This is a genomic window from Cellvibrionales bacterium (assembly GCA_016713115.1).
Classification (GTDB): Bacteria; Pseudomonadota; Gammaproteobacteria; order Pseudomonadales; family UBA7239; genus UBA7239.
This window is the reverse complement of record JADJPU010000001.1, coordinates 978,162-1,035,832: the sequence shown is the minus strand read 5'-3', so window position 1 is coordinate 1,035,832 and position 57,671 is coordinate 978,162. Positions and strand designations below refer to the sequence as shown.

General features: G+C 50.8%; 53 protein-coding genes and 1 pseudogene (1 of these 54 only partly in view). 25 read left to right on the top strand and 29 right to left on the bottom strand.

The window, feature by feature from the left end; all coding sequences use genetic code 11:
* Nucleotides 1–401: 401 nt before the first annotated feature.
* From IPK30_04935 to smpB, 13 genes are all read right to left on the bottom strand, one after another.
* Complete coding sequence (locus tag IPK30_04935; protein ID MBK8102629.1) at nt 402–1,103, bottom strand: hypothetical protein; 702 nt, start codon at nt 1,101–1,103, stop codon at nt 402–404.
* Nucleotides 1,104–1,614: 511 nt separating this feature from the next.
* On the bottom strand, nt 1,615–1,953 hold the full coding sequence (locus IPK30_04930) for a hypothetical protein (GenBank protein ID MBK8102628.1): 339 nt from the start codon (nt 1,951–1,953) through the stop codon (nt 1,615–1,617).
* Nucleotides 1,954–2,411: 458 nt separating this feature from the next.
* Nucleotides 2,412–2,840 (bottom strand): DNA lyase, encoded by a 429-nt coding sequence (locus IPK30_04925; GenBank protein MBK8102627.1) that lies wholly within the window; start codon nt 2,838–2,840, stop codon nt 2,412–2,414.
* A 109-nt stretch (nt 2,841–2,949) separates the two neighbouring features.
* On the bottom strand, nt 2,950–3,747 hold the full coding sequence (locus IPK30_04920) for a DUF2071 domain-containing protein (GenBank protein ID MBK8102626.1): 798 nt from the start codon (nt 3,745–3,747) through the stop codon (nt 2,950–2,952).
* Between the two features lie 112 nt (nt 3,748–3,859).
* Entirely contained in the window at nt 3,860–4,558 is a 699-nt protein-coding gene (locus tag IPK30_04915) for a DUF4304 domain-containing protein (protein ID MBK8102625.1), read from the bottom strand.
* A 118-nt stretch (nt 4,559–4,676) separates the two neighbouring features.
* The gene (locus tag IPK30_04910) at nt 4,677–5,057 is read right to left on the bottom strand and encodes a hypothetical protein (protein MBK8102624.1); all 381 of its coding nucleotides are present in this window, start codon (nt 5,055–5,057) and stop codon (nt 4,677–4,679) included.
* 118 nt (nt 5,058–5,175) lie between these two features.
* Nucleotides 5,176–5,604, bottom strand: a complete 429-nt coding sequence (locus tag IPK30_04905) for a DNA lyase (GenBank protein ID MBK8102623.1) — start codon at nt 5,602–5,604, stop codon at nt 5,176–5,178.
* A gap of 123 nt (nt 5,605–5,727) precedes the next feature.
* Nucleotides 5,728–6,537, bottom strand: coding sequence for a toll/interleukin-1 receptor domain-containing protein (locus IPK30_04900; GenBank protein ID MBK8102622.1), 810 nt, complete (start codon nt 6,535–6,537; stop codon nt 5,728–5,730).
* A 381-nt stretch (nt 6,538–6,918) separates the two neighbouring features.
* A protein-coding gene (locus tag IPK30_04895) for an IS3 family transposase (GenBank protein ID MBK8102621.1) occupies nt 6,919–8,039 on the bottom strand; the annotation gives its coding sequence in 2 pieces (ribosomal slippage) (nt 6,919–7,247 and nt 7,247–8,039; 1,122 coding nt in all).
* A gap of 56 nt (nt 8,040–8,095) precedes the next feature.
* Nucleotides 8,096–8,797 carry a PDZ domain-containing protein gene (locus IPK30_04890; GenBank protein MBK8102620.1) on the bottom strand — a complete coding sequence of 234 codons (702 nt, stop codon included), beginning with the start codon at nt 8,795–8,797 and terminating at the stop codon, nt 8,096–8,098.
* Between the two features lie 124 nt (nt 8,798–8,921).
* Nucleotides 8,922–9,272, bottom strand: a complete 351-nt coding sequence (locus IPK30_04885; GenBank protein ID MBK8102619.1) for a hypothetical protein — start codon at nt 9,270–9,272, stop codon at nt 8,922–8,924.
* Complete coding sequence (locus tag IPK30_04880; GenBank protein ID MBK8102618.1) at nt 9,253–9,558, bottom strand: hypothetical protein; 306 nt, start codon at nt 9,556–9,558, stop codon at nt 9,253–9,255. Before IPK30_04880 ends, IPK30_04885 begins: the two co-directional genes overlap by 20 nt.
* Nucleotides 9,559–9,630: 72 nt before the next feature.
* The gene (smpB, locus tag IPK30_04875) at nt 9,631–10,104 is read right to left on the bottom strand and encodes an SsrA-binding protein SmpB (GenBank protein MBK8102617.1); all 474 of its coding nucleotides are present in this window, start codon (nt 10,102–10,104) and stop codon (nt 9,631–9,633) included.
* 77 nt (nt 10,105–10,181) lie between these two features.
* Here smpB and IPK30_04870 point away from each other — a divergent pair, with 77 nt between their 5' ends.
* Together IPK30_04870 and IPK30_04865 are read left to right on the top strand one after the other, a co-directional pair.
* Entirely contained in the window at nt 10,182–10,628 is a 447-nt protein-coding gene (locus IPK30_04870; protein ID MBK8102616.1) for a type II toxin-antitoxin system RatA family toxin, read from the top strand.
* A gap of 8 nt (nt 10,629–10,636) precedes the next feature.
* Nucleotides 10,637–10,915 (top strand): RnfH family protein, encoded by a 279-nt coding sequence (locus tag IPK30_04865; GenBank protein MBK8102615.1) that lies wholly within the window; start codon nt 10,637–10,639, stop codon nt 10,913–10,915.
* Here the strand turns inward: IPK30_04865 and IPK30_04860 are convergent.
* Complete coding sequence (locus IPK30_04860) at nt 10,912–11,346, bottom strand: outer membrane protein assembly factor BamE (protein MBK8102614.1); 435 nt, start codon at nt 11,344–11,346, stop codon at nt 10,912–10,914. The genes IPK30_04865 and IPK30_04860 overlap by 4 nt on opposite strands.
* 74 nt (nt 11,347–11,420) lie before the next feature.
* Between IPK30_04860 and fur the strand changes: the two genes are divergently transcribed.
* Nucleotides 11,421–11,831 (top strand): ferric iron uptake transcriptional regulator, encoded by a 411-nt coding sequence (gene fur, locus IPK30_04855; protein MBK8102613.1) that lies wholly within the window; start codon nt 11,421–11,423, stop codon nt 11,829–11,831.
* On the opposite strand, the gene IPK30_04850 is transcribed toward fur, so the two are convergent.
* Nucleotides 11,828–12,235: a GtrA family protein gene (locus IPK30_04850; GenBank protein ID MBK8102612.1), complete on the bottom strand. Its 408-nt coding sequence runs from the start codon at nt 12,233–12,235 to the stop codon at nt 11,828–11,830. The genes fur and IPK30_04850 overlap by 4 nt on opposite strands.
* A 204-nt stretch (nt 12,236–12,439) precedes the next feature.
* Between IPK30_04850 and rfbB the strand changes: the two genes are divergently transcribed.
* The 12 genes and pseudogenes from rfbB (at nt 12,440) to IPK30_04790 (ending at nt 30,525) form a co-directional block, all read left to right on the top strand.
* Nucleotides 12,440–13,519: a dTDP-glucose 4,6-dehydratase gene (gene rfbB / locus IPK30_04845; GenBank protein MBK8102611.1), complete on the top strand. Its 1,080-nt coding sequence runs from the start codon at nt 12,440–12,442 to the stop codon at nt 13,517–13,519.
* Nucleotides 13,520–13,538: 19 nt separating this feature from the next.
* A complete protein-coding gene (rfbA, locus tag IPK30_04840) occupies nt 13,539–14,408 on the top strand; it encodes a glucose-1-phosphate thymidylyltransferase RfbA (GenBank protein MBK8102610.1) in 870 nt (289 codons plus the stop codon).
* Nucleotides 14,409–14,410: 2 nt separating this feature from the next.
* Nucleotides 14,411–14,998, top strand: a complete 588-nt coding sequence (gene rfbC, locus IPK30_04835; protein ID MBK8102609.1) for a dTDP-4-dehydrorhamnose 3,5-epimerase — start codon at nt 14,411–14,413, stop codon at nt 14,996–14,998.
* A gap of 2 nt (nt 14,999–15,000) precedes the next feature.
* A pseudogene (gene rfbD, locus IPK30_04830) lies at nt 15,001–15,871 on the top strand (dTDP-4-dehydrorhamnose reductase).
* 84 nt (nt 15,872–15,955) lie between these two features.
* Nucleotides 15,956–17,062 (top strand): Fic family protein, encoded by a 1,107-nt coding sequence (locus IPK30_04825; protein ID MBK8102608.1) that lies wholly within the window; start codon nt 15,956–15,958, stop codon nt 17,060–17,062.
* Between the two features lie 280 nt (nt 17,063–17,342).
* A complete protein-coding gene (locus tag IPK30_04820; GenBank protein MBK8102607.1) occupies nt 17,343–17,888 on the top strand; it encodes a hypothetical protein in 546 nt (181 codons plus the stop codon).
* 27 nt (nt 17,889–17,915) lie between these two features.
* Complete coding sequence (locus IPK30_04815; protein MBK8102606.1) at nt 17,916–20,105, top strand: type I secretion system permease/ATPase; 2,190 nt, start codon at nt 17,916–17,918, stop codon at nt 20,103–20,105.
* Entirely contained in the window at nt 20,102–21,451 is a 1,350-nt protein-coding gene (locus tag IPK30_04810; GenBank protein ID MBK8102605.1) for an HlyD family type I secretion periplasmic adaptor subunit, read from the top strand. Before IPK30_04815 ends, IPK30_04810 begins: the two co-directional genes overlap by 4 nt.
* 36 nt (nt 21,452–21,487) lie before the next feature.
* Complete coding sequence (locus tag IPK30_04805; GenBank protein MBK8102604.1) at nt 21,488–22,168, top strand: hypothetical protein; 681 nt, start codon at nt 21,488–21,490, stop codon at nt 22,166–22,168.
* A 61-nt stretch (nt 22,169–22,229) separates the two neighbouring features.
* Nucleotides 22,230–22,976: a hypothetical protein gene (locus tag IPK30_04800; GenBank protein MBK8102603.1), complete on the top strand. Its 747-nt coding sequence runs from the start codon at nt 22,230–22,232 to the stop codon at nt 22,974–22,976.
* 26 nt (nt 22,977–23,002) lie between these two features.
* A complete protein-coding gene (locus IPK30_04795) occupies nt 23,003–23,515 on the top strand; it encodes a hypothetical protein (GenBank protein ID MBK8102602.1) in 513 nt (170 codons plus the stop codon).
* 2 nt (nt 23,516–23,517) lie between these two features.
* Nucleotides 23,518–30,525, top strand: coding sequence for a hypothetical protein (locus IPK30_04790; protein ID MBK8102601.1), 7,008 nt, complete (start codon nt 23,518–23,520; stop codon nt 30,523–30,525).
* 31 nt (nt 30,526–30,556) lie between these two features.
* On the opposite strand, the gene tsaA is transcribed toward IPK30_04790, so the two are convergent.
* Nucleotides 30,557–31,261, bottom strand: coding sequence for a tRNA (N6-threonylcarbamoyladenosine(37)-N6)-methyltransferase TrmO (gene tsaA / locus IPK30_04785; GenBank protein ID MBK8102600.1), 705 nt, complete (start codon nt 31,259–31,261; stop codon nt 30,557–30,559).
* Nucleotides 31,262–31,283: 22 nt separating this feature from the next.
* Between tsaA and IPK30_04780 the strand changes: the two genes are divergently transcribed.
* A complete protein-coding gene (locus tag IPK30_04780; protein ID MBK8102599.1) occupies nt 31,284–32,189 on the top strand; it encodes a pseudouridine synthase in 906 nt (301 codons plus the stop codon).
* Between the two features lie 3 nt (nt 32,190–32,192).
* Here the strand turns inward: IPK30_04780 and IPK30_04775 are convergent, their stop codons facing one another.
* Together IPK30_04775 and IPK30_04770 are read right to left on the bottom strand one after the other, a co-directional pair.
* A complete protein-coding gene (locus IPK30_04775) occupies nt 32,193–32,954 on the bottom strand; it encodes a response regulator transcription factor (protein MBK8102598.1) in 762 nt (253 codons plus the stop codon).
* The gene (locus IPK30_04770; GenBank protein MBK8102597.1) at nt 32,951–34,051 is read right to left on the bottom strand and encodes a sensor histidine kinase; all 1,101 of its coding nucleotides are present in this window, start codon (nt 34,049–34,051) and stop codon (nt 32,951–32,953) included. Before IPK30_04770 ends, IPK30_04775 begins: the two co-directional genes overlap by 4 nt.
* Nucleotides 34,052–34,120: 69 nt before the next feature.
* Here IPK30_04770 and argH point away from each other — a divergent pair, with 69 nt between their 5' ends.
* Nucleotides 34,121–35,533, top strand: a complete 1,413-nt coding sequence (gene argH / locus IPK30_04765; protein MBK8102596.1) for an argininosuccinate lyase — start codon at nt 34,121–34,123, stop codon at nt 35,531–35,533.
* 87 nt (nt 35,534–35,620) lie between these two features.
* Nucleotides 35,621–36,784, top strand: a complete 1,164-nt coding sequence (locus IPK30_04760; protein ID MBK8102595.1) for a Fic family protein — start codon at nt 35,621–35,623, stop codon at nt 36,782–36,784.
* An 18-nt stretch (nt 36,785–36,802) separates the two neighbouring features.
* On the opposite strand, the gene IPK30_04755 is transcribed toward IPK30_04760, so the two are convergent.
* The 7 genes from IPK30_04755 to IPK30_04725 form a co-directional block, all read right to left on the bottom strand.
* Nucleotides 36,803–41,257, bottom strand: coding sequence for an AAA family ATPase (locus IPK30_04755; GenBank protein MBK8102594.1), 4,455 nt, complete (start codon nt 41,255–41,257; stop codon nt 36,803–36,805).
* A gap of 116 nt (nt 41,258–41,373) precedes the next feature.
* Nucleotides 41,374–42,192 carry a symmetrical bis(5'-nucleosyl)-tetraphosphatase gene (locus IPK30_04750; protein ID MBK8102593.1) on the bottom strand — a complete coding sequence of 273 codons (819 nt, stop codon included), beginning with the start codon at nt 42,190–42,192 and terminating at the stop codon, nt 41,374–41,376.
* Between the two features lie 4 nt (nt 42,193–42,196).
* Nucleotides 42,197–42,565: a Co2+/Mg2+ efflux protein ApaG gene (gene apaG, locus IPK30_04745; GenBank protein ID MBK8102592.1), complete on the bottom strand. Its 369-nt coding sequence runs from the start codon at nt 42,563–42,565 to the stop codon at nt 42,197–42,199.
* Nucleotides 42,541–43,368, bottom strand: coding sequence for a 16S rRNA (adenine(1518)-N(6)/adenine(1519)-N(6))-dimethyltransferase RsmA (gene rsmA, locus IPK30_04740; GenBank protein MBK8102591.1), 828 nt, complete (start codon nt 43,366–43,368; stop codon nt 42,541–42,543). Before rsmA ends, apaG begins: the two co-directional genes overlap by 25 nt.
* Nucleotides 43,369–43,373: 5 nt before the next feature.
* Nucleotides 43,374–44,363 (bottom strand): 4-hydroxythreonine-4-phosphate dehydrogenase PdxA, encoded by a 990-nt coding sequence (pdxA, locus tag IPK30_04735; protein MBK8102590.1) that lies wholly within the window; start codon nt 44,361–44,363, stop codon nt 43,374–43,376.
* On the bottom strand, nt 44,364–45,371 hold the full coding sequence (locus IPK30_04730; protein ID MBK8102589.1) for a peptidylprolyl isomerase: 1,008 nt from the start codon (nt 45,369–45,371) through the stop codon (nt 44,364–44,366).
* 33 nt (nt 45,372–45,404) lie between these two features.
* Nucleotides 45,405–48,332: an LPS-assembly protein LptD gene (locus IPK30_04725; protein MBK8102588.1), complete on the bottom strand. Its 2,928-nt coding sequence runs from the start codon at nt 48,330–48,332 to the stop codon at nt 45,405–45,407.
* Between the two features lie 149 nt (nt 48,333–48,481).
* On the opposite strand from IPK30_04725, the gene IPK30_04720 reads away from it, so the two are divergent.
* Genes IPK30_04720 through IPK30_04705 form a run of 4 tightly spaced genes read left to right on the top strand, consistent with a single transcriptional unit; the run spans nt 48,482 to nt 51,921 of the window.
* Complete coding sequence (locus IPK30_04720) at nt 48,482–49,513, top strand: phosphotransferase (protein MBK8102587.1); 1,032 nt, start codon at nt 48,482–48,484, stop codon at nt 49,511–49,513.
* Entirely contained in the window at nt 49,510–50,190 is a 681-nt protein-coding gene (locus tag IPK30_04715; protein ID MBK8102586.1) for a nucleotidyltransferase family protein, read from the top strand. Before IPK30_04720 ends, IPK30_04715 begins: the two co-directional genes overlap by 4 nt.
* Nucleotides 50,191–50,221: 31 nt before the next feature.
* On the top strand, nt 50,222–50,617 hold the full coding sequence (locus IPK30_04710; GenBank protein MBK8102585.1) for a TM2 domain-containing protein: 396 nt from the start codon (nt 50,222–50,224) through the stop codon (nt 50,615–50,617).
* 2 nt (nt 50,618–50,619) lie between these two features.
* Nucleotides 50,620–51,921: a hypothetical protein gene (locus tag IPK30_04705; protein MBK8102584.1), complete on the top strand. Its 1,302-nt coding sequence runs from the start codon at nt 50,620–50,622 to the stop codon at nt 51,919–51,921.
* On the opposite strand, the gene IPK30_04700 is transcribed toward IPK30_04705, so the two are convergent.
* The 4 genes from IPK30_04700 to IPK30_04685 form a co-directional block, all read right to left on the bottom strand.
* Nucleotides 51,918–53,198, bottom strand: a complete 1,281-nt coding sequence (locus IPK30_04700) for a DUF21 domain-containing protein (GenBank protein ID MBK8102583.1) — start codon at nt 53,196–53,198, stop codon at nt 51,918–51,920. The genes IPK30_04705 and IPK30_04700 overlap by 4 nt on opposite strands.
* 63 nt (nt 53,199–53,261) lie before the next feature.
* Entirely contained in the window at nt 53,262–54,071 is an 810-nt protein-coding gene (gene ccsA / locus IPK30_04695) for a cytochrome c biogenesis protein CcsA (GenBank protein ID MBK8102582.1), read from the bottom strand.
* 128 nt (nt 54,072–54,199) lie between these two features.
* The gene (locus tag IPK30_04690) at nt 54,200–54,925 is read right to left on the bottom strand and encodes a cytochrome P450 (GenBank protein MBK8102581.1); all 726 of its coding nucleotides are present in this window, start codon (nt 54,923–54,925) and stop codon (nt 54,200–54,202) included.
* A gap of 24 nt (nt 54,926–54,949) precedes the next feature.
* Complete coding sequence (locus IPK30_04685) at nt 54,950–55,411, bottom strand: hypothetical protein (protein MBK8102580.1); 462 nt, start codon at nt 55,409–55,411, stop codon at nt 54,950–54,952.
* Between the two features lie 235 nt (nt 55,412–55,646).
* On the opposite strand from IPK30_04685, the gene IPK30_04680 reads away from it, so the two are divergent.
* From IPK30_04680 to purH, 3 genes are all read left to right on the top strand, one after another.
* Nucleotides 55,647–57,047 (top strand): zinc-ribbon domain-containing protein, encoded by a 1,401-nt coding sequence (locus IPK30_04680; GenBank protein ID MBK8102579.1) that lies wholly within the window; start codon nt 55,647–55,649, stop codon nt 57,045–57,047.
* Nucleotides 57,048–57,051: 4 nt separating this feature from the next.
* Nucleotides 57,052–57,345: a DNA-binding transcriptional regulator Fis gene (fis, locus tag IPK30_04675; GenBank protein MBK8102578.1), complete on the top strand. Its 294-nt coding sequence runs from the start codon at nt 57,052–57,054 to the stop codon at nt 57,343–57,345.
* Between the two features lie 97 nt (nt 57,346–57,442).
* Nucleotides 57,443–57,671: the 5' portion of a bifunctional phosphoribosylaminoimidazolecarboxamide formyltransferase/IMP cyclohydrolase gene (gene purH / locus IPK30_04670; GenBank protein ID MBK8102577.1), read on the top strand. It continues 1,343 nt past the right edge of the window; 229 of the gene's 1,572 nt are visible here — the first part of the coding sequence; the start codon lies at nt 57,443–57,445; its stop codon lies beyond the right edge, outside the window.

Below are 57,671 nucleotides of genomic sequence, written 5' to 3'. Positions count from 1 at the left end.
AAATTTAGCGAAAAATTTGACCCTGATACGACTGTGCCAGGAACATATGATGCAGGAGTTGACTGCCAGCCGCCCCTATTCTCTGACAACCAGTTTTCTAATTCCTTGTGCTGCAAAGTGCCAGGGGCAATTAAGCAAGTTGATTTTTCTGCACCATGCATAGGAGTAGACAGATTAAGCGTTTCTGATGGCAAGAGATTGATAGATAGCTTATTTGAGCAGCCTACTAACAGCGCTGTAACGATAAGAATTATTGGTATGCGCTTCAAAGGCTGGCCTCGCTACCTAACGCAGAGCTAAGGGGCAGACACAAACGGCGCACATAATGCGAAGCATGCGCCGATTGGGGCTGTCCAGTGACGAAGCGCAGCGAGGAGCGACCTTGAGCGACTTGTTAGACCTCATATGGAGCGTCTAGGTGATTTAAGGCGGTCAGTCATGGTGCCAATTAAACCGAACGTGCTGAAAGTAAGCATGAAGCCCCCCAAAGCGAAGTTAGTAAGCAAGACAGCATTAAATTTCGCTGGTTCCTGATGGGCACGAACTATAAATTTATGGTGTTTGCTTCCGATTTTTACATTTCCGGATAGAAAGTCGTGCGTGGAACTGGCAAGAAAAAGCACTGATAAGCTAAGCATTGAGACACAGGCTAGCCCCCCGACTAAGCGCTTCAGGTCGGAGGAGTGTTTGTCTATCAATATGCTTAGGCCTCCGGTTACAACCGCTAATAGCACGATAAGTACGCCGTTACTTGTAATCGGCTCAACGTATTGAACAAGGGCGTTGAGCCTAGGGTTATAGAACGTGTAATTTTCAGCTAGTCCGTGAATATGCGGAAAAATATCGATGCCCCAGAGAAGAAGTAGACGCTGAGCTAGCTCAACAAATGGTGCCGCAATGAATAAATGTAGAGAGCTCTTCAAACAATATTTTCTCAGGCGCGAATATGATGCTTCATTGGGACGCTTGTCGTAGTGGTCAATAATCGTAAGTAACGAAGCCAAAAATAGCCCTGAGGCTGCAATAACTATAAGTAGAGTGGGCAAACCCGAAAGCAAAATGCCACCACGTTTGCCAGGCAGGTAGGTGTAACCCGTCGCCACGCCAACACACATGTAAACGAATAAGCATGCCGCTGCGACTGTCAGCGCCGCGCGCAAATTAACTGGAATAACGTTCGGTTTATGGGGCTTGGCTTTCGCGAGGTCTAACGCCGAGCTAAAGGGCGAGCCGCGCGGCGAGTCCAGCGAGCAACGCGAGCGCCTTTGAGCGACTTGTTAGGCAGGTGGTTTGCTGCTGAATTCACTGGCTTCTTCCCGAAAGCTGCTGTTTGTAATGTTTGTGTTACTGCAAGCCTAAACGCAGCGATGAAGCCGCGCAACTTCTGACAGAGCATTTTCGCGCAGGGCAGAAGCAGGCTTTCCGACGCTGCGTTTTGCAAACTATTTTTTGAAGCTACCACTTTGCAGAACTTGCGCGGCGAAATTACTGCCGCAATTCCTACAAAGTTTTTCACTTAAAACAAAAGACAAATTCTTTGACGCCTAACGCAGAGCTAAGCGGCGCGGCGATAGCCGCGTCCAGCGAGTGCAACGAGCGTGCTTGAGCGACTTGTTAGGGGCGTGACTTCCATTCACCACTCTCAAATATGACAACATTTTTTCCATCGCCAATTTCCTCGTAGATTATGAACTCACCTACTGGTTTTCCGTCTTTAAAATTCCCTTCCCACTCTAACTTGTCAAACGATATTTCGTTAAACATTGTTCCGTACATATACCCTGTATACGGAGTGCCATCTCTATTTTTTGCTTCTGTTGGCAGAACCCTATCTTTTGGGGTGTTCAATATAAATTTTGATGAATGCGTTTTAATGTCTCTTGCGCATGAGTAAATAAACAAAGAAACGCAAGCCAATAGGCCTATAAGCACGATTTTATCAGAGCGTTTCACTACAAGCCCCTAACGCCGAGCTAAAGGGCGAGCCGTTTACGGCGAGTCCAGTGAGCAACGCGAACGCCTTTGAGCGACTTGTTAGGCTGGTGGTTTGCTGCTGGTTTCACTGCTCTTTTCCCGCGAGCTACTGTTTGTAATGTTTATGTTGCTGCAATTTTAAACGCAGCGATGAAGCCGCGCAACTTATGACGAAGCATTTTCGAGCAGGGCAGAAGCAGACTTTCCAACACTGCGTTTTTGATACTTTTTCTATTGCTGCTACTTTGCAGAACTTGCGCGGCGAAATTACTGCCGCAATTCCTACAAAGTTTTTCACTTAAAACAAAAGACAAATTCTTTGACGCCTAACGCAGAGCTAAGGGGCAGGCCAGACCGGCGCGATAATGCGAAGCAGCGCCGGTTTGGACTGTCCCAGTGAGCGCAGCGAACGCCTTGAGCGACTTGTTAGGTACCACTTATTGCTTCTCCCATTCCTCAATTTCACCCGCATAAACTTTAAACAGCGGATGCGGCTCTATTGTTTTACATTTGTACCACTTTTCATACACCGCTGGGCTGCGCTGCTTCAGCTTTGCCATTAGATGTTGCCATTCGTAATTCATTTGACCGTTGGTGACACTTATTGATATTGGTTTTCTTGCGGCACCAATTTTTGATTTATTGAAGCTGTACCCTCTATTTTCTGATTCTTCATGCATATGCTTCAAATAAATGGAAATTGCCGACAACGGCGCATTGCAGCTCTTGAATCTTTCTAATTGTGGATGATTTCGATAGCCCTTTGTTTCATTTCTGAGCACAGCTTGCGCCAAAAGCGTTTCACGCCAAAGTGCAACGATTCCTTGCGCGTCTAGATATTTGGGATGTATTGACCAGAGGCGCATGGTTTTATTTGGTACCTAACGCAGAGCTAAGGGGCAGACACAAGCGGCGCATATAATGCGAAGCATGCGCCGGTTGGGGCTGTCCAGCGAAGCGGCCTTGAGCGACTTGTTAGGTTTCACTGTTAATGACCGATGGTGGTAAATAGATTGTGAACTCATTAACAGGCTGAACCAATACGCTGTGGGGAGCTTGTTGCTCCTCTGGCGCAACAAGATTCATACGGCTCAATAACCCAAAATTAGCTGATAACAGTTGAGCTGGCCGCACTAGAAGTTGCTTGTGCCAAACACGATAAGTGCCAAGCTTTTGGTCACGGCGATAATAAAAGCCTGCCAGCGGATGTGTCAGATAGACCAAACCTGTTTCGTTATCCGGGAACCCTGAAAGATTTAACGGCATGTCAAGCACTTGAACTAGCTCAACACTAGCAGGCGCCCATTCCGCTTCTGTTTGCATTTTGTAACGCGTGAACTGCTGTTTTTCCTCATTATATTCACAGTCAAATGTGACCTTTCCTGAATGCCATGGCAATTTCCAAAAAAACCTAGGAACCATTACTGTCCATGAATCCAGGGTAGTTCCCAAAAACCAGACACACCTCTCTTGGGTCTTTGTATCAATGATATATACCCGATAATTAGTTTGCCCCATTCTGAATTTTGGAAACGGAACAACTGCAGACGTAAAATCTACATCTATAAATGGCACAACAGAAATTAATGCCTTTTCTTCTCCGTTAATAACAACTGTATCTAATTTGAATCTGGGAGGAATTAGCCCATTGAATCGTTCTGGACTAACTGCATATGTGATTATTGCAAAATTCTGCAATTTGCAAACAACATCCAAACCTGATGGTTTGGGGCGCTCATGTAAAAAATCTTTTATTTTTAATGATGTGTTCATAGTTGCCATTTGAGAAACCTAACGCAGAGCTAAGGGGCAGACACAAGCGGCGCATACAATGCGAAGCATGCGCCGGTTGGGGCTGTCCAGCGAAGCGACCTTGAGCGACTTGTTAGGCGCATTCTATTTTCTGAATTACTTTTTTAATCGTGTTGTGTTGCGATACTTGGTAGCTCTCTGGGTTCATCAAGCGCGCATATTTCTCTTTTTCATGAATCCACCGACCATCTGGCGTGCTATATAGGGGTAACGAATACAGTCGATCGGCTTCATTTAACCATATTTTTGCTTCATTTAATTGGCCAGCTTTAAAAAGAAGCAAACCATAATTTGCAGCACCCAATTTAGAAAAATACTCATGCTTACCTATATTGTTTTTATCTAAATTTTTCGAATCGAAATATCTTTCAGCGATATCATTCAAACCCTTAATATCACGAAACCATGGGACGGCTTGTTCTTTATACTTTTCTAGAGCAATCGATGCGCTTTTTTCAACTTGCTCTTTTGTACCGTTATCAAATCCTTGGTTATGATCATTGTGTAATCGATGTGATAGCAAGTAACCACCAATATTCTCGCGATTAATTTCAGCACTAAATGGCTCCCACAGATTTGGTATGCAAACACCATAATTAATATAGAAAAAATCATTCCCCCATTGGGAAGCTTGCAAACTAAATCCCTCAAACCACCCATCGTTTTCCTTTTGATAGACAATGCCGGATACCTGTTCGTACCCCAATTCATTTGCCATTCCCTTAAATCGAGATTTGGCTACTGAAGAAAAACTTTTGTAATTCTTGCTCATATCACGCGCCTAACGCCGAGCTAAGGGGCAGGCCGAACCGGCGCGATAATGCGAAGCAGCGCCGGTTTGGACTGTCCCAGTGAGCGCAGCGAACGCCTTGAGCGACTTGTTAGGCATATTACTGCCCCCAGTCATATGTACACACAAGGTCACCAGTTCCATTATAGTTGACATACAAAACTGACCACGAGTTATCTGGTTTTTCTCCAAGATCACAGGACGCATTCTCTTCTGAATTATTTTTCACTAGCGATAGTGTTAGCTTTTCTCCTCCATGAACTTCAAATTTTGGCACAGCACCATAAATAATATTTCTTCTTTCGGTTTTTTTGCTTATTGGTACGGTAACTTTTTTAGCATTTAAGTCAACGCCGTCTAATTTCAACGAACTTACAATAATCTCTTCATTTGAGGAATTGATAAGGTCAAGAGATATATCGCTACCACAGCCAACAATACAGAGTACAAATATGTAGTAGATATTCTGGCGCACTTTCATAATATGCCTAACGCAGAGCTAAGGGGCAGGCCAGACCGGCGCGATAATGCGAAGCAGCGCCGGTTTGGACTGTCCCAGTGAGCGCAGCGAACGCCTTGAGCGACTTGTTAGGTACCACTTATTGCTTCTCCCATTCCTCAATTTCACCCGCATAAACTGTAAACAGCGGATGCGGCTCTATTGTTTTACACTTGTACCACTTTTCATACACCGCTGGGCTGCGCTGCTTCAGCTTTGCCATTAGATGTTGCCATTCGTAATTCATTTGACCGTTGGTGACACTTATTGATATTGGTTTTCTTGCGGCACCAATTTTTGATTTATTGAAGCTGTACCCTCTATTTTCTGATTCTTCATGCATATGCTTCAAATAAATGGAAATTGCCGACAACGGCGCATTGCAGCTCTTGAATCTTTCTAATTGTGGATGATTTCGATAGCCCTTTGTTTCATTTCTGAGCACAGCTTGCGCCAAAAGCGTTTCACGCCAAAGTGCAACGATTCCTTGCGCGTCTAGATATTTGGGATGTATTGACCAGAGGCGCATGGTTTTATTTGGTACCTAACGTTGAGCTAAGGGGCAGCGGAAGGCAGCGCATAAAATGCGAAGCATGCGCTGACTGAAGCTGTCCAGTGACGAGCAAAGCGAGGAACGACCTTGAGCGACTTGTTAGGACGGATTACTGACACGCAATATATGCCATTTCATAAATTCTTTTCCCTTCAGAGACAGCTTAACCATAGATGCGTTCTGGTAGTCCAGAAGGCCAAAAGCCATGGCTTCTGACACATTTTTAACTTCTTCTTTATTAATGTACATTTTATTCAGAATGTTTTCTTTTTGTGCTAGCAGGTCATCAACTTTTCCAGAGTTTAGATATGCTTCAAACTCCTGATCCTGTGAGCTGTTGCTGCTCTTAGATTTCAAGGATTGAATTTTCTCTTTCAACTCTTGTACTTCTTTCTCTTTCTGAAATATCTCTTTATCTTTCGCTAATAATTGCCTTTGAGTGGCAACATCTCCGCCCTGTAAATCAAGATATTTAGACCATATAGCTGATATGAGCTGGCCTAAATCTTTTTTTGTATATTCCTTTGGCATTAGATGCATTAAGTCATCGGTAAGCTCAGGGTACCTTTCACTTATTGCCGTATAAGTTGCTTTTGAATCAAAAATTGAAATAATTTTCTTTAGATCGAAGCTGTTTCCTTTTTTAGCCTCCTCTCTTAAAACGTGCTTTATTTCTCTGTCTACCCATGAAGAGCTAAGAGATTGCTCAGTAAAAAATATAAGTGCAATATCTGCTTTATCAAGACCATCCCTAAATATTGATTTACGAAGATTGTCTCCAGGTAATATATTTCTTTTATCAATCCATATATTAATGAAGCAATCTTCTAAATCTTGAACAATAGGCTCTATATAGCCTTCCTTGTCATCGGATGAATGACTTACAAATACCAATACAGAATTACCCATTTCAATTTTTCTCCGTATAGAGTCCTAACGCAGAGCTAAGCGGCAGCGAAAGACGGCGCATACAATTTGCGAAGCAAATGCGCCGACTGAAGCTGTCCAGCGAGTAAAACGAGCGAGCTTGAGCGACTTGTTATATGCCAATTACAGTTCATGTTCTAATACCACGGCTATAAACATAGAAATTATATAAATAATTGGCGTCCATACTCTGATGCTTTTATAAAGTGGCTCATTGTTTCTTTTGTCGTAGTGATCAATGGCAGAAGATAGCACTAAGGCTGTTGCTGATAAGGTAATCCCCCCATTTTTCACCGTTCTCAAAAGTAGAACGTTTGGCCATCTGGTTTGATGTGGTCGTTGTGCTGTGCGCCCTGTGGGCAATCACCGCGTGCGGTGTTGTCCACAAGTGCACAGCCATCGCGCCGCTCGCGCCAGTTTTTGCATCGGGGTGATGCCGCCGATGCCCATGTTCGGCCGTTCATGGTTGTAAGTCCAGAGCCAGCGCGTGGCAACATCTCGCACTTCATCTAACGAATCAAACAGGTATTGCCCCAGCCACTCATAGCGCACCGTGCGGTTGTAACGCTCAATATACGCATTTTGCTGCGGGTTACCCGGCTCAATAAATTCAATGCAAATACCGCGCTGTTCTGCCCAGTGCTTCAGTGTATGGCTGATGTACTCCGGCCCATTGTCGCAGCGAATTTTTGCGGTGCACCTCGCCACTCGATGATCTGATTCAGTGTGCGTATCACGCGCAAAGACGGCAGTGAAAAATCAATTTCCATGCCCAAGGCTTCACGATTGAAATCATCAATCACATTGAACAAACGGTAGGCGCGCCCATTGCTCAAACTGTCGTGCATAAAATCCATCGACCACGATGTGTTGATCGTTGTTGGCACCGACAATAGCAGCGGTTTCTCACGAACAATGCGCTTTTTCGGCTTGATGCGGAGGTTTAATTCCAACTCGCGATAAATGCGATACACGCGCTTGTGGTTCCAAGCAAAACCTTTGACGTTGCGCAAAAACAGATAACACAAACCAAAGCCCCAGTTCTTTTGGTTGTTCGTCAAGCGGATCAACCAGTCAGCAATCTCAGCATTTTCATCAGACAGCTTGGCTTCATACCGATAACAACTTTCGCTAATAGCAAACGCCTGACACGCCACGCGAATGCTGACACGGTTTTCCGTCACCGCACGCTGGGCCATCTCTTTGCGCTGAGATGGCCTCACCACTTTTGTGAGCGCCTCCTGCACAATCTCTGCCTTCAGCTTCTCCTCGGCGTACATCTTCTTCAAGCGGCGGTTTTCGTCTTCCAGCTCCTTCAGACGCGCCATCAGCGACACATCCATGCCACCAAAGCGTGCTCGCCATTTATAAAACGTCGCGCTGCTGATGTTGTGCTCGCGACACAGCGCCGGAACAGGTGTGCCGCCCTCGGCCTGCTTCAAAATCGCCATGATCTGGCTGTCGGTAAACTTCGATGTGCGCATGTAGAACCTCCTCGGGTCATGTTACGAGAATTTTCTACTTTTGAAGCCGGTGGTTTTTAGGGGGGATTACCATATTTATCAATTGCCTGCGTGTATTTTTCTGTATCATAAATGTCTACATCGCCAATTTTTTTGAGTATATCTCCTTTAAAAATATCAGCGTTATATGCAGGGCTGCCTTTCACTACAGCACTAATAACTACGCCCTTATTGCTTTTAATTTCTGCTCGTTTATCTGCATCAAGGTCAGTTACATAAGTTCCTAACCTGAATTTTTTAGCCCTGGCCCAATAAGAAGCAAAATAGTCGTATCTGTCTATAGTGTAAGGAACATATGTGGTTCTTGATCCATAGGTTGTTGTAGTGCCTGTGCCGCTATATGCCGCATAACCTGCGCCACCGTATACACTGCCACTTAAGTTTGTTCTTGATGTTTGAGTTGTTGGTGTTGTTATTCGTGTTGTACCAGATACGCTATTCGTATAGGTTTTGTACACTATTGCCTTTGATGCATTAATTTTCTTTGCTTGTTTTATTGCATCTTCCTCATCTACATCGGCGCCACTAAATGATGTATATCCGAGCATGACATACCCATTTTCAGCCATATTTTCAAAGTCCTTCTTTTGGTCTGTTCCCCTTGTTAATTGCGGATCGCCAACCAATGGCTCAATATTTTGTAGCGTGATGTCTTTTGTCCAATCTGTATAAAACTTTGTATAAGGATTTGCGCGGCCAGAAATAATAACGACGAGCATCAGTAATAAATATCTTGTTCTCGTGCGACTCTCCCCTCTTCAAGAGAAAATGTAACTGTATTTATACGGTGCATTATTTACTATGTGCGCCATATTTTGGTTCATGCTGCGCGCGTTGATAGTATCAAGCAGCGGCATGCAGCTCAAATCGTACTTTGACTTTGTTAAATGGAAATGAATATTTTCCATCTGCTGTGCGATCAATAATGCCAGCGGCGACGAGTGCATTGGCATCTGTGTGAACGCCTTTTACATCGCGCGCGGTGCGCCTTGCCAGTTCGCGCACGCCCAGTGGTTCGTTGCCGGTTAAGGTTTCAACAATAGTCCAGCGTGTTGGCGTCAGAATGCGTGCCATGTCTGCGGCGGAAGGAAAAGTGATGCGCGCCTGACGCTGCCCAGTGTTGGATTTGGCAGCACGGATGAGGTTGTGCATGGCCGTGGCTGGTGTGGCAACTTCAAACAAGATTGTTTTCATGGTTCCACCTCGCTATATCTGCTGCAAAGTCGGCCAATAGCTGCGCCAACTCTGTAAATACATAATCTGTTTCTGTTGTACCGTAATGACGGTGATCGCCTTTCCCGCTTTCGTTGTCATAACGCAACACGCAAGTTTCATTGACGACATAAGCGAGTCGGTATTTGTAGCAATGCTGGCTGCCGCGCAATGGATGCAATAATTGCCACACGACAATTTGTGCGAAAGCGGTTTCAAAATAACGTATCCGCTCGTTAAACAGCGGCAGCACTCTTGTGTTGTTCATGCTACAACATCCCTGTTTGTTGTCAACAAGACAACAGTTGTGATTTCCCTATAGGCGAGGCGAAATGCCCGCCTACTGCGCCGCCATCAAGCGCTGTTTTTCACGCTGCCAATCTTTTTCTTTTTCGACTTCGCGCTTGTCGTGTTCCGCTTTGCCTTTGGCAAGTGCGATTTCACATTTCACCAGATGGCGTTTCCAGTACATCGCGGTGCAGACACAGGTGTGACCTTTCTGCTGCACGGCGGCAAAAATATCCGCCAGCTCGCGATCTTTTAACAACAATTTGCGCGTGCGTGCCGGATCGGTGACGAAGTGGGTGGAGACACTTTGCAGCGGCGAGATGTGCGCGCCGAGCAAAAATGCCTCGCCGCCTTTCAGCAGCACATAAGAATCCACGAGTTGGCATTTGCCCGCGCGCAGGCTCTTCACTTCCCAGCCTTGCAGAGCGATGCCGGCTTCGTAGCGATCCTGAATGAAATAGTCGTGGCGCGCTTTTTTGTTGAGCGCGATGGTGCCGCCGTTGTCTTTGCTGTTTGCTTTTTTCATGGCGGCATTATAGGTGCAGGATGCTGCGGTTCGTTAGAATGAGCGCGTCACTCGCAACATGATTTCGCGGATTTGTTATGCCCGTCACTCGCATCGCCAAAACAGCCCTGCTGCCGTATGCCGCGGAACAGTTGTTTGATCTCGTCAACGATATTGCTGCGTATCCGCAGTACATGGACGGCTGCGTGGCGGCGACGGTGCTGTTATCCACGCCAGAAATTGTGGAGGCAAGGTTGGAACTGAGTCGCGCGGGCATCACGCAGGCCTTTGCCACGCGCAATCGTTTGCAGCGGCCGCAGAGTATCGACATGGAATTGTTAGAAGGCCCTTTCACCGCGCTCTCAGGCCGCTGGCAATTTCTGGCGCTGGCGCCGGAGGCCTGCAAGGTGTCGCTGGATTTGCGTTTCGAGTTGGACGGCAAGCTCGCCAGTCTCGCCGCCGGCAAATTGTTCGAGAGCGTGGCGGTGAATTTGGTGGATGCCTTGTGCCGTCGCGCGCACAGCCAACTGGGAGCAACAGCATGAGCGCAGCGATGATAAATATAGAAGTGGCCTGCGCCCTGCCGGAGCAGCAGGTGGTGAAAGCCTTGGCGGTGCCTGTGGGTTGTACGGCGCGAGAAGCGGTAGAGCGCTCAGAGATGGCGGCAGAATTTCCCGCGCTTGAGATGGCGAGCCTCGCGCTAGGCATCTATAGCCAGTTGGTGAGCGATGACTATGTGTTGGCGGAGGGTGACAGGGTGGAGCTGTATCGCCCGCTGTTGCTAGATCCGAAAGAAGCGCGGCGGCAGCGCGCCGCTAAAGTGCGGGTTTAATCCCACCACTTGCTGATATCCCAATCTTCGTCTTCCTCTTCTTCTGGCTCATCAGGCTGTGCGTCCGTTGGGTTGACGGCTGCTGTGGCCTGTTCTGGGCGGAAGTTGCCCTGCATATTGGTCAATACATCTTCGGTGAAATACAGCGTCAAGCGTTCGCGTGAGTATTCGTTGTTGCCGTTCTTCAGCGAGTAGAAATAATCCCAGCGATTGTCTTCGAAGCTGTCGATCAACAGCGGCGTACCTAAAATAAAGCGCACTTGGCGCTTGTCCATGCCTGGTTGTAGTTGGTTGACCATATCTTGGGTAACGACATTGCCTTGCTGCACGGTCAAGTGATAAACGCCGGGGAACGAGCAGGCTGCAACAGACAGTGCCAACAAACAGGGCAGCAGCAGGCGTGTCAGGGTATGGCGTAACAAAACGGGCATGGGTGGCAAGGTTCCACTGATTGCAGCGAGCGGCGATAATACCCGATAGTCGGAAGCGCTAGAAGGGGCGGGACATGGCAGGCGAGAATCAGGAATTGCGCAAGGCAGGGCTCAAAGTCACGGTGCCACGCATCAAAATTTTGCAGATGTTGGAGAACAATGACCAGCGTCACTTTAGCGCGGAAGATGTGTACAAGAACTTGTTGGAAAGTGGTGAAGATGTGGGTTTAGCCACGGTCTACCGCGTACTGACGCAATTTGAAACCGCGGGCTTGGTGACGCGCCACAATTTTGACGGTGGTTATGCAGTGTTTGAACTGCATCGCGGCGACGAACACCACGACCATATGGTCTGCTCAGAAACCGGTGCCGTGGTCGAGTTTCACAACGAAGAAATCGAACGCTTACAAAAAGAAGTGGCAGAAGCGCACGGCTTTGAGTTGGTGGGGCACAGTTTGGTGCTGTATGTCAGGCCAAAAGCTTAACGCGCCGGATGACGCTTCAATACAAAGCGTGACAGCACAAAAGTCACCGGCATCGTCAACACAATAACCGCCAGTGGCGCGAAATCCACGGGGAAGGCGAGACGGTCTACCAGCAAATGCATTAACACAATGCCCACGCTGTACTGCACCACATACACCGATGGAAATTGCAGAAAACTGCGCCAGCTCATCTGCACGCGAAACACCCAACGCGAGTTCATGTAGTAGGTGAACACCACACCAAACACATAGGCAACGGTGAAGGCGAGTTTGTCAGTGCCGATGGCAAGGTTCGTGGTCAGCGTGATGGGTGGCACCTGTAGCGCAACCAAGAGATGGCGGACGACTAAATACACCACCCACGAGGCACCGGTGTTGATCGTGCCGGTGACCAGAAATCGCAAAAATTCATGCTTCTGCAGCCACTCGGCTACTGTCGTTGGCGTGAATGAAAAACGAGGCTGTGGCGGTGGATTTTGCATCGCTGAAACTGGCGCTGAAAGACGGTGAGCAGCTTAACGGGTAATGCCTGCGGCTGACAGCCCAAGGCTGAAATGCCATAATTGAAGGCTTGTTGCCAGATCTATGCGCAGCGCCAGCTGGCGCTCATGAAGGAGAGAAATTCCGTGAATATTTTAGTAACCGGCGGCGCAGGCTTTATTGGTTCGGCCGTGGTGCGCCACATCATTGCAAACACGCAAGATACGGTGATCAATGTCGATAAATTGACCTACGCAGGTAATCTGGAATCACTGACGGCTGTAGCAGATTCGTCGCGCTATCATTTTCGCCAAGTGGATATTTGCGATCGCGCTGCTGTGGATGCGGTGTTTGCCGAGTTTGCACCGCAGATCGTGATGCACTTGGCGGCGGAATCGCATGTCGATCGCTCCATTGATGGGCCAGCCGCGTTTATCGAAACCAATATTGTTGGCACTTACACTTTGTTGGAAGCGGCGCGTCAGTTTTGGTTGTCTCTAGACGCAGAAAAAAAATCAGCGTTTCGCTTTCACCACATCTCTACCGATGAAGTGTACGGCGCGCTCGGTGCCACCGGCTTGTTCACCGAAGAGACGCCATACTCGCCCAACTCACCTTACTCCGCTAGCAAAGCCTCTTCCGATCACTTGGTGCGCGCTTGGCATGAAACCTACGGCCTGCCTACCGTTGTCACCAATTGCTCTAACAATTACGGCCCGTATCACTTCCCAGAAAAATTAATTCCGCTAGTGATTTTGAATGCGCTCGCCGGCAAGCCGCTGCCGATTTACGGCAAAGGCAATCAAGTGCGCGATTGGTTATTTGTCGACGATCACGCACGCGCGCTGTACAAAGTGGCAAAAGAGGGTGTGATCGGCGAAACCTACAACATCGGTGGTCACAATGAAAAACAAAATATCGAAGTGGTGCAAACCATTTGCGCGCTGCTAGAAGAAATGCGCCCCGAAAAACCAGCGGGCGTGGCGCACTACCGCGATTTAATTACCCATGTGGCAGATCGCCCTGGCCACGATGTGCGCTACGCCATTGATGCCAGCAAAATTCAGCGAGAATTGGGTTGGCAACCGGAAGAAACTTTTGACAGTGGCATACGCAAAACTGTGCGCTGGTATTTGGATAATGCCGCGTGGTGGCAGCATGTATTGGACGGCAGTTATCAAATGCAGCGTTTGGGTTTAGGCGAATAGTTTTGTAGGAGACAAAAACATGAAAGGCATTATTTTAGCGGGCGGTTCCGGTACGCGTTTACATCCAGTGACCTTGGCAATTTCCAAACAGTTATTGCCGATTTACGACAAGCCGATGATTTACTACCCACTGACAACTTTAATGCTGGCGGGTATCAAAGATATTTTGGTGATCTCTACACCGCAAGACACACCGCGTTTTCAAGAACTGCTCGGCGATGGCGCGCGCTGGGGCATCTCCTTGCAGTACGCCGTGCAGCCCAGTCCCGATGGTTTGGCGCAAGCATTTTTAATCGGCAAAGAGTTTATTGGCGATGATGCCTGCGCGCTGGTGTTGGGCGACAACTTGTTTTTTGGCGAACATTTCTCACGCAATTTGCAGCAGGCCGCCACGCAGCAGAGCGGTGCCACGGTGTTTGCCTATCAAGTGAAAGACCCAGAGCGTTTTGGCGTGGTGGAGTTTGATCAAGACGGCAAAGCCATCAGTCTGGAAGAAAAACCCGCTAAACCTAAATCGCGCTACGCGGTGACGGGTTTGTATTTTTATGACAACCAAGTGGTGAAACACGCGCAGTCGATTAAACCTTCGGCGCGCGGTGAATTAGAAATTACCGATCTCAACAATATTTATTTGCACAACGGCAGTTTGCGCGTGGAGATCATGGGGCGTGGCACGGCGTGGTTGGATACCGGCACGCACGATTCCTTGTTGGAAGCCTCGCAATTTGTACAAACCATTGAACACCGCCAAGGCTTGAAAATGGCCAGCCCCGAAGAAGTGGCGTGGCGCCAAAAATGGATCAACGATACACAGTTGCGCACACTGGCGGAGCCGCTGAAGAAAAGCGGCTACGGCGAATACTTGCTGGATTTGTTGAGGACAGATTGATGATGAAAGTCATCGAAACCGTTTTGCCTGGCGTGTTAATTCTGGAGCCGAAAGTGCACGGCGACAGCCGCGGGTTTTTTCAGGAAACTTGGCGCGAAGACAGCTACAACAACATCGGCATCCCAACATTTGTGCAAGACAACCACTCGCGCTCTACACGCGGCGTATTGCGCGGCCTGCACGCACAGCGTTTGCAGCCGCAAGGGAAATTGGTACGCGTTTCACGCGGCGCAGTGTTTGATGTAGCCGCCGATATCAACCCCGCTTCGCCTACCTTTGGCAAACATGTGGCGGTGGAATTGAGCGACGAGAATCACCGCCAACTGTACATCCCCCCTGGCTATGCGCACGGTTTTTGTGTGCTGTCTGAAACCGCAGATTTTCTCTACAAATGCACAGACTATTATCAACCCGGCGATGAAATTGGTGTGTTGTGGAATGATGCCGATATCGCCGTCGCTTGGCCGATAGCGGAACCACAGTTGTCAGACAAAGATAAAAACCTGCCCACACTGCGCGCCTTGGCCGAGCAATTAAAAAAACAGCCAGCGCATTTCCCCGAACACAAAAGACGCATGGATGAGATATGAGTGTGCGCCTGTTAATTGCCGGCGGTGAAGGGCAGGTTGGCAGAGAGTTTGCCGATATCGCGCAGCCCAATGTGGAATTGATTCGCTGTGCGCGCGCTGAGTTGGACATTACCAATACCGCGAGTATTGATGCCGCGCTAAAAAAATATCAGCCGCAAGCGTTGATCAATGCGGCGGCGTACACGGCAGTCGATCGCGCAGAAAGTGAGCCAGATGCCGCATTTGCCATCAACGCCACCGGTGCGGGTAATTTAGCGGCGGCTGCCGAGCGTTGTGGAATTCCGCTGCTGCATATTTCCACCGATTATGTTTTTTCTGGCGATAAAGCCATCGGTAAAAGTTGGACGGAAGACGATGCCTGCGAGCCGCGTTCGGTGTATGGCCACAGCAAACGCATCGGCGAAGAACAAGTGTTGGAAATGTGCAGCCACGTCTTGGTGCTGCGCACCAGTTGGGTGTTTGGTCGCTACGGCAACAACTTCCCCAAAACCATGTTGCGTTTAGCGCGCGAGCGCGATGAGTTGCGCGTAGTGGGCGATCAACACGGTTGCCCCACGCACGCGGCCGATATTGCAATGACTTTGGTAAAAGCTGCACAAGCCATGCTAGAAAATAAATTAGCGGGCGGCATTTATCACTACGCCGGTGTGCCAGCCTGCACTTGGCACGCCTTCGCTACACATTATTGAACGCGCACACGCCGTGGGTGTGCTAGAAAAAAAACCAAATATTATTGCGATTGCCACACATGAATATCCGGTGGCCGCCGCGCGGCCGATGAACTCGGTGTTGGATGGCAGCAAGCTGCAACACGCGCTGGGTGTGATGCCTTCGCAGTGGCAGAGTGGCGTGGAGTTGTTGTTGCAAGCCTGAGCAGTAACGGTTTGCGCCTCGCTGTGGCCAGTTGTCGCTGCGGCGATTAACCACCATAATCTCCGCAAAACATGCGGTGATTATATGACCTATATCCATGAAAGAGCGGAATGGCCGGCCTTGAGCTGGGATGCAGCCAAATTATTGCCTCTGGTCACAGCACTGCGGCACCAGCAGGGACGGTTGCTGGGGCGCATGGAGGAGATGGGGTTTGCGCTGCGCGCGGAAGCCAGTTTGGTCACCTTGACGTCCGATGTGCTCAAGTCCAGTGCCATAGAAGGGGAGGTGCTGGATGCCGCTCAGGTGCGGTCTTCTGTTGCGCGACATTTGGGCATGGAAGTGGCTGGCATCATTCCAGCCAGCCGCGCGGTGGAAGGCGTAGTTGAGATGATGCTCGACGCCACGCAGCAATTTCGCCAGCCCCTGCATAAAGAGCGCCTGTACGCGTGGCATGCCGCTTTATTTCCCACCGGCAGAAGTGGGATGAGAAAAATCACGGTAGGCGCGTGGCGCAAGCCGGAGAATGATCCCATGCAGGTGGTTTCTGGCCCCATAGGCAGGGAGCGCGTTCACTTTGCGGCACCGGCTGCGGTAAAACTGGATGCAGAAGTCGCGCTTTTTTTAGAGTGGTTTGAAAAAACTGATGATCTGGACCCGGTATTAAAAGCGGGCATTGCGCATTTCTGGTTTATCACCCTGCATCCTTTTGAAGATGGCAATGGGCGTATAAGTCGCGCCATTGCTGATATGGCTTTAGCGCGGGCAGATGGCACCCAAGAGCGTTTCTACAGTATGTCGGCGCGCATAGAAGCGGAAAAAAATGATTATTACTTGGCGTTAGAGCAGAGCCAAAAAGGCGGCACCGATATAACGGCTTGGTTGGAATGGTTTTTGGGCTGTTTGGCGCGCGCGATTGCGGATACCGACAAGCAACTCTTGTTTGTGTTGCGCAAAGCAAGAATCTGGAACCAGATTAACAATACCTGTGTGGTGAATGACAGGCAGAGAAATATTATCAATCGCCTGCTGGATAATTTTGAAGGGAAACTGACTTCATCCAAATATGCAAAATTGGCCAAGTGCTCAGCGGATACGGCATTAAGAGATATAAAAATATTGCTTGATTGCGGCGTACTTGTGCAGAGTGCGAGTGGCGGTAGAAGTACGGCCTATGTATTGGCGGAGTGGTAATCCCCCCTAAAAACCACCGTCTTCATAGGTAGAAAATTCCCGTAACATGCCCCGAGGAGGATCTACATACCCACATCGAAGTTTACCGACAGCCATATCATGGTGATATTGAAGTAAGCCGAGGGCGGCACGCTCGTTCCGGTGTTGGGCTTAATGCTACTCTGGCCCCCAATTACAAAAAGTTGACAGCTTCTCGCGTTCTTAGAGTAGAATCGCGCCCCGCTTGCGGATAGGAATCCGAAGAGCTTGAAGGAACCCTCATCGACAAAAGGAATTGTGTATGAAAAAAATCATTCTGTTGAGCTCATTGCTGTGTGCGTTGTTTACGGTGCCGCACGCGAATGCCTATTACTTGGAACACGCGGTTGCCGGTGTGCTGACGCTGGAAGTTACCGGCGCTTGCGCGATTCCCAAAATAAAAACCGAAGCCTATATCGCCGATATCAGCGACGATGACCACAACCCATTGGGCTGGGGTATCGTCACCGCATCCGGGCATTTGATTGCGCTGCGCACCAAAGAAGTAGCGGTGCTGGATAAAAAAGATTTCGCCACGAACAAACAGCACAGCATTGATTTTATTGATCTCGCAGGCGAACAGTTGAAAACTTTTTTGACGCGCAACGGTGTGCGCTGTGAGATCGCGCATCTGCAAGCGAATACAGCTTCAACGCTCACGCGCATCACTACCAGCACTGGCGGGCGCGCAGTGTTGCGCGCCGCTGTTTCCGGTTATGAAATCAAACGCTGCACAGACAGTGGTGATGTGCAGGCCTGCAAGGCCAGAAAAATTAACGGCAAAATTGATTTTGTGGGCAAGTGGTAGCGCCGTATTGCGCTGGAATTTTTGCCCATGGAACAATCAGCCGTGCAAGACTCCGGACTGCTGTGCTTGGTGGCGCTGTGCCGCTTTCACCAGCTGCCGGTGGATGCCGCACAGTTAGCGCGCGAGTACGGCGGCGAGCACTTGCTGAACAGCACTGACATACAGCGCGCTGCGAAAAATTTGGGGCTGCGCTATCAACAGTTGAACCTGAATCGGCGCGGTGGCAAACAGTTGCCGGATGCCGCGCTGTTGCCCGCGATTGCAAAAAATAATGACGGTTCGTATCAAGTCTTAGCGCGTCGCCATGCGCAACAAGTGCTGCTGCATGATCTGCGCCTGCCGCAGCCAGCGGTGCTGACGGAGGAAGCATTTCTGCAGCAGTGGAGCGGCGAGTTACTGCTGCTGAGTCGCCGTCAATCGTTAGTGGAAGGCGTGCATCAGCAATTTGATATCCGCTGGTTTATTCCGGTGCTGCGCAAATACAAAAAAATGTGGGTAGAAATTATCGCCATCAGTTTTTTCTTGCAGATTTTTGCGCTGCTCACGCCGCTGTTTTTTCAAGTGGTGATGGACAAAGTGTTGGTGCACCACGGCATGAAAACGCTGGATGTGCTGGCTGTCGGTTTTCTGGCGGTCGCCGTGTTTGAGGTGCTGCTGGGTGGCATACGCACCTATGTGTTTGCGCACACCACCAACCGCATGGATGTGCAACTGGGCAGTGCGCTGTACAAACATTTATTGGCCTTGCCGCTGGCGTATTTTCAGTCGCGCGCAGTGGGGCAGAGTGTGGCGCGTGTGCGCGAGTTGGAAAACATACGCAGTTTTATCACCGGCTCGGCGCTCACGCTGTGCATTGATGTGTTGTTCACCGTGGTGTTTATCGGCGTGCTGCTGTACTACAGCGTTTCGCTCAGTGTGGTGGTGCTGCTCACTTTACCTGCGTATGTGTTGCTGTCACTGCTGATTACGCCGTTGCTGCGCGAGCGCTTGGATGAAAAATTTAAACACGGTGCGGCCAATCAAAGTTTTTTGGTGGAGTCGATCAGCGGTGCGGAAACAGTAAAAAGTTTGGCGCTGGAACCGGCACTGCAGCGGCGCTGGGAAGACAATCTCGCTAGTTATGTCAGCAGCAGTTTTCGCGCGCAACACATGGGCAATATCGCAGGGCAGGCCGCAGGCTTTATCAATAAATTAATGACCTTGGGCATACTGTGGTGGGGCGCGCAGTTAGTGATGCGCGGCGAATTGAGCGTAGGACAATTGGTGGCGTTCAATATGCTGGCAGGCAGAATCAGCGGGCCTATTTTGAAACTGGTGCAGTTGGCGCAAGATTTTCAGCAGGCAAAAATTTCGCTGGAACGCTTGGGCGATATTCTCAACACGCCGCGCGAAGCAGGCTTCAATCCTAATCGTAGTGTGCTGCCGCAGTTGCAAGGTGCGGTGCAATTTGAGCGCGTGCGTTTTCGCTATCGTCACGATGCGCCCTTGGTGATGGATGATTTCAATTTGCACGCGCACCCGGGAGAAATTATTGGCATTGTCGGGCGCTCGGGTTCTGGTAAAAGTACGCTGGCGAAATTGTTGCAGCGCTTGTATGTGCCGGAAGCGGGGCGCATACGCGTAGACGGCGTGGATCTCGTTACAGTGGATACCGCGTGGCTGCGCCGTCATATCGGCGTGGTGTTACAAAACAGTTTTTTATTCAATCGCAGCATTCGTGAAAACATCGCGCTCACTAATCCTGCCATGCCTATGGAGTGGGTGATACGCGCCGCACAATTAGCCGGCGCGCACGATTTTATTTCCGCGCTGCCGCAGGCCTACGACACAGTGGTAGAAGAGCAGGGCAGCAATTTATCTGGCGGGCAACAGCAGCGTATTGCCATCGCGCGCGCTTTGATCAATCAACCGCGCATTTTAATTTTTGATGAAGCCACCAGCGCCTTGGATGTGGAATCTGAGCGCGTGATTCAGGCGAATATGGCGGCGATTTGCAAAAACCGCACGGTGTTTATCATCGCGCATCGCTTATCCACCGTGCAGGGTTGTGATCGCATTTTGGTGATGGATAAGGGCAGCGTGATTGAACAGGGCACGCATGAACAGCTGCTACAACAGCGCGGGGTTTATGCGCAAATGCACCGCTATCAAACCGAAGTGATTCCCTTGCGCACTATGCACGCGCCGGACAAACGCAGCGCGGTGCAGCGCGCATGAGAGAGTGGTTGAGAAAACACTGGGCGCTAGATGATGAGGAAACTGCGCGTTTGGCTTTTTTGCCGGCGGCGGTGGAAATTGAACACACGCCACCACACCCGCTGGCGCGTTGGTTTGCCTACTGCATAATTGGTTTTTTTCTCATGGCTGTTTGTTGGGCGGTGTTGGGCAAAGTGGATGTGGTTGCCATCGCCGAAGGCAAAATCATTCCCTCCTCGCGTATTCAGCAGATACAGCCGCTAGAAAAAGGCGTGGTGAAAAATTTATTTGTGCGTGAAGGGCAACGCGTGCAAGCTGGTGATGTGTTGTTGGAGTTGGATAGAACCAGCACTGGCGCTGAGCGCAGCCGCGTGAGCAATGAGTTGCAGCGCTTGGAGGAGATATTGGCGCGCAGTCGCGCACTGCTGCAAAAATTAGACGGCAACAGCAGCGAACCGGCCTTGCAGAATTTGCAAAATGCGCTGGTTGAGCAAGAGTGGCAGCAATACCGCGCGCAGTTGGCTGCCTTGCAAAACCAGCATGAGAATCGCAAGGCAGAAAAGCAGGCCAATCGCGAAGTGATACAAAAATTGCGCGCGACCCTGCCCATCAACACACAGCGCGCACAGAATATGCAGCGCTTGGCAGAGCAGAAATTGGTAGCGAGAGATCAGTATTTGTTGCAAGAAGAAACGCGCATTAATCAGCAGCAAGATTTAGCGGCAGCGGTCGCGCGCGATACGCAATTGGCGGCGGCGGTGTTGGAAACGGAACAAACTATGGCGGCACTCACGGCGCAGACCCGCGCAAAAACTTTGACGGCCATCGCGGAAAGTGAACGCGAAACAGAAAGTTTGCGTAAACAACTGACGCGCGCCAGTGACATTGATGACAAACAAGTGCTGTACGCGCCGATGGACGGCCAAGTGAAAGATCTCGCAGTGCACACCGTGGGCGGCGTGGTGTTAGAGGCGCAGCAGCTGATGGTGATCGTGCCGGAAGATGCGCCGCTGGAAGTGGAGGCGTGGCTGCCCAACAAAGACATCGGTTTTGTGCGGCAACACGCGGCGGCGGTTATCAAAATCAACACCTTCCCTTTCACCAAATACGGCACACTGCAAGCCAGCGTCACGCGCATTGCCGAAGATGCCGTACAAGATGAAAAAACAGCGCGCGAAAAAGGCGGCCTGTTGTACAGCATGAGTTTGCGCATGGCGCGCAACAGCATTTGGGTAGACGGCAGAGAAGAAAAACTGCTGCCAGGCATGCAGGTAACGGCAGAAATTATTATCGGCCAGCGCCGCATCATCGAGTATTTTCTCGCGCCGCTGCAGCAGCATTTGCAGGAGAGTGTTCGTGAGCGGTAGCAATAAACATTTAGCAATCAATACAAGGAGAGATGTATGAAAAATAGAGCAGTATTCGTGATTTTGTTATTGGTGGCAGCTTTAGCAGGCTGCCGTGATGAGGCGGCAAAATTTTTTGGTCGTGCTCCATTGCGGTGGGCAATAGTTGATCGCAGCAGCTTGGAATCTGAGTATATTTTGTTAGCCAAGCAAAAAAACGCGGATCTGTTAAAGCAGAAGTTTGGCGAAGGTGTATCTCGCGACCAGATGAGAGCGCTAGAAGAAGAAATGAATTCCGCCAGAATGTTGGCAGAGCGAGATTGCATGAAGCCGGAGTTCCGCGCCAATTTAGAGAGCAATATGGATAGCTACTGCCATCGTTATCGTGGAAGCATGTGTGCAAGTAACTATGATATGAAGTGTATTGCCACTATAGATGGTATACCTGAAGTTATGGCAGTAAAAACAAAAATTAATACAGCTAAAGAAGTTGCAAATTATCAAAGAAAAATAGAACAGGCTATAAGAGCTAAAACAAAAAGTGCTATAGGAATTGCCATTTCATCCTATGCCAAAGAAACAGCGATAGATCTGGTTATAAATGATGGCAAGGACGACATCCTCTTTGCAAAACATGGAGAAACTATAAATGCCACAGATGCCGTTATGGAAAAAGTGAGAAAAATATCGGAAGAAGAAAGATTGACGATAGAAGAAGTTGATGTGCTAACAGATTAACACGAGACAATCTGAATAATAATTTTTAATACTCCATCTGTGTATTAGAAGGAAGCTCTTTATGGAAGCATCATCACTTGTGCTATTAGTTGGCGGGGTTATTAATCTACTTTTAGCCGGCGCTATTTATTTCGTTGTAAAAAAGCTAGCAAGAAAATCCATATATGTAAAACGGTGGTCTTGGGCGGCTGTGATTATTTGGTATGTAATGCCATTGCCGTATATTTGGCGACAGTTCAATGTGCTACCTCTTCCTAGTGATGAATACATGGAGGAGCATTTCCATAAAAACAGGGCAGATTTCGATGCTTTGGTGAAGGCGTACCGAGCAGAGAATTCCACGGCAGATCCGTCAACGTTTTGGGATGCTACCGCAAACATTAAAGAAATCAAAAAGAGATTGGATGTTTGGAGGCTGACATCAGAGTCTGCTATGACATGGTTTGATAATCCATATTCAGTTGAGGCCGCCGAAAGGCATATGGCATCAATTAGAAGTGGTGAGATCAATACAATTAAAAATCACAGTTTGGATGGTGTCTTGGTTGTTCCGAACCACGCGCGATCGCATTCTTTTCGTGAGAGGGCGCAGGTAAGCAAATATTACCTACATATTCCTCAGATACCGAAAGTAGAAGGAGGAAAGTTATGGTATCCAGTTGTGTCATCAAAAAGCCGATACAACGAACAGAAGTATATGGAGATGAAAGAGTCTTTAGATCGTTACCCAGATAACTGGGAAAATGGACAGTGCTTCTTGAGGACACTGGATCAACAGTGGTTTATTGAATTGTGCAAATCGTATTAACAAAAATGTAGGAATTTTCGTAGAGTATGAACAATAGAGCACAGAAAATAATCAATGGGATTATTGCAGCGCCATTCCTATTGTTGGGCGCGGCACTGGTTGTGGCGTTGCTTTATTTGGTGTACTGCGAGGTTAACAAGGCTTATTGGGATAGCAAAGTCAGGGAGTGGTGTGAGAAAGATGGCGGGGTGGTGGTGTTTGAGAAGGTTGAATTAACTAAAAATGAATTTAAAAATCTTGGTGGAAATCAGTACGGACAAATACCTTTGTCTGTTGAAAAATTGACTAAGCATGACTATCCGTATTATTCGGAATACAAGGATATTTTACTTCATAAAGGGGTTCCTAGCGTTTATAGATATGAGTCAACGGTGTTTAGAAAAAGTGATCGAAAGCCGTTAGGCATGATGATCAACTATGGAAGAGGTGGAGGTGACTTTCCAACTGGAATACTACATCCGTCTCATTTTGGATGTGCGGATTTAAAAACTATTAGATTTGACATTGAAAAACAAATTTTTATAGCTAAAGGAGAATAGATATGGACAGTCAAGCAGAAACACTTTTTAACAACACGGAACTCTCATTGGCGGCATATTCAGATTTGTCACTGGGCTTAACGAATTCACAAGAGAACATCACAGCCCTTAAGCAAAATGGTAAAGGCATGTCGCAGGCTCAAGCCGTGCGGTTTGCGGAGCGCTATCCCTCGGTTCTTGCTGTAGCAGATAAACCTGCTAGCGGTTTTCAAGCAACGGTATTTAAATCGGAAGACGGCGAATTGGTGGTTGCGATGAGGGGAACGGCTGGAGGTTCCGATCTGAATGAAGACCAGTATTTGACCGCTTATGGCGTTGCCTATCACCAGATGGTGGATATGTATAACTGGTGGCAGATGGTTTCGCATCTAGGAAACACATTGGTAGATCAGTTTGCTATTCAGGTTGTTAGTGGTACGCCACCCGCTGGCGCAGTCGAGCTGTATGACATAGGCAGCGACCACTATTATTTGGTAAAGACAGCACAGATTTCTGCAACGGGAGAACTAGCCAATGAAGCTGACTTGAACAGCGTGACTGTCACAGGCCATTCATTAGGAGGCCACCTTGCTTCAGCATTCACTGCATTGTTTAACGGCCAAGTGGAAAACACATATACCTACAATGGCCCTGGCTTTACTGAAACACCGACTAATCAAATGTTTTTTGCGGCACTAGAAGGCGTTGCAACAAATAATGTTGTCATGCCTTCAGGCGTGGCAGGCAAAGTCATACGCGTGCAGGCAAATAACGCACTACCCGGTGAAAATCAATTGGAATTCATCAGTGATTTACACGGCGGAACTCCCGGTACATTGGTTCAGGTTGCTGTGGAAGACAAAGGCATTGGTGCGGGTAACCACAGCATTGTTAACCTGACGGATTCTCTCGCGCTATTTAATTTGCTTGGCGCGCTAGACAGCTCGCTCAGCGTAGAGACATTCAATTCCATTTTTCATGCAGCAAGCAATGAAAGCGGTGCAACGCGAGAGAGTCTGTTGGGTAGCATACAAAGTCTGTTTGGTGTGAATGCAAATCCATTACCTGTCGGTGATGAAGATGCACAACGCAATGAGTTTTATAAAGCCATTAATAACTTGGCAGGTGTTGACACCTACACTGCCCTTCTCAACAACGCCGACATCAATTCATCATTCGCCATTAGCGCGCAACAAGCCGCTACAGATTTCGGTGCGTTTTTGGCGCTACATACTCTCGCGCCGCTATACATTTCTGGTGCGGCGCTGCAGGAGCCGAATCAATCGTTGTATAACCAATGGGCATCCGGCGAATTTTCTGCGCAATATCTCGAAGACCGCGCTGCGATGCTCGGCGCGCTGTTGGGTGCAAACAGCGTCGATATGGATTACAGCGCGGTCAGCGGCGCGCACTTTAAAGATAAAGAGACAGCTATTGCATTGGGCGATAGCGGCGGCGGTTTATTTTCAGCAGACAACAAACAAATCCTATTCGGTGCAGAATCTTCCGACACTCTCACCGGCGGCAACGCCAACGATCACCTTTACGGCGGTGGTGGCAGCGATTATTTATCCGGCGGCGCTGGCAATGATTATCTCGAAGGCGGTGCCGGTGATGACGGATTGAATGCAGGCACAGGCTTTGATCGCATCAATGGCGGCATGGGCAACGATGCCTATCTCATCGACAGCAATTTTGGCGATGTGATGATTGCAGATGATTTGGACGGCGGCACAATTTCTTTATTGATCGGTATAACTTTTCGTCGCGTGGGCGATGGTGAAGCCAACACCGATGGTTTGTACATCGCAGTGGACGAAAATGGCGAGTGGTTGAACGGCAAAGAAGGTTGGAGTGTATCGGTGTCTGGCAGCACGGCCACGGTGTCTGTCAAAGATGATCAAAACAATGTACATGTGATTGCGATAGATGATTTCAACATTGCGAGCAATCAATTTGGTATTCAGTTTGAAGAAATGGCCGATGTTGAAATGCCGTCGCTCGGCGGAGCATTTACTGTGCCCAATCGTGGATTTTTAGGCGCGTACACACCACAAGGTGCAGACAATCCTGTAGATGTTTTTCTGCCGAACAATCGCCATGTTGAAAATAACGATCCTAGTATTCCAGAAGCATTGAATGTTGAGCAGTACCGTAACAAATCGCTGGTTTATAACGCCGTAGATTATTGGGGTGAATGGAATGCCGACGATCTACATTGGGAGCCGATAGACGAAAATGGTCCCCCATCGCCCTATCCAAATCATCCATACGAAACATTAGTGATTGATACCACCGAGTCGCGTCATGGCAAGGAGATAATGCGCTTTGAAGGATCCAATCAAAATGATGCGCTGTATGGCAAGGATTGGACGAGTCAGATGCAGGCCATCAAGGATTGGGATGATGCTAATGATCATTACTACCGCTTGAATAGAATTAACGGGTTTGATCCGGCAAAACACGGCAACAACGATGTGTTGTTTGGTTTGAACGGCGACGATTTGATTATCGGTGACGGCAATCAAAGTGTGTTGGAGCAGCAAGCGGGTTCGCAAAAAGGCAATCGTGATATTTTAGTCGGCGGACGCGGGAGTGATGTTATTTACGGCATGGGCGGCAACGATATTTTGTTGGGGATGGAGCAATACCGCAGCAGTTGGGGTGCTGCGTCTTTAGGGCTTACTTACAATCCTAACAAATACGCGTCGCTTGCAGAGGCAATTTTTAATAATGCCTTTTTGTACGATCCAGAGACGCAACAAGAAACACAAACAGCTCTCACTTTAGAAGATAAAGACGAAAAAAATTACCTCAATGGTGGTGATGGCAATGATGTGCTAGAAGGCGCCAGTTTTTCGGATGTGATCGATGGAGGTCATGGCTACGATTGGATTTATGCCGGTGCCGGCCGCGATGTGGTTGCCGGCGGTGCGGGCAATGATGAAATATCGGGCGATTCCTACGCGTATTTTTATCAAGGTATGGCCTACAGTGATTTTATTGCGCCGGATGAATTGCCAGAAGCCAACGATTATCGCCGTGGACATTTCTATCAAAAAAATAGCGACGGCGTGGCACTGCGTTACGATTTTGATAAAGACACCGATTACAACGATGTATTGGACGGCGGAGCGGGTAATGATTTAGTGCAAGGTGAAATAGGCGCGGATATTGTCAGCGGCGGTGCAGGCAATGATGTGCTGTTTGGCGATCGCGTGTTTGGCGCGGGATTTTTTGTTGACGGTTTGCCGCCTGCCAATTTTCAATCGTTGGCGAAGCAGTTTCACGGCAATGATGTGGTCGACGGCGGTGACGGCGACGATTTGATTGTGGGCGGCGGTGGTGCGGATCGTGTGCTCGGCGGCAACGGCAATGACACGGTCTACGGCGATGTGGGCTTGGATGCAATTGAGAAAGGGGTGAACACGGCCGATGCCCCGAGCATAGTCGCCAGCGACGAGGGTTGGTGGGGCAATGATGTGCTGTTCGGCGGTGCAGGCAATGACGCGCTCATCGGCGAGGGTGGTGACGATGTGCTTGATGGCGGCGCGGGCGATGATTTCCTCTACGGCGATTGGGCCAACTGGCAGTCACAGGCGTATGCCGATCCTGCAGCAAAAACCGGCAACGATACTTTGTACGGTGGCGCGGGCAACGATCAGTTGATGGGTAATGGCGGCGATGATGCGTTGGAAGGTGGCAGTGGCAACGACAAGCTGTACGGCGATAATCCTGAGGACTCCTCGGTTGTCAGTTTGGGCGATGATGTGCTGGATGGCGGCGCCGGTGATGATTATCTGTACGCCGGTGCGGGCAACGATACGCTCACCGGCGGCTCCGGCGATGATTATTTGGGTGGTGGTGCGGGTGACGATACCTACATTTTCAGCGCGGGCAGTGGTGTGGACACACTGGAGGATGCAGAGGGCGCTACCACGCTGCGCTTAGCCGTCGCGCCGATAAAAACGGTGCTCGCGGGCGATAGCGAGACGGTGATTTATTTGTCGGCCGATGGCAGTCACCGCATACACCTCGCCACCGGCACGGCGCAAAACATTGCGCGTATTTATGTGGGCGACGAGAGTCATCAACTGGAGCTGTCGGTGGCGGACCACAACGCCTGGGGCATCGGCCACATGCAGGGCAATCAAACCTATACCCTGTCCAGTACCTATGCCGGCAGCGCGGTGCTGTACGACGCCATGGGCGAGAACGATCTGGTTTTCGATCAAGCGTGGCAATCTGACGACGGTTATTTGGATGTGCAGCTGTGGGGTGGCGATGGCTATCGCTTCGCCAAAGCTGACAATCCTTCGGCATTTGTCGATTTTGCTCTGTCGGCAGAGGCGGTGGCAGCGGTGAGTGAGGTGACGGACGCTGACGGCGCAGCGGTCAATGTGCGCCTAGCTACCAAGAGTCTCGCTAGTGATGTCGCCAATACCCTGTACGGTTTCGGTGGCAACGATCTGATTCATGGCTTCGGCGGCGACGACACTATTTACGGCGGCGCTGGCGATGACACGCTGGACGGCGGCGATGGCGCAGATCGCTTATTTGGCGGTGACGGCAATGATGTGTTGCGCGGTGGTGCAGGTCACCAAGATTTTTTGTACGGCGACGCGGGCGACGACATTTTTTATCTCAATAGCGGTGAAGATGTTGCTTTCGGCGGTGAAGGTGACGACACATTTATTGCCGAAGCCAATAGCTATGCTTATGCCAAAGGGGAAGCCGGTGCTGACACCTTTATCGTCAATTCATCCAACAACAGTTTTTTTCAAATAACGGATCAGCGTTTTGATGCAGGCGATGAAATTCAATTGGATTTCAATGCCGATCGCCTTCACTTAACGGATAAGTCCGTGGGTGTTATTGCGGAAGATGGCGTGACGGTCAAACCGCTGCTGTCGTGGATGCTGCACACCCAGCCGGAAGATTATTGGCAGAGCGTAGAAAAATTGACGCTGCGTTTCGCTGATGGTTCTACATGGTCTATCGATGAAATAAAAACGCGCTTGCAAACCGCAACGGCCTTGGATGATGTGCTGATCGGTGAAACGCGCGACGATGTTTTGCGTGGATTGGAGGGCAACGACACACTGTACGGCATAGACGGCAATGATGTGTTGTATGGCAATGCAGGCTATGACATTTTGGTGGGCGGTGCAGGCAATGATGTTTTTCATCTCGGCCTCGGTGATGAAGCTGACATCGTGCGTGAGGCCAATGCTGCGCGCTGGAGCACAGATGCGGATACCGTGTGGCTGGAAGCGAGCATGACTTCTAGTCAGGTTTCGCTGTCTGTGCAAAACGATGACGATTTGCTCATTGCTACGCAGGACGGCAGCGCAAGTATCACACTGGAAGATTTTTTTGATAGCAGCGTTTCGCAGCGCCGCAATTTGTCTTTGTCTTTTAATGGCGAGAATAACTTTGCGTGGGAATCTGAATTTATTCAGAAAGCACTGTTCAAAAGTGCCGCACCGTCAGCGCAAGTCGGCGTGCCAACGGCAGCGGCAAACACCCTCAGCGGTGGCTCGTCCAGCGAATATTTATACGGCGATGCGGGTAACGATATTTTAAAAGGCAATGGCGGCAATGATTGGTTGGATGGCGGCAGCGGCAACGACACATTAACTGGCGGCAGCGGAATAGACACTTACCGTTTCGGCGTAGGCTCTGGCAATGATGTGATTACCGACAGCGCCAGCAGTGTTGCCAATGACCGCGTGCGTTTGGATTTCACCGTCGCCACGGGCGATCTGCAGCTGAAGCTGGTGAATGGTAGCGATCAGTTGGTGATAAGTCGGCGCGATGCTGTAGGTGCAGTGACGGATTCAATCCAAGTGAATCGTGCACTGGGTCGCCTAATCGATGTGCGCGGCAATGATTTGCGTTTAGAAGAAAACGGCGACACTTTGCTAAACATTGCGCGCAACCAATTGGCAACACAAACCATCTCGCTTACCTATAACGAAAATGATAGCCATGTTGTGGCGCTTAATGCAGCCGATTTATTGGGCGGAACATTGAGCGATGCAGAAAAAGCGCGCTGGCAAATTGTGAGCGCCGCACAAACCTCGGGAAATTTTTTGCCGGATCAGTTTGATGTGGATGGCGATGGCAATACCACCAGCGATCAAACCTTTTTGTTTGTGGAAAATTTGTGGAACAGCGGTACCAACTATGTCGGTTTTATGCCCAACACCAGCGCGGGCAGCGCGAGTTTTTCCTACACCTTGCAGCGCGACGATGGTTTGCAAATCGAAGCCACTATGCAAGTGGTGGTGCAAGAAAACACTGGCAGTTTAGTGGGCACCGATAAAGCGGAAGTGTTGGATGGCGGGCAATCGGCAACGGCGCTCAGCATCAATGCAGCTGCTGGTGATGATCGCGTGTTTGACGGTTACGGCGATGACTCCGTGTACGGCGGCGATGGCAATGACAGACTGACATTTGGCAATTGGGCGGATAACGGCAACGATATTTTTGACGGCGGTGCAGGCAACGATGTGCTTGATGCGGGTTGGGGCAGCGACACCTTGATCGGCGGTGCAGGCAATGATTTATATATCGAAGGCAATTTGTGGTCCGGTGATCGCACCACGATTGATAACAGCGGTGGTGCGGAAAGCGATGTAGACACTTTGCAAATCGGTCAACAAGGTTACGGCGTGTGGGATTACCGCGCACTGTGGTTTACGCGGGATGGCAACGATTTATTGTTGGATCAAATCGATGAATTGGCCGACGGTGAAATTCGCATCAAAGATTGGTATGCGGCGAGCGACACCAATGGCGACGGCGCGTTGAACGATGCCGGCGCCGGCCGCCTCGATATTTTTGTCGCACAACAAGATGACGGCGCGGTATTTCAAGCCGATGGCAATAGCGGAAATTTTGATGCACTGATTAACGCCATGGCGCAGTTCGGCGCAAAACCTGCATCAGTCTCTGACGCGGTGCATGTGTTGCAAGAGGAATACCAAGCAGCGTGGATGCAGCTTGCCGTGCCTGCAGCTGCGTAGCGTAATAGAAGTGTGGTTTCGTGTTTGATGACTATGGTTTTGGTTGCAGCGCCAACACCCAAACCGTTTGTTGTTGGACACAAAACCGCACATTAATTTCTTCCAGCCACACACCGTATTCCTGCGTATCTTCTTGCTTTGCGCGATACGCAGGGCGCGGATCTTGCGCCAATACTTCATCAATCAACATGCGCAAATCGGTGGGCAACAACAGCGTCTCTGCTTCCTGCTCTGCGTTTGCGCTCCATTGCACAGGCAGTGTAGGCGGAGCTGCTTGCGCAAAACTGCCGCGCGCAGCGGACACGCTATCGGCGTAGGGAATATACGGTTTGATGTCGAGTATCGGCGTGCCATCCAATAAATCAGCGCCGCGCAGCCGCAAACATTTTCCTTTATCGCCATCCACAATATCCAACAATTCCACCACCGATAAACCCATCGGGTTGGGGCGAAACATACTGCGCGTAGCAAACACGCCGCGCGTGGTATTGCCGCCCAAACGCGGCGGACGCACTGTCGGCTGCCAACCCTGCGCAGCGGTGGCGTGAAAAATAAAACTGAGCCAGAGGTGGGAAAATTCTTCCAAACCCTGCAGGCATTCCGCGGCATTAAACGGCGCAAACAGTTCCAGTGTGCTGATGGCATGCGGCGTTAGCCTCGGCTGGCGCGGAATGCCAAATTTTTCGCGAAAAGGCGAGTGCAAAATGCCGATAGGCTGAAAGGTATACTGATCCACATTCCTGCTCGTTTATAAAAAGATGCAAAATACCTTACCACAAGCAAGCGATCTTCCTCTGCGCGATGGCGTGAGCGCCAGTTGTGTGCAAGTGCCGGCGGGCGCGTGGTCGTCGCTGCTGGCATTTCTCTGCGCGCAGTTTCCGGCGATCCATGAAACCATTTGGTTGTCGCGGTTTGCGCGCGGTTTGGTGTTGGATCAAACGGGTAAAACTTTGCAGCCCAGGGATCACTGCAAAACCGGTGCGCGCATTTATTACTACCGCGAAGTGGCACAAGAAATTGAGATTCCTTTTCAAGAAAAAATTCTGTATCAGGATGAGTATATTTTGGTGGCCGACAAACCGCATTTTTTGCCCGTCGTACCATCCGGCGTTTATGTGCAGCAAACCTTATTGACGCGCTTAAAACGCAGTACCGGTATCGCACAGTTATCGCCACTGCACCGCATCGACAAAGACACGGCTGGCTTGGTGATGTTTTCTGTCAACCCGCACACGCGCAATGCCTATCAAGCCTTGTTTCGTGAGCGGCAGGTGACGAAACATTATCACGCTGTCGCGCGCTGGAATACTGCGTTCACTTACCCTTTGGTTTATCGCAGCCGTTTAGTGGAAGACGCGCAGTTTTTTCGCACGCAGGAAGTAGAGGGTGCGGCGAACAGTGAAACCGTGGTGAGTGTGTTGGCGCAAGATGGTGAAAAGGCGCTGTACAACTTGCAGCCGATTACTGGCAAGAAACATCAACTGCGCGTACACATGGCGCAGTTGGGTATGCCGATTGCCAATGATGTGTTGTATCCAGCAGTGTGTGAGCGAGAGGCGGAGGATTTTTCACAGCCTTTGCAGTTGTTGGCAAAATCGTTGGCGTTTGTTGATCCTATAACACAAGCGTTGCGATATTTTGAAAGCCAGCAGAAGTTGAATTAACTCTTACAACAACTTCAACTGATTGCGCAGTTGCGTGACATTGCGGCGGCTGATAACAGGTTTGAAATCGGTACCTTGCAGGTGCAGCCAATAGTGTCCGTCCGGTGTTTTTTCCATGCCTTGAATATGCGACAGCGACACCAAAGCATTGCGATGTACTCGCACAAACCTGTCGCCAAATTCTTCTTCCAAATCTTTCAGCGCATCATCCAACAGCAGTTCACCTTTTGTGTGATATGCCGTGACATATTTATGATCGGCAATAAAACAGCGCACCTCGGTGACAGGCAGCAAAACGAGGCCATGGCGTGTGCTGGCACTGATGTGTTGGCGCGCGGCGGTTTTTTTCTGTGCAGTGGTATCGCTGGCAGCGGCATTGCTGGCGGAAATTTGCACCAATTGCGCGCGATTGGGGCGCGTGGCCGTGTTGAGTGCCGCCAATAATTGTTCGGCTTTCACCGGCTTTAACAAATAGCCCACGGCTTGCGTTTGAAAAGCTTCCAGCGCGTGTTCGCCGTAGGCGGTGCAAAAAATAATCGCGGGCGGATTATCGAGTTTGGTTAAATGGCGCGCTACTTCCAAGCCATCCATGCCTGGCATGCGAATATCGAGTAGCACAATATCCGGCTGCACTTTTTCCACTTGTTCGATAGCGGTGTAGCCGTTGTTGGCTTCGCCGACAACCGAGTGTTGCTCTGATTTTTCGATAAGGCGCGCCAAACGATCGCGCGCCAGTTTTTCATCATCAACAATCAATATTTTCACGCGCGCTCTCCCGTGTGCAGCGGAATCGTAAATTGCACAGTAAACAGCTGGTTTTCTTGTGTCACGGCAAAAGACACGCCGCTGCCGTAGTGTGTTTGCAAGCGCTGCTCTAAATTTTCCAGCGCCATGCCATTGCCACTGCGCTGCAAGTTCGCCGTTTCCTCTGCATAAGGGTTGCGTATTGTGCAGCGCAGAAAACCGTTGCTGTCGTTGAGAGAAATTTCAATCGTGCCTCCCTGTGTCAGCGGTTGTATGCCGTGATAAATCGCATTTTCAATTAAAGGCTGCAAAGAAAAAGAAGGAATGCGCACATTGGGCTGCGCGAGTTGTGTTTGCCATTGCACCTGCAAGCGTTCGCCCAAGCGCAGTTGCTCAATATGGATATAGCGTTCGCACAGCGCAATTTCCTGCTCCAGTGACACCAAATCTTCGGCAGCAGAAAGGCTGGCGCGAAACAGCGCGCTCATGTCTTCTACCACGCGCTCGGCGGTGTCTGGGTCACTGCCGATCAAACTGGCGATGCTGTTCATGCTGTTAAATAAAAAATGCGGGCGGATGCGTGATTGCAGTGATTGAAAGCGCGCTTGCAAAGTGGCGCGCAATTGCATTTCGCGTTGCAGATGCAGTTGTTGTTGCAGATAAAAATAGCGCAGAACTAAACCGGCGAGGATGCCGCCTACGGTGAGGTGTTGAATCACGCTCCACACGCTGCTCGCCCAGCTGAGCGTGAGGTAGGCCATCAACCACTGCCCGACTATCGCCACACTCGCAATCACAGCCAGCAAGCTGACAAAACACAGCGCCACGCCGCTCGCTGCCGTCATGCGCTGCAGCAGCCCGCGCAAACGGCACAACACCGCCGCACCGGTCAGCACGATCCACAGCACCTCGCAGGACAACAGAGAAAAGCGCGGCCAATTGAAAGCGGGCAGCGGTTCAGCGGCAATAGTCAGCACCAGTGCCAGCAGTTGCCCCACCAAAATCAGCGGCAGCAGGGCGGTGATATTGCACAGGTCGGGCAGGTAGAAATGCGCGCTGTCCTTGCCGTGGTTTGCAGGTGCGCGGGCAGCTTGTGTCGAGCGGTTGAGCAAAGGCATGCTGATATAATCTTTTCCTTGTGAACTGACACCGCCATTTTGCTGGATAACACCATGAGCGACAAAAAAATGCCACCGCCGCAGGACGATAGCACGATTAAACCGTGGGGCGGCCGCTTCAGTGAAGCGACAGATGCCTTTGTGGAGCGTTTTACTGCCTCAGTGGTCTTCGATCAGCGTTTGTATCGGCAGGATATTCGCGGCTCACTCGCGCACGCACAAATGCTGCACGGCGCCGGTATTTTGAGTGATGCTGATTACAGCGCCATTCAGCAGGGTTTGCGCGATATTTTGGCGCAGATTGAAGCGGGCGATTTCGCGTGGTCGATTGCACTGGAAGATGTGCACATGAACATCGAAGCGCGTTTGACCGATGCCATCGGCATCGCCGGTAAAAAATTGCACACCGGCCGCTCGCGCAACGATCAAGTCGCCACCGATGTGCGTTTGTATTTGCGCGATGAAATTGATGCGATTTGCGGCGAGCTGACGCGCTTGCAACGCGGCATGGTGGAATTGGCAGCGCGCGAACACGCCACCATCATGCCCGGTTTTACGCATTTGCAAACCGCGCAGCCGATTACCTTTGGTCATCATGTCTTGGCGTGGAATGAAATGTTGGAGCGCGATTATTCGCGCTTGCAAGATTGCAGAAAACGCTTGAATCAATCGCCACTGGGTGCGGCGGCGCTGGCGGGCACCACCTATCCGATAGATCGCGCACTCACGGCTTCGCTGCTCGGTTTTGATAAACCGACAGAAAACTCGCTGGATTCAGTGAGCGACAGAGATTTTGCGATTGAGTTTTGCGCTGCCGCCGCGCTGATCACCACGCATTTGTCGCGCATGAGTGAAGAGCTGGTGTTGTGGACATCTTCGCAATTTAATTTTGTGAATTTGCCCGATCGTTTTTGCACCGGCTCCTCCATCATGCCGCAGAAAAAAAATCCCGATGTGCCGGAATTGGTGCGCGGCAAAAGCGGGCGCGTGAACGGCCATTTGATTGCGCTGCTCACGCTGATGAAGAGCCAGCCACTTGCGTACAACAAAGACAATCAAGAAGACAAAGAACCGCTGTTCGACACGATAGATACGGTGAAAGATTGCCTGCGTGCGTTTGCCGATATGATTCCCGCCATCGAACCCAAACGCGAAGTGCTGTACGAAGCGGCGCGGCGCGGTTTTGCAACGGCAACAGACCTCGCCGATTATTTGGTGCGCAAAGGCGTGGCGTTTCGCGATGCGCATGAAATCGTCGGCAAAGCCGTTGGTCACGGCGTAAAAACCGGCCAAGATTTGGCCGAGATGTCGCTGGCGGAATTGCAAACTTTTGGCGCGATGATCGAAGACGATGTGTTTGCGGTGTTGACACTGGAAGGTTCGGTCAATGCGCGCAATCACATCGGCGGCACGGCACCGGCACAAGTGCAAGCGGCGGCGGCGCGCGCAGCGGCGCTGTTGGATGCGCGTGGGCAAGGCTGATAATCACATGGCCTAAAATTCAATTCATGTGATAGGCTATCTATCATATAAATTGAATTTATAGTCGTATCAAAGGCTGGTTATCACATGTCTGCTTCCAATCCTGCTCACCGAGCCGGTCAATATGTGCGTCAGCCCACGGGTTACCGTGCATTTATGCCGGCGGCTCTTCCGCCGCATCCACCATTGGTTCTGGATGCCGAACTCACCGGCCTTTTGTCCCAAGCTGACCGCGCCCTTGGGCGACTCGATGGCTCTGTGCTGACTTTGCCCAACCCTGATCTTTTCATGCTCATGTATGTCCGCAAGGAGGCGGTGCTGTCTAGCCAGATCGAAGGCACGCAAAGCTCCTTGCAAGACTTACTTGCCGCTGAAGCCGCTCTGTACGATGAAAACCGTCCACATGATGTGGATGAAGTTATCAATTATGTTCGTGCCATGAAGCACGGGTTGAAGCGGCTGCACGAATTGCCCGTCTCAGTGCGGCTGGTGCGTGAAATTCATACTGAGCTGATGCAAGGTGTACGCGGTAGCCGTCTGCAACCGGGCGAGTTGCGTGAAAGCCAGAACTGGATTGGCTCGGCGGGTTGCACTCTGAACACAGCCACTTTCGTACCGCCACCGGCACACGAAGTACCGCGTGTACTGGGTGAGTGGGAAAAATTCCTGCATGCCGATGATGGCCTACCACCACTGGTGAAAATTGCGCTGGCACATGTGCAGTTTGAAACTATCCATCCGTTTCTTGATGGCAATGGCCGTGTAGGGCGTTTGCTCATCACTTTCTTGCTGACCGAGTGCGGCGTGTTGCACAAGCCCGTGCTGTACCTATCGCACTACCTGAAACAGCACCGGCAAGCCTATTACGACCATTTGCAGGCGGTGCGCGACAAAGGTGCATGGGAACCGTGGCTGGTGTTTTTCCTGCGCGGCGTGATTGAAGTGGCAGGCGAGGCAACGAATACCGCAAGACAAATCCAGTTGCTGCGTGAAAAAAACCGCAGTGCGATTACCGAGCATTTAGGGCGTGCAGCGGGCAATGGTCACCGCGTGCTGGAAAAACTGTTCGACCGCCCCATCGTTTCCGTAACAGATGTGCAGCAACTAACAGGCACTACTCATGCTGCGGCCAATACATTGGTGCGGCGCATGGTGGAAGTAGGCATTTTGGAAGAGATTACTGGCTATGCGCGAAACCGCCGTTTCCGCTACGGTGCCTATGTGCGCCTGTTCTCTGACGAGATGGCATAAAAATATGTACAACTGAAATTAAAGTTCATCATTTTCAGGGAAAAACTCTGCACGGATTTTTTGAGCCAAGCGCAAAATTTCTTCATGAGTGACATCCGCTTCTGTGTTGTCATTGATAGCGCTTTCGTCAGTTTCTGCATAAATTTCAAGCTCTTGTAAGCGAGTTAGCAATCGCTTCACTGTTCTAGTCGTTTCACGAAAGAACTCACTGCCACGAATGCGATGAAACTTCCAACCCAGTCTTTCCAAAACAGCTTGACGAGCGAGATCTTCAGCAATTTTTTCTGAACCGCTGTGCCAACGGTCACCATCACATTCAACGGCTAGTTTTTTTCCGTTGCCTTCCACCACCAAATCAATGCGATAAAAACCAACACGGTATTGCGCCTGAACACGGAATCCATGGGATTTGAGTTCATGAGCGACCAGCCGCTCAAATTCTGATTCATGTTTGGGATCATCGGTTTGTGCTTCCTTGATTTGCCTTGCTTCGGCGTACTCTAGCAATTCGCGCCGAATGTCGCCTGGCTTCAAATCTGTTGTATGAGACAGTGAATGAACAATCCACATCTGATCTTGCGCACGGCTTGCTGCTACATTGAAACGCTTTTTGGTCGATTCATTTGCGCCTTCGCCTTGCTTCCTCATCGGGCCGTCGCCTTCGTTGCTGTCCACCATGGACAACAGCATGACTTTGCGTTCGTCACCTTGGAATTGCGCAGCATTGCCACAAATGATTTTTCGAGCCTCAATTTCTTCAATGGGTAAGTGCTCTCGTAACATTCGCTCAATCAGCTGCGCCTGTTCTGCACCTAACAGAGAAATGACGCCAATACTTTGTTGCGCGTAAGCTTCGTGCTGGCACATCGCGGCAATCAAGGCGACGATTTCTTGTGCCTCCGTTTGATTGATTTTGCTACGTCCTTCTCGTTCTCCATTTACACGGTGCGAAATGATAGGGCGCAATTTGCTGGAAGATGCTTCGCGCAATGGCTTGATGCGTCCTTCATAACTCAATTGGTTACTGAATCCAATGATGGACGGTACGCAGCGGAAATGTTCCGACAGGCTCAACATTCCTGAAGTGGATTGTCGCGTCAGGTCATAGAGCGAGAGTTGGCCGTCATAAAGTGCAGCATTCGGGATGCCAGCCAGAAATTGCGACTGAAGGTTTGCAGCTATGGCAGCCATTTGCCCCACTGCGTCTGGGCTGACCTGCTCGTGATCGCCGACGACCACTATCTTCTTACCGAGGTAAGCGGCCAGCAGGCCTTCTAGCCCTGCTTGGCTGGCCTCATCCACAATCACGACATCGAAATTGGCATCCGCTGCGGTGAAACTCTGGAACACTTGTGCCATCGGCATGATCCAGACAGGAACAGCGTGCTGCCCGTTTCGCAACTGCTCACGTGCTTGCACACGGTAGTGTTCTGCATTACTCCCCGTTCCTTTTCCGATCCTCCGCATGAAGTCGAGCCAGCCAACTAGGTGTTGCCGAAAACGCTCTGCTGCGGATAGTTGGCTTGACCATGCACTTTCGGCAATCAAATCGCTTGTCACTCGTTCTAGGTCGCGGTTTTTCTCACTCAGCTCAGTGGCAATTTCCTCGGTATTGAGTTGATGGCGATAAGCCAGCTCATCATGGATCTGTCGCCAGCGCCAGGCGAAGGCGATGTCTCGTTCAGAGGGTAATGGCTCGTTGTGGTACTCGATCCGCTGGCTGATAGCGGCTGCCCAAGCAGTGGCTCCTACGCCCAAAGCAGCGAGGAGTTTGTCTCGATTTTGATGAATAGGCAGCAGGTCTCGTAGTTTTTGCAAAGCCAGTAGCGCACGGCCATACGCATCGACATCCATTTGTGCAAGTGAAGCATCAATATCGGCAATAGCACTGTCGGGCCGTATATTTGGCACTTCGCGGCGAAGCCGATTGCGCCATTCTGCAATCTGCTCGCCAATAGACTCGTGCTCCCGCTGCGCCAGCCATGCTCGTAACTCGGGGAGCAGATGCTCTCTCAATAGACTGTGAGCGCGGCCGAGTCGTGATCTTAAACCGCTCTGAGGCGGCACAAGAGATTCAATATCGACCCATGACTTTCCGAACGGTGTGGTCTTTTCTGACATCACACTCCAGTAACGCTCGCTCCACTGCAAGGCTCCTTCAATGTAGGGAAACCATTGGATGGTATGAACTTCTGGCTTGGTATCCGGTAATGCTGATGCGCCCAAGGCTTCCACTTGTCTTTGCCAGCGCCGCCGTAGCTTTTCACGCTGTAAATACAATTCCAGCCACAGGAACAGGGCTTGACATTCCTCAGTAGTTTTCGGTTCTCGCCCATTGCAGCGAGCTTGTTGAAGTAGCTTGCGCCAAGCACTTGCTTTGCTGATGGGGAACTTCCACACGGACAAACCTCGTCCGTGCTCGGCATGGGCGTGGATCGTCTTCAGATCCGTCAGCGCGTCTTCTGTGCAAAACTCCACGGGCAGCTCTGGTGCGTACTCAATTATCGTGCTTCGTGCTGCCGCTTCAATACGAATCGTTTCATCTGCGATGGATTTCAAGTCTTTCCACGCTGCGCCGCTATCTTGATCGAATCCCGCCTCAACCAAATCAAGCAGCCAAGTTCCTGCTGCCTCAATTCTTTCGAGTTCCTGAGCGCCATGTTCCACATGGTCAAGTACGGATTTCAGAATTTCTGCTCTAACCGAACAGTTCGGCCAAATGGGATGAGTAATGCTGCTGGCCTTCGCTTTCAGGCTCTGAACATGATTCACTCGCGCCGCCCAATCCGCAGCCGCGGGCAGCCACCCATCGGTAGGCAGCCCAGCCCGCAATTCTGCTTCTACCTGCTCCGTAATTTGCTGTTGGCTGCGATAAAGCGATTCGACATCGGCAATGTTCAAAGGGCAGACTTTGCCGAGCTCATTCCATTGTAGTGGCCCAGGTATCCAGTCATGCTTACTCGCATTTTCGTGTGCAAAGCGCGCAGCTTTTGATGGGGAAAGCGCCTCGCCACCTATTACAATCTCGTCGTACTCAGCCTTGACGCAGTCTCTCTGCTTCAATCTCAGTTGACGGATTTCTTCAATCAGCTGTTTCCTGTCAGCAGTTTTATGTTTGACCGTATCTCGCAGAGAAGTTTGTCCTTCTTGCATCCGCTCCGCGATAGCGCGAACAGCTTCGTCCAATTCCTTGCGACTGCGCGAAGGGTCGTCTATGACGCTTACACACAGCGATCGTATGTTCTCCGGCACTTTATCTCGTAACACTCGCAGCGCCTTGGATGTGTGGCTGGTGACAAGCACGCGCTTGCCTTGCGCCAGCAAGTGTCCCAGCAGGTTCGCAATCGTGTGCGTCTTTCCCGTGCCCGGTGGCCCTTGTACAAGCACCGCATCCTTCCGCTCCAACTGGCGAGCCAACGCCAGTTGTTCCATATTTGCAGGCAAGGCAAAAAGAATTTCCTCGTCCTCATTCGCCAAGTGTGTTGAACTTCCACCTTCTGTTCTTGAGTCTTCTTCATCGCTTCGGGGGCTTTCAATACCAGCCAAACGCCGTAGATAGATGGGAAGCTGCGCTGCTGGTTTGTTGGCCAAATCTTCTAGCACAGCTGTCGCAGCTCGGGCAGGCCAGCCTCCCCTGTCACGCAGAAATATTACCGGAGCAAGGCTGATTGTCGCATCGGCAAATCCATTGGTTCCGCGTATCCAATCTCCAATGCTCTTGACCAAAGTTTGCGTTTCCACATCCAAAGGATGCAACTGTTTCAGTCGTTCACGCCAGCCGGATGCCGGAGCCAAGTCAATGCCAAGCTCGGCAAGCGACTCCGAATAAAGCTCCGTTGGCTTGTCTGTTTCCGACAGAACGAAGCGGTTTTCCCGGATGTCGAACTCCAGCCCCAAAGATTTCAGAATCAAGGGATGGTTATAATTCATCGCATTTCTTTGATGCGCGAGTGTTGCAACGCCGAGCACAAGCTCGACTCGCTCCGCCTCTCTTTGAAGCTCGGCACGAAGGGTTTGCAGCGTGGCGAATAGGCTTCGTACGGGTTCGTGCCGTTGCTCAATGTCTGCCCATGCTTGGCGTTTATTTGTCCATTCCAACCATGAGGTAACTCTGGTTGGTTGATCTTCAAAGCGGTCTATGTGGGTCGTGCCATCATTTGCACGGAATGATTTTTCCGGCACATTCATGGCCTTCTTGTCATAACGCTCCCAACCTGGTAGCAGCCAGTTCCGAATTTGTGCCGGTGGCAGTGGGCAGGGGGTTGGTGGCAGCAGCTTGACGCGCAACAACCATTCCCGTTCATCCTCCGCGCCGTTCCACCACTCGATCCATTCGCTGGTTTGTGGCAGCGTATCGAACTTCAGTTGCAATTCACGGAGGGGCTGTTCGTCAAGGCGGCGCTTAATGGGATATTTGGACGAAGTAAATGCACGGACGAACTCAAATAGTTGAGATACCTTGTCACGTTCCACTGAATTATTGCAATCGTTTGGCATGCTGCCTACTTGTTATTGTCTCGACATTGATGATCGTATGTTAACAAAAGGGTGAACTACAAATTTGAATAGGTCGCGTAGAAAATGCATCCCTACGAAGAATAAAAATACTGCCCGTCATCCAATCGCAGCATTGTTAAATGCCTGCCCCATACGCAGCCGCTGTCCAGCGCGATGATGTTGTCATGGTTGGTGCTGGCTTCTAACGCCGCCCAATGCCCGAATAACACGCGCCAACCGGCGGGCGGTGCAAACCGCGTGAACCATGGCGCGTAGCCAGCGGGAATATTGTCCACGCCTTCTTTGTATTGCAGTTGCAAAGCATTGTTGTGTTGTTCTTGCTCGCTCTCAGCGCAGATGCGCATGCGCGTAAAGGCATTGGTGATAAAACGCAGGCGATCAAATCCTTGTAAATCATCGCGCCAATTATCCGGTTCGTTGCCGTACATCGCGCGCAAAAAATCTTTGCATTGGTTGGACTGCAAAACCGCTTCCACTTCTTGTGCCAAAGTTTGCGCTTTTTCCAATGTCCACGCAGGAAAAATACCGGCGTGAATTAACGCCAGTTTTTTTTGTGTGTTAATCAGCATCAACGGTTGTTGCCGCAACCAAGCCATGAGTTCGTCGCGATCGGGCGCGGTTAAAATTTCGTGCAGTGTGTCTTTGTTTTTGCTGTTGGTATGTGTCAGTGCGACAGCAAGTAAATGCAAATCGTGATTGCCTAACACGGTTTGCGCGGCGCTGCCCAAGGATTTAATAAAACGCAAACATTCTAAAGATTGTGGGCCGCGATTGACCAGATCACCCGTCAACCATAATGCATCGTGCGCAGGATCAAATTGCACCGCCGCTAACAATTGTTGCAGTTCGCGAAAACAACCCTGCAAATCGCCGACGGCGTAGAGTGCCATGCGCTTAGTGCAGCGAGCCAGGTTTGGCGAGTGTGAAACGCGGAATCAATGCTTTGAAGTTGTCGCCATTTTCACGCTGCATGGTGTAGCTGCCTTCCATGGTGCCGACGGGTGTTTCCAGAACTGCGCCGCTGGTGTAGTGATGCGTGGCCTGCGGTGCAATCCACGGCTGCTGACCGACTACGCCGTCGCCGCGCACTTCTTCTACTTTGCGATTGCCGTCGGTGATGATCCAGTGGCGGCGCAATAATTGCACCGGCGCATCGCCGTTATTGGTAATGCTGATGGAGTAGGCAAAGGCAAAACGGTGAATAGCAGGTGAGGAATGCTCCGCTAAATAATGCGTTTTTACTTGGATGCTGATGCCGGACATTCAATGTCTCCATGCAGAATATTGGCTAAGTGTACAAAATCGCTGACGGAGAGTGTTTCTGCGCGCGCATCGGGCTTGATGTTGGCAGCGAGAATTTGCGCTTCACTGGCGATCGTTTTTAATGTGTTGCGCAGCGTTTTGCGGCGCTGCTGAAACGCCGTATTCACCAAGGTAGACAGCAGTTGTTCGTCTTTGGCCAGTGTGGCAGGTGTGCGTGGTTGCAAGCGCACAATGGCGGACATCACCTTGGGTGGCGGAAAAAAGCTGCCGGGCGGCACATCAAATAAATGTGAGACATGGCAGTAGTATTGCGCCATCACACTCAAGCGCCCGTAATCTTTGCCGCCAGGTTCTGCTGCCAGTCGTTGCACCACTTCTTTTTGCAGCATGAAATGCATGTCGCGTATCCACTCACGCTGTTGCAATAAATGAAACAGCAGTGGCGTGGAAATGTTGTACGGTAAATTGCCCACCACGCGCAGGCTGTGCGGCGCGGGTGATAAACTGGTGAGATCAAATTTCAGCGCATCACCTGCACACAGAGAAAAGTTTTTTTCCGCCGCAAATTTTTCTTGCAGCAGCGTGACCAAATCGCGATCCAATTCAACAGCCGTGAGTTGTGGCTGATAGACGAGCAGAGCTTGCGTCAATGCGCCTTGTCCGGGGCCAATTTCTAAAACGGGTTCATTTTCTTTTGGCGCGATGGCGCTGACGATGCGTTGAATGACGCGCGCGTCGTGCAAAAAATTTTGTCCGAAGCGTTTGCGCGGTGTGTGTGTGGCAGAAGGCGTAGTGTCGCGCACGAGTATCACCGTTGGCTGTGTTGCAACATTTGCACGGCGCTGTCGATGGCGTGTTGCAAGCTACTGTGTTGCGCGCGCCCTGTGCCAGCCAAATCTAAAGCGGTGCCGTGATCGACCGAGGTGCGTACAAAAGGCAAGCCGAGCGTGATGTTGATCGCCTCGCCAAAACCGTCCGCTTTTAATACTGGCAAACCTTGATCGTGATACATCGCCACAAACACATCGGCTTTTTCTCGCAGTGTGCTGGTAAAAGCCGTATCAGCTGGCAGTGGTCCTGTGAGTTGCAAACCTTGTGCGCGCAGTTCGTGCAGCACAGGTGCAATCACATCGATTTCTTCGCGTCCGAGATAACCGTTTTCACCCGCGTGTGGGTTGAGTCCACACACCAAAATCTGCGGTGCATGGCGCGTGAAATAACGCTGCATATCAGTGTGAATAATTTGTAGCGTGCGGCGCAAGTTGTCGGCAGTAATCGCATCCGGCACGGCGCGCAACGGCAGATGTGTTGTCACCAGTGCAACACGCAAACGCGGCGTGGCGAGCATCATCACCACTTTGTCGCAATGGGTGAGTGCTTGTAAAAATTCAGTGTGGCCGCTGAATGCGATACCCGCTTCGTTGATGACGCTTTTTTGCACGGGCCCTGTCACCAGGGCGAGTTGTTGCGGCTGTTGCAAGCAATCATTGGCAGCGGCTTGCAAACACTGCAACACATAATGCGCATTTTTTGTGTCTAAGTTTCCGGCGCTAACACTGGCAGCACAATGGTACGCGCGAATATAAAGCGAACCTGCTGGTGCGGGTGCTGTCGGAATTTCGTGGGTGATGGGATGTAATTGCAACGGCAGTTGCAACTGTTCTGCGCGCGCTAGTAGCAACGCTGGGTCAGCGTAGACGACGATGGGTTCAGCTTGTGCGCGTTGGGCGATCTGTACGGTGATATCTGGGCCAATGCCTGCCGGCTCACCTGGCGTGAGTGCAATGGCGTGTGTCATTTAGTTGTTGATTTTGACATAAGCCTGATCGCGCAATTCTTTCAACCAGCGCGGTAATTCGTCTTGGAATTTGCGTTTGCGCAAAATCATTTGCGCTTGCTGCCGCATGATGGTTTCACTCATGTTTTGTGCACGGCGATCCAATACTTGTACGACATGCCAGCCAAATTGTGTTTGAAATGGTTCCGATACGGAGCCAACATCGGTGTTATTCATGGCGTTTTCAAACTCAGGCACTACTTGTCCTGGCGATATCCAGCCGAGTTCGCCGCCTTTCAGTGCGGAACCTGGGTCTTCAGAGTCTTTCTTTGCCAGTGCAGAAAAATCGCCGCCTTGCTGCACAACGCTTTGAATTTTGCTGAGCAGTGAGCGGGTTTCATCATCATTGCGAATGGCTGAAGGCTTGATCAGAATGTGGCGCGCCTGCGTTTGGTTGATGGGTTTATCAATAGCTTCTTGCGTGGCTAATCGGCGACCTTCTTCAGATGCCAAAAAGTTATCGACATCTTGATCAGATATTTCAATGCGCTTAATCACAAACGCTTGTTGCACTTGTTGCAAAATCATTTGGCGACGGATGTTTTCACGAAACATGCCAAAAGGAATACCTTGTGCGTTTAATTCACGGCGAAATACTTCGGTACTCAGTTTGTTCTGTGCGGCAACTCCGGCGACAGCGGCATCGAGTTGCTGTTTGCTGACTTTGATGCCGGAGCGTTCGCCCATTTGCAATTGCAGGCTCTCGACAATCAATTTCTCCAACACTTGCTGTTGCAAGATATTTGCAGGCGGTAAAGGTTGCTTGGCTTGTTGAATTTGTGATGCAAGCATGCGTGTTTGTAGTGCCAGCTCGCTGGCCATGACGACATCATCGTTCACAACGGCGATGACTTTATCCAGCGTTTGTTGTGAGCTCGATTCTGCTTGTGCGGTGAGTGCAGCAGATAGACAGCTTGCCGTGAGCAGCACTACAGCAAGGCTGCGGCAGGTAGAAAAAATGTGTTTCATTACGGAATACCTTTTGCGTTTCCTGCGCTTGCGTCAATCAATAGTTTTGTAACGGTCTTCGTAGCCGAAGATGCTGTCAGACAACATGCCTTCTACGCTGTTGCCCACATTGCCGAGGCTTTTGAATTGCACTTGTAGAAAGATGCCATTGTCGGTGTCTTGCATATCGACATCGCTAACAAAATGTTCGTTGACCACCCACTGCCGCGCGATAAAACGCACCGCGATACAGCAGTCGTCATATTCCACGCCGGCGATAGTTTCTAAGTTGCGGTTGTTGGTGGCGTCGTGGTTCCAGTGACCGATCAAACTCCATGCGTTGTTGAGTGGATACGCGCCCGATACATAGAACTGCTGCACGGTGCGGTCGGTGTAGGAACCTTGACCCAAGACAGGGGTAATTTGATTCATGCCGGCAATGGGTTGCATGGTGATGGGGTCGTACACAGGTGACAGCTGACTGAGTGGCAAACCGTTGCTCGGGTTGAACACTGCAGGTTGCCATTCTTCCGCGCGGTTTATGTATTGATAGCCGGCATTGAACAGCGTGCCTTCGCCATCACGATAGCGCAGCGCTAATGTTTGGCGCTCACGGCTGTCGGTATCTTCGTTCCACAGCGTTTCAGTGCGCACATCCCACTCGCGCGTCAAACGCGCCGCTGCATCGAATACCAGTGCAGAGCGTGTACGGTCGCGCTCGTATTCGGCGCGCACAGGATCTTCTTCGACCACAACATCGCGTTCGTCAAAGTAGAAAGCTTGGCCGATACCGACGCGTAGCAATTCGCGACCGGTAACGGGGCTCAACAAGCGTGAGCTGACGCCCAATGAGAGTTGGTTGTTGTCGTCGATGTAGTCTTCACCGGCGAGGCGGTAATCGCGGAACAACTGTGCGTAAGACATGGAGAGCGCGTTGCTATCAAAGTTGTACATGTCATCCTGATCGCCAGGATTCGAATAGTAGTAGAACAAACGCGGTTCCAGTGTTTGCGTGTAGTCGTTGCCGAACAGGCGTGTGTCGCGTTCAAAAATTAAACAGCTGTCGAGGCTGACATAGGCAGCCGATGCTGATGGATTGCTATCTGGCGTAAAGAAAGTGGTTTCATCCAGCGATTGCGACACATGGCGCACGCCCAGTTTGGGTGTAAAAAAGGCACCGGCACTGCGCAGCGGAAACGCAATGTTGTAATCGAGTTTTGTGCGTTGACCGGCAATAAACTCGCGCTCGCCTAAATAAGCTATACGATTGGTGTAAGGGTCAATAACGGGCTGGCCTGTCAGAGAATCAAACAGCGGCGTGTAATCGGTATCAAAGTAAATGCTGTTTTGCGTACGAGCTTCGTGTTGGTGATCAAAACGCGCGAAGGAGTGATACAAATTGGCGACCAAACCGTTATCGAAGTTGTAATTGCCTTCAGCAAACAACGCTGGCAATACTTGATGAGGTTCAACCAGTTGATTGTCACGCAAAACATTTCTGTACCAGAAAGGTACTTTTCCTGCGCGAATAGCGTCATCCACATCATCAAACAAACGCGAATCGCTCAGTGTTTGGAAATCTTTTGCCATCACACCCAAACGCCAGTGTTCGTCTGGCAGAAAGTCAAACTGTGCTTGTTGACGCAACTGCGATTTGTTGACGCCGCTGATGCCGTCGGAACCCAAGTCGTGGAAATATTGTGAATCGCTGACGGAGGAGTAATCCACCATGCTTTCCCAATGTTCCGCTGCGCCATTCTGTTTGAAATTGAGGAACCAGCGATCGCTGTCTATGCTGCGACCGGCGTCTTGGTCGCCGGGCAAAATACTAACCATTGCACTGCCGTAAGTGTGCTCGGTCATGTAACGGCCGTTGGCGCTGAGCATCAAGCCGCGATCGGTCATCAAACGCGGCGTGAGTATCAAATCGTAATTCGGCGCGAGGTTGAAATAATAAGGTGTGGCGATATCAAAACCGTTTTCACCGAAGCCGAATGAAGGCACCAAGAAGCCAGTCATGCGCTCGTTGCCAAGCGGAAATTGCAAATACGGCGAATAAAAAACCGGCACGCCTTTTACGCGTAGGGTGACATTGCGTGCGCGACCTTGCGAATCGTTCGGATCTAGCGTTAACGAACTGGCGTTGAGCGTCCACAATTCGCTGCCGACAGGGCAGTAGCTGTAGCTGGCATCGGTCAGTGCGACTACGCCGGTGTTACTGCGACTCAAACTTTGCGCTTTGCCTTGTGCGTGCGCTTTGTGCATTAAATATTGCACGCCTTCCATTTGTGCGGTGTTTTCATCCACCTGCATATCGGCGCGCGTGCCGGTTAATAACAAACCGGGTTCGCGCAGGGCGACATTGCCGCGCAGTGCCACTTGGCGCGGTTCTCGACGCAGCGTGGCGGTATCGGCACGCAAGTAACGATAACCTTGGCTCACTTGCACATTGCCTTTTAGGCGTGTGACTTGGCCGTTGATGTCGGTATAGGTTTTATCAGCGTGCGCCAGAATTTCTGATTCTTCGGGTTTGGTTTTGTCTTTGCTTTCTGTGGGGTCAACATACATGCCGCAGCACATTTTGGCTTCGTGTTTTTGTGCGCCGCTCAATTGTTTTTTCTGTTCTGCAGTGAGCTTATCGTACGGCACCCAATCGTCAGAGATGCGTGTGCGGTGTGTGGGATCGTTAGGGTCTTTTGATTCGGAATTTTCGTTGGTGTTTGTGTCGGTGCGACCGTAAGCAATGGCTTCAATCGTTGCATCCTCTGCGGATTGTTGAGGCTTGCTGGTAGCGACCTCTGCGCCGCTTTCTGAGGTGACGCCGGTGCCGGTTTGACACAGCCATTCACCGCGTTCATTCAGGTTGCAATCCCAGCCGGATGCTTGTGCAGAGATTGAAGTCGCGGTGGCGAGCACCAGTCCTAAGCCGGTCAATGTCAGGCGCGCTAAGTGAAGTCGCGCGGAGGGCAGAATCGGGTTCATCAAGTCGTTTCCATGCAGTGCAGTGCGTTCCCGAGAGCCGCAGACGCGAGGTGTTCGGGCGGGCAGTAAAGCGCCGCATTGTAAAGGATTTGCAAGCACTGTGGCGCAAGACAGGCAGGCGTTAGAATGCCGCGTTTGTGGCGTTGGAAATGGGCGAGACAGTGGAGCAGCAGTTAGCAGCATGGGTAAAACAGCAGTTGTCGCAGGAGCAGGCGGTGACACTGCAAGCCCTCTCGGGCGATGCCGGTTTTCGGCGCTATTTTCGCGTGAGCAACAGTCAGCCGCCGCTGATGGCGGTGTATGCGCCGCCAACGACGGAGAACAGCGAGTTATACCTTGCCGTGTCCCAGATGCTCGCGTCTGGCTCGGTGCGCGTACCACAAGTGCAAGCGGTGGATCTCCAGCGCGGCTTTTTGTTGGTGGAGGACTGCGGCGACCAGCTGCTGTTGTCGGCGCTAAACCCAGACAGCGTAGACGCGTTTTACCATCAAGCTATGGACATGCTGGTAGCTCTGCAAGCCGTGGCCGTGCCAGAGGGCGCGCTGCCGCATTACGACGGTCAGCGCCTGTGGGATGAGATGGCGCTGTTTCCCACTTGGTTTGTGCAAGGCTTGCTCGACCAGCCTTGGGGGCGCAATGAACAAACCTTGCTAGACGAATGCTTCGATTGGCTGGTGGTCAGTGCACTGGAGCAGCCGCAGGCCTTGGTACACCGTGATTTTCACGCGCGCAACTTGATGTTGCACAGCCACAGTCAGCCGGCGGGCGAGCTGGTGACTATCGATTTTCAAGACGCGGTAACTGGCCCTATCACCTACGATCTGGTGTCTCTGCTGCGCGATTGCTACATCCGCTGGCAGCCGGCGCAGGTAGAAAAGTGGGCGCTTGCTTACCGTAAAAAACTTATACAGAAAGGTAGACAGGCAGGTGTATCGGATCAGCAGTTCATTCAGTGGTTTGATCTAATGGGTCTGCAGCGCCACATCAAAGTGCTGGGCATTTTTGCCCGCTTGTTTCTGCGCGATGGCAAGGCGGGTTATTTGCATGACCTGCCGCTCGTGCTGCACTACATACTTAGCGTGGCCGCCAAGTACCCGTCTGCTGCGCATTTTGTGGAATGGATGGAACAGCGCACCCTGCCTGCTTGTCGCCGCCAATCGTGGTGGAAGTCGCTGCCGTGAAGGCGATGATTTTGGCAGCGGGCTTGGGCACCCGTATGCGACCGCTGACGGATCACTGTCCCAAGCCGTTGCTGGGTGTGGCCGGCAAGCCGCTGATCGTGCGCCATATTGAGCGCTTGGTGGCGGCAGGCTTCCGCGAGCTGGTGATCAACACCGCTCACCTCGGCCACATGATAGAAGAGACCTTGGGCGATGGAGTCACTTGGGGTGTGAGTATTCACTACTCGCGAGAGGCACAGCCGCTAGAAACAGCGGGTGGTATTTTGAAAGCCTTGCCGTTGCTCGGCGACGCCCCCTTCCTTGTGATTAACGGCGACATTTGGACAGATTTTCCCTTGGCAACACTGCAGCAAGGCTTACCTGCCGATACGCTCGCGCATTTGGTGTTGGTGGATAACCCTGAACATCACCCGCAGGGCGATTTTGTGCTGCGCGAAGGTTGCGTGGTGCCGCGCGGTGCCCTGCAAGGGCTGACTTTCAGCGGGCTGTCCGTGTTGTCACCGGCATTGTTCACTGCGTGGTTTGCGCGAGTTGGTGAGACGCTGCCTTTGCGTGAGGTACTGTTGCCCGCAATGCAAAACGGCGCAGTGCGCGGTGAACATTACGATGGCTATTGGTTGGATGTGGGCACACCGCAGCGCCTAGAACAACTGGCACAAACATTGGTGCGTATATAATGCACCGTTGCATCAGCTTAAGGGTATTGTCATGACGCAACGCGATACACATCTCAAGGTCATCGGTTATCTGTTATGGATTTTCGGATTTCTCGGGGCGCACCGTTTTTATTACGGCAAGCCAGTAACCGGCACGATATGGTTTTTCACTCTGGGCTTGCTCGGCATAGGCTGGTTGATCGATTTATTTTTAATTCCCAGCATGGATAGACAAGCCGACTTGCGTTTCAACGCCGGCAGTATCGATTACAACCTCGCATGGATATTGCTGACCTTTCTGGGGTTGTTTGGCGTGCACAGAATGTATCAAGGCAAATGGTTGACTGGCATTCTGTATTTGTTGACGGCGGGTTTATGTGGCCTGGGCATTCTTTATGATTTCTGGACACTCAATGACCAGATTTCTATACAGAATGCGAAGGGATAAGCATGAAGTTTGTGGATTTTTTAAAAAGATCGTTGCTGCTGCGTTTGGTGGTGGCATACGGCGCGATACTGGCCGCTGTTTTTTTAATTATTGGGATTTTTTTTACGGCGCGTGTTGGCTTGGTGGTGAACAACGCGATGGATGCCTACGGTTCTGCCGTGGCCGAACAATTGGCACAAAACACGCTCGACGCCACTTTGCAGCATGATCAAATTGAGCTGCAGGCGCAGCTCTCGCGTTTGATGAAAGTGCCGAGTGTTGTCAGTGTCAGTATTTACGATGCCAGCAATAATTTGTTAGCGCAGGCCGGCGCAACGCCTAGCGAGTTAACGCATCGCGCTTATCTACGCAATTACTCTGCTACGCTCAGTCTCGGTGATAATTTGACCGGCAGTGTAGCGGTGACATTAGAAACAGAAAAAATCGAACATCTGTTCCCTGAAACACTCTGGCTATTAGCGGCACTGGTGATGTTGGCGCTGGTATTATTTTGGGTGCTCAGTTACTACTTCACACGCGAAATTCGTCAACAGCGCACTGACTTATCGATGGTATTGCTAGAGTCCGTTCCGCAAGAAGTGATGGATGCTTGCTTTACAGAGCGCCCCTCTCAACTCAATGAAAATGAAATGCGCCAACTGATGGCTCAATTGCAACGGCACACGCAGCAAATTCAAACACCTTCGCAAGCACAATTAAATGATGCTGCCGCTGATTTGTTGCACAACAATGACGGCTATGTGTATGTGTTGTTGGAGTGCCGCAATATTGATGTATTGCAGCGACAGATAAGCCGCGACCGTTTGCGCGCCTTGCTCGATCAGTTACAGCACTGCGTTAAAAAAACTGCGCGCTTGTATAACGCGCAGCGTATGCCTATGGCTGGCTCTTGTCTCAAATTGGCGATGCCGGCAGATGCAGTTGATTTGGCGGAAGTCTTGTTGCGCGCGGCCTGTTGCGCAGAGGTATTGATGGGCGTGTTACAAGCCTGTCGTGATGAGGAGTTAGGGATCCAGCTGCAGTGGACACTGGCTCTGGATCGCCACTTGCCGTGTGATAACGATATTTTGCGCAATCGACAACAGGCTGCGGAAGAGCAGCGCAGTCATTGGTTGTGTCATCAAGTGGGCAATGGGCAGTTGGCTGTCAGCGCAGAAGTGGGTGAGTTGTTGCAGACACAAGACAAGTTATCGCTCGTGGTAGAACACGGCGAAAGTGGAAAGCCATTTTTCCGCATTGCCAACTTTGTGCAGAGCCAGCGCGCACTGCTTGACGGTCAAATCGCGCGTTTGCTGGAGCACTAACGCGCAGATTTTTTCTCGAACGCAATGACGCGCTGAATTTTGTGGTCGGCAATGCTCTCGGTTTCAAAGCAGTAACGCCCGATCGTAAAGCAAATGTTTCCCATCGGGATTACACCTAAGTATTCAATAAATAAACCGTTCAGCGTGCGCGCACTGTTCGGTTTGATGGGCAAATGCCAGTCGAGGTGTTTGTTGATATCGCGAATATTCATACTGCAATCAATACGGAAGCGTTCGTCGGGTAAGCGTTCAAACGCGCTGTGACCCTCGCCAAAGTTGGTGGTGAATTCGCCAACGATTTCTTCCAGAATATCTTCCAGCGTGGCGATGCCCTGCACATCGCCGTACTCATCTACCACCAAACCGATGCGCCGTTTTTCTTTTTGGAAATTGAGCAGCTGCACATTGAGTGGTGTGGTTTCTGGGATGAAGTAGGGTTCGCGCATATTGGCCAAAATAAAATCGCGCACATCGCGTTCATTGGACTCGTCGTCGTATAAACGACCGATGCGTCGCATATGCAGTATGCCGAGTATGTTGTTGATCTCACCTTGGTAAACCGGCACCCGTGTGTATTCCGTGTTGCGTAGTAGAGTGAGAATTTCTGCATCGCTGCGATTCATGTCGATGCCCGTCACTTGCGCGCGCGGCACCATGATGCCCTGTACAGTCATCTGGCCGAGGTCGAGAATGTTGAGCAACATGCCGCGATAACGCGGTGAGATAATTTTTCCCGATTCGCGCACCACCGTGCGCAACTCATCGGTACTCAATTGGTCGTTGCTGGCTTTTTCTGGCGTGACACCAAACAAGCGCAAAAAACTGTTCGAGACAATGTTGGTCAGCCACACGAGTGGGTATAACACCTTCAACAATGGATACAACACAAAACTGGCGGGAAAGGCGATGCGCTCTGGGTACAAGGCGCCCAACATTTTGGGAATAATTTCTGCAAAGATAATGGTGACCAGCGTCATGGCAAAGGTGGCAATGGCCGCGCCGGTGCTGCCGTACAGGCGCTGCACCACAATGGCGGCAATGGCGGCCGTAGCGGCATTAGCGAGGTTGTTGCCGATCAACACAATGCCAAAAAAACGATCGGGGCGCGACAGCAAAAAATCGACCAGCTTTGCCGCGCGATGATTTTTTTTAATCAGATGACGCAGCTTGTAGCGATTCAAGGAAACGATGCCGGTTTCAGCGCCAGAAAAAAATGCACCCAATAAGGTGAGACAGGCCAAGACAGTGATCAAAAGCCCGATGGAAATGTCGTCCAAGAGAAAACCTTTTTAGAAACTAGAGAGTTTCATTGTCAGGAAATGCGAACAGCGGTGCAACTGTCAGAGTTGTAACAGCAGCTCCAGCACAAATTTGGTGCCGAAATAGGCGGTCATCAAAGCCAGAAAGCCACCTATCGTCCAGCGTATTGCTTGCTTGCCGCGCCAGCCGTGTTGGTGCCTACCCCATAACAGAATGCCGTACACCACCAAGGCGGCAAAAGAAAAAAACATTTTGTGCGCCAAATGTTGCGCCAGTATGTCGTGCAGAAATAACACACCACTGGCGATAGACAGCGCTAACAGCACGGCACCCGCCCATAACATCTGAAATAACAGAGACTCCATGGTTTGCAGCGGAGGCAGTTGCGCCATGACAGTTTGCAATTGCCGTGTCTTCAATAGGTGATTTTGTAACGCTAAGGCGAGCGCTTGCATGGTGGCAATGGTGAGAATGCTGTAGGCGAGGATAGATAGCAAAATATGCAGTGCCACGGGGTAACTGAGAGTGTGGGGTGTGTACGGACTTTCGACGGCAATAGAACACAACACGCCGATGGTGGTTAAGGCAAACAGCGGTGGTAGCAGCATATGCAAGGGCAGGTGAATGCAGCTCAATAGCACTGCAACACAAATGACCCAAAAAATGAGCGAAGACACATGGAAAAAAGAAAAATTAAAACCGGCAGGTGTGTCGATCAATGCGTAAACACTCCAGCCATGCAAACCGAGTGCTGCAAGTAAAACGAGGAGATACAGCAAGCGTTGCACACCGGATGGCGTAGGCACGGCTAAACGCCAATCGCGCCACTGCCAGCCGGCAAGGACAAGGTAGAGAAAACAGGCGAGTAATCCGACCAGCGTGGTGGACATAGCGATCCATCAAGAAAACAGAGTGTTAAGTGTGGCACAGACCTCGGCTGGGAAAGAAGCGCGCACAGAAAATTGCAACAAAAAGAGGCGCTGCGGCGCCTCTTTTCAATCAAGTGAAACAATAACTTTTAGTGAGGCTTGAACTTGATAACGACCTTGCCCCAGCCAGACAAATGTTCGCCGTAGAGGCGTTCGCACTGCTCGGCTACTACTTCAAAATCCGGTGCTGCTTTCAAGATTTCTTCGACGAGGATGCAACCCATCAATACGCCCAAGTGCAAGCCGAGGCATTTGTGGCCGCCATGACCAAACATCAGACTCTTTTCAGTCGGTTGACGGTACAAATCGAACTTGTCTGGGTTCGGGTGCACGGTTTCATCGCGCTCGGCCGAGGCGTACAAGAACAGTAGTGGCTGACCTGCCTTGATCTGAGCGCCATTGAGCTCAAAGTCGCGCTTGGCTACCCGCGCCAGCATGTTGGTCGGTTGGTCGTAACGCGCAGTTTCCAGAAAAGCTTTGCGCGCCAGATCAAATTTGCCCGTTTTCACCTCGGCCAATACAGCCGCTTTTTGTTCAGGATTGTTCTGTAAATTCCAGAAAGTGCCGGCAACGGTAATCGGTGTGGTTTCTGAGCCGACGACTAGCAGCGAGAACAGGTAGAACATCATCTCTTCGTCGCTCAAACTGCGGCCGTCTACGCTCGCATCCAAGAAGATCTTGGTGTAGCGCTGTGCCAGTGCAGGGTCATTGCGCAGTTGATAGACATACTGTCCAAAGTAGCCAAACAGTTGGCCTGCCGCCGCTTGGTTGCGCTCAGAACCGCCACCTATTTGACCTTCTTCGCGATGCAGCATGTCGTCGATCAACGCGCGCCATTTCTAGGCATCTTCGCGTGGCAGCCCGAGGTTGTGGCCGGCGTTGATACAAGTGACGCGGTTAGCCAGCTCGCTGTAGATATCAAACTGCCCTTTTTTCAGCAGCGGAGCCAACAGCTCTTGGGTCAGGGCACGCAGACGGGCTTCCTGTTCTCTCACGCCTTCTGGCGTAAATTCATGGCGAATCAGGCCGCGCCATTTGCGATGCTCTGGTGCGTCCATGGTCATAAAGGTAGATGGCACAGGCTCGCCCAACAGCACTTGGCCCGGTGTTTGACCTTTGGTGAAGGTGCAGTTGTCATCCACTTTGCTGCTCGCATCCCAAATATCCTGGAAACGCGCCAGCGCCCAGCCGTTGTATTTGGGCATAAAGTGCGGCTTGTCCTCTTTACGCATGGCGGCGTAAAAGGGATACGGATCCTTCATGGCTTCGTGTGAATAGGGATCGTAGTCAACTGTGCTCATAGAAGTCTCCAATTTCGGAATGGGTGTTGCGGCATTGTGCCGAAACTAATACATGGCGACCAGACAGTGACTGTATTTGTCTTGCGATAAATCAAAGCGACAAATATCGTAGGTTTGTGGAGCTGCTCACAGAATAGCTGTGCAAGAAATATACAACGCAGACAAACCTGCCTACACTATGCGCAACCAGAATTTACACGCTTTTACAGAGAACGACAGGGAAATAAGGATACGCATGAGCAACATGGTGACCCGCTGTCCTCAGTGTCATACCTCGTTTCGGGTGACAGAAGAACATTTGAAATTGGCCAATGGCGCCGTGCGCTGTGGTTCTTGTCTGCTGGTGTTCCAAGCGCGCGAGCATTGGGTCAGCCCCAATAATGTGCCTGCGGCCGCGCCGGCTGCTACAGACACACCATCAAACAAATTTCGCCTTGACCAATCCGCGCTGGAAAGCATGGCGCAAACCCATGCATCACACAGCGAGGCTCCATCGAGAAGTGTCGCGCCTGACGATGGCTTGCTGGGCGATAACGGTCGACCGAGCAAAGCTTTTGATTTAAGTGCGGCGATTAAAGATTTGCCAGCCAGTGACTTTGAGCAGAAAAAAATTGCCGATATTGGCGATGACGAAAAAATCAGCGATGACACTTTTTTAGAAGACGATGAACCTGTCATTACGCCGTCCAAACCCATTATCAATGAAAATAACTTTGGCGATCCTGACGATGATTACGGCAGCGTGTTCGACGATGTGGTTGATGAGCAGGCGGCAGAAATCATACAAGACCAAGCGTTTGACATAAGCGACATTGGCGAATTTATTGACGATGAAAGCATACAGCGCGACAGTCGTACGACGGCTGCAGATGAGTCGTGGGCCAAAGATATTTTAGAAGAGGAAACCCGCGCGGAAAAACCGGCACCAGTAGATTTGAACAGTGTCGAAGATGTGCGTGATGTTCTGCAGGACTTTGCCAACCCGGTAGAGGACACAGCGGGCAGCGATCTCGGTTTTGGGCAACGCGATCCGTTTGCCGCCAGCGAATTGGGTAGCACACAGCGCGGTGGGCATCGCGCAGAAATGATTGCGCACATTGACCCGCTGCCGGTGGATTTATTGTCCACGCGCGCGGGTCGCGTGCAAAAAGATTGGAAAACAACCGCACTGTTGGGCTCGGCTATCGCTTTGCTGAGCGTGATGTTGTTGGTGCAGTACACTTTTTTCAATTTTGAGCGTTTGGCGCGCACCAGTACCAGTCGCCCAATGATGCAGACGGTTTGCAGTGTTTTTGGCTGCGAGTTGCCTGTGGTAGAAAATTGGCGCTACATAAAAATTCAAAATTTGGTGGTGAGAAAACACGCGCAAATTTCTAATGCCTTGGTGATTGATGCCATGTTGCTGAATGCAACCGAGCAGCCACTGCTCTTTCCAGAGTTAGATATCTATTTCAGTGATCTGGCGAAAACGCCCGTCGCCAGCCGTCGTTTCAAACCGGCGGAATATTTGTCAGGTGAGTTGAGCGGGCAGACGATAATGCCGCCGGGCAGACCGGTGCATGTTGCACTGGAGATCGTGAATCCGGGTGACGCAGCGGTAAATTGGAGCATGTTGGTGGCGGGTAATGTTGAGTAAGCGTATGGAGTTGGTTGCGCCAACAAGTGAAGAAGTAACGGAAGCCAGTGCGCCGGTAGTGGCTCTGAATCCGCAGACTATCCGCTGTTGTGTTGAACAAGCGCTGCGCAATTATTTTAGCCATCTCGATGGACATCCCGCTTCTGATATTTACCAAATGGTATTGGCAGAAGTGGAAGCGCCATTGCTGGAGGTTGTGCTGGAATACACGCGCAATAATCAATTGCGCGCCGCAGAAGTGCTGGGATTGAATCGCGGTACATTGCGAAAGAAACTCAAGCAGTACAATATGCTGTAGGAGAAAAACAGATAGCCAAAGGGAGGCGAGAGCCTCCTTTTTTATTCACATTTTTATTCGCGTTCTTTGTTTTTATAAGTTGTTCATCGAGGTATTTATGTCAGCAGTCACTCCTGTTCGTCGTGCACTGATTTCTGTTTCCGATAAAACAGGTATTGTTGAATTTGCGCAAGGATTGGCAGCGCGTGGTGTGGTGTTGCTATCTACCGGCGGCACCTACCGCTTGCTGCGCGACAACAACATTGCAGTGACAGAAGTGTCGGAACACACGCAGTTTCCTGAAATGATGGACGGCCGCGTAAAAACTCTACACCCCAAAATTCACG

Bases quoted from the DNA above. Each gene is read 5' to 3' on its own strand.
- IPK30_04705 (MBK8102584.1), top strand. From the start codon at position 50,620: ATGAAGTTTGTGGATTTTTTAAAAAGATCGTTGCTGCTGCGTTTGGTG.
- smpB (MBK8102617.1), bottom strand. From the start codon at position 10,104: ATGAAAAAAGCAAACAGCAAAGACAACGGCGGCACCATCGCGCTCAAC.
- IPK30_04885 (MBK8102619.1), bottom strand. From the start codon at position 9,272: ATGAAAACAATCTTGTTTGAAGTTGCCACACCAGCCACGGCCATGCAC.
- apaG (MBK8102592.1), bottom strand. From the start codon at position 42,565: ATGTCCGGCATCAGCATCCAAGTAAAAACGCATTATTTAGCGGAGCAT.
- IPK30_04780 (MBK8102599.1), top strand. From the start codon at position 31,284: ATGCAAAATACCTTACCACAAGCAAGCGATCTTCCTCTGCGCGATGGC.
- IPK30_04825 (MBK8102608.1), top strand. From the start codon at position 15,956: ATGACCTATATCCATGAAAGAGCGGAATGGCCGGCCTTGAGCTGGGAT.
- fur (MBK8102613.1), top strand. From the start codon at position 11,421: ATGGCAGGCGAGAATCAGGAATTGCGCAAGGCAGGGCTCAAAGTCACG.
- ccsA (MBK8102582.1), bottom strand. From the start codon at position 54,071: ATGTCCACCACGCTGGTCGGATTACTCGCCTGTTTTCTCTACCTTGTC.
- IPK30_04890 (MBK8102620.1), bottom strand. From the start codon at position 8,797: ATGCTCGTCGTTATTATTTCTGGCCGCGCAAATCCTTATACAAAGTTT.
- IPK30_04710 (MBK8102585.1), top strand. From the start codon at position 50,222: ATGACGCAACGCGATACACATCTCAAGGTCATCGGTTATCTGTTATGG.
- pdxA (MBK8102590.1), bottom strand. From the start codon at position 44,363: ATGACACACGCCATTGCACTCACGCCAGGTGAGCCGGCAGGCATTGGC.
- IPK30_04805 (MBK8102604.1), top strand. From the start codon at position 21,488: ATGAAAAATAGAGCAGTATTCGTGATTTTGTTATTGGTGGCAGCTTTA.
- rfbB (MBK8102611.1), top strand. From the start codon at position 12,440: ATGAAGGAGAGAAATTCCGTGAATATTTTAGTAACCGGCGGCGCAGGC.
- rfbC (MBK8102609.1), top strand. From the start codon at position 14,411: ATGAAAGTCATCGAAACCGTTTTGCCTGGCGTGTTAATTCTGGAGCCG.
- IPK30_04925 (MBK8102627.1), bottom strand. From the start codon at position 2,840: ATGCGCCTCTGGTCAATACATCCCAAATATCTAGACGCGCAAGGAATC.
- IPK30_04820 (MBK8102607.1), top strand. From the start codon at position 17,343: ATGAAAAAAATCATTCTGTTGAGCTCATTGCTGTGTGCGTTGTTTACG.
- IPK30_04795 (MBK8102602.1), top strand. From the start codon at position 23,003: ATGAACAATAGAGCACAGAAAATAATCAATGGGATTATTGCAGCGCCA.
- IPK30_04760 (MBK8102595.1), top strand. From the start codon at position 35,621: ATGTCTGCTTCCAATCCTGCTCACCGAGCCGGTCAATATGTGCGTCAG.
- IPK30_04860 (MBK8102614.1), bottom strand. From the start codon at position 11,346: ATGCCCGTTTTGTTACGCCATACCCTGACACGCCTGCTGCTGCCCTGT.
- IPK30_04800 (MBK8102603.1), top strand. From the start codon at position 22,230: ATGGAAGCATCATCACTTGTGCTATTAGTTGGCGGGGTTATTAATCTA.
- IPK30_04680 (MBK8102579.1), top strand. From the start codon at position 55,647: ATGAGCAACATGGTGACCCGCTGTCCTCAGTGTCATACCTCGTTTCGG.
- IPK30_04790 (MBK8102601.1), top strand. From the start codon at position 23,518: ATGGACAGTCAAGCAGAAACACTTTTTAACAACACGGAACTCTCATTG.
- IPK30_04920 (MBK8102626.1), bottom strand. From the start codon at position 3,747: ATGAACACATCATTAAAAATAAAAGATTTTTTACATGAGCGCCCCAAA.
- IPK30_04725 (MBK8102588.1), bottom strand. From the start codon at position 48,332: ATGAACCCGATTCTGCCCTCCGCGCGACTTCACTTAGCGCGCCTGACA.
- IPK30_04720 (MBK8102587.1), top strand. From the start codon at position 48,482: ATGGGCGAGACAGTGGAGCAGCAGTTAGCAGCATGGGTAAAACAGCAG.
- IPK30_04905 (MBK8102623.1), bottom strand. From the start codon at position 5,604: ATGCGCCTCTGGTCAATACATCCCAAATATCTAGACGCGCAAGGAATC.
- IPK30_04690 (MBK8102581.1), bottom strand. From the start codon at position 54,925: ATGCTGCATCGCGAAGAAGGTCAAATAGGTGGCGGTTCTGAGCGCAAC.
- argH (MBK8102596.1), top strand. From the start codon at position 34,121: ATGCCACCGCCGCAGGACGATAGCACGATTAAACCGTGGGGCGGCCGC.
- IPK30_04815 (MBK8102606.1), top strand. From the start codon at position 17,916: ATGGAACAATCAGCCGTGCAAGACTCCGGACTGCTGTGCTTGGTGGCG.
- IPK30_04685 (MBK8102580.1), bottom strand. From the start codon at position 55,411: ATGAGCACAGTTGACTACGATCCCTATTCACACGAAGCCATGAAGGAT.
- IPK30_04865 (MBK8102615.1), top strand. From the start codon at position 10,637: ATGATAAATATAGAAGTGGCCTGCGCCCTGCCGGAGCAGCAGGTGGTG.
- IPK30_04770 (MBK8102597.1), bottom strand. From the start codon at position 34,051: ATGCCTTTGCTCAACCGCTCGACACAAGCTGCCCGCGCACCTGCAAAC.
- IPK30_04750 (MBK8102593.1), bottom strand. From the start codon at position 42,192: ATGGCACTCTACGCCGTCGGCGATTTGCAGGGTTGTTTTCGCGAACTG.
- IPK30_04910 (MBK8102624.1), bottom strand. From the start codon at position 5,057: ATGAAAGTGCGCCAGAATATCTACTACATATTTGTACTCTGTATTGTT.
- fis (MBK8102578.1), top strand. From the start codon at position 57,052: ATGGAGTTGGTTGCGCCAACAAGTGAAGAAGTAACGGAAGCCAGTGCG.
- IPK30_04900 (MBK8102622.1), bottom strand. From the start codon at position 6,537: ATGGGTAATTCTGTATTGGTATTTGTAAGTCATTCATCCGATGACAAG.
- IPK30_04880 (MBK8102618.1), bottom strand. From the start codon at position 9,558: ATGAACAACACAAGAGTGCTGCCGCTGTTTAACGAGCGGATACGTTAT.
- rfbA (MBK8102610.1), top strand. From the start codon at position 13,539: ATGAAAGGCATTATTTTAGCGGGCGGTTCCGGTACGCGTTTACATCCA.
- IPK30_04870 (MBK8102616.1), top strand. From the start codon at position 10,182: ATGCCCGTCACTCGCATCGCCAAAACAGCCCTGCTGCCGTATGCCGCG.
- IPK30_04810 (MBK8102605.1), top strand. From the start codon at position 20,102: ATGAGAGAGTGGTTGAGAAAACACTGGGCGCTAGATGATGAGGAAACT.
- IPK30_04730 (MBK8102589.1), bottom strand. From the start codon at position 45,371: ATGAAACACATTTTTTCTACCTGCCGCAGCCTTGCTGTAGTGCTGCTC.
- IPK30_04915 (MBK8102625.1), bottom strand. From the start codon at position 4,558: ATGAGCAAGAATTACAAAAGTTTTTCTTCAGTAGCCAAATCTCGATTT.